Below are 57,671 nucleotides of genomic sequence, written 5' to 3'. Positions count from 1 at the left end.
TCACCGGCAAGAAGGAAGACCAGGAGAAATTGATTCACGACTTGAAACTGAATGGCGAATTGCCGGATAACAAATACGGCAACAAGCTTATTAAAGCCTGCGAAGGCAAGTGCGGCAACGTTGTCGCGCAAATGAACGCTGTAGAAAATGATTCTCCCGCCAAGAATCCCGAATCCTGGAGCAATAAGGAAAAACTGGAACTTGTAATCCTGCAGAATATTCAAGGCCAGGATATCCGCTGGGTTCTTTCCGGAACTCTGCCCTGGTGCAATGCAGATCTAAATCACCTGGTTTCCATTACATCCTCCAAACCCAAGTCCCCTACCAAGACGCCCCATTTCAAGCAGAGCAAGTATTTGAATACTTATGTGGCAGCCCTAGCCCTCATCGCCCAGAAAAAAAGCGACCAAAAGGAAACAGTCAACATTTCCATTTACAGTTCCGACCTGGAAGCGGTGAAGCCTGCAGAAGCAAGCGTCACCATGTCCTCCAGCGAAGCATTGGAAATGTTACAGAAGATTTATGAGACCGCCTTTGTGGAACAGTATTCCAAGGCCGTTCCCGCAGATATGCTGTCCAATGAGTACAATAACTTTGGCGATTACTCCAGGGACCTTGCAGACGTCTGGAAATTCTTCGGCAAGCGAAACATGTTTGACAAGCGCAACGACGTTGGGTTTAACCCCCTCGAAACCTTCCCCAGCGAATGGAATGAAGCCAGGGAACATCAGCAGTCACTCATTAACCTGAACGTGGTTTGCTAAAGGAGGGAAACATGAATTTTGATAGTCAGAACATCGGTTCCAACAGTTGTTTCGATCCTTCCAAAAGTCTCTGCATTGAAGCTTCTGCAGGAACGGGCAAGACCTACACTATCCAGCAGATTGTGGCCCGCCTCATTAATGACGGCACCCCCCTGAGTAAAATCCTCATTGTCACCTACACGGAAAAAGCCGCCGGTGAATTGAAGGATCGTATCCGCAAAAAAATTGAGGAAGTTCTTGATTCACACAAGCTGAACAAGGACAACAAGGAAGAGGTTGAGTACAACAAGGTAAAAGACATCCAGCTATTCGCAGAAGCCCTACGTGAAGTGGACAACGCCCCTATTTTTACCATCCATTCCTTCTGCCAGAAAACACTCCGCGAAAACGCCTACGACGCAGGCCGTCCTTTTGACATGGCCATGATTGACGAAAACTTCGTGACAGACATTGTTGCGGAATGGTCTCGCAGCAAGTGGCTGGATGATCGTCTTTACCAGATTCTTCTTAATGCTGGTGTAAAGGCACAGAGCCTTATTGACACTCTTTCTGGATTGTTGTGCAATTCCATCAACATGTATAAAGGCGCCGACAACAGCGGTAGCGAAATTGTGAAACTTAGCGAGCCCAAGGGCTTACCGTTTGGTAACATCAACACCACCTGCGATGAAATTTGCGCCATGCTGGAACGTAGCGGTTTCACAGGCCTTCTGCAAATCAAGAAGATCGGCGAAGCCTATCTCACCTTGAAAAAGTATGAAGGGTCCACCTTCGATGCGGTACAGCACCAGAAGAATAGGGACGTGGCCAAAAACGGCAAGAGCGTCAAGGCCTTTCTGGAAACCTTGGAAGCCTGGGACGGTTCCGGCGACAAGAAGATTTTCGGCCCCCCCCAATTCGGTAACGAGCTGACGAGCGCCCAGCCTGCAGAGCTTTTTGACGCACTGAACATTTTCTACGAAGGTCTGGATGATTCCGCCGGCATCTACAAGAAAATCGGGAACGTCATCAAGAACATTTTCCTCTTTGAGCAGACTCCGGAATTATTCCGCAAGTGGCAAGCCTACAAGGACAGCCATAAGTGCCAATCCTACAACGACATGATTTTGTCGGTTCATCACGCAGTTCTCGCCAAGGACGCAAACGGTAACGAATCCCTGCTTTGTAAGAAACTCCGCAAACAGTATCGTTATGCGATTATTGATGAATTCCAGGATACCAACCAACTGCAGTGGGATATTTTCAAGCAGTTGTTCAGCCCTATCTTTGTGGTGGGCGACCCCAAGCAGTCCATCTATAGCTTCCAGGGTGCAGACGTTAACGTCTACCAGAAGGCAATTGAACATATTAAAACCGTAGGTGTCAAGAACGACCTGGTGAACAACTTCCGTTCTACCCAGAGCATTATTGAAGGCTGCAACCATCTTTTCGAAGCCGTAGACGGCAAGGACTTTTTCGCCAAAAGTGAGTCCGACGAAAATCAGGATTCCAAGACGTCCTCCATCTCCTTCACGGAATCTCATTTTCCAGAAGGCGCCACCAAGTGCGAGCCCACCTTTAATGGAAAGATCCAGAAGCCATTCATCATTCCTGAAAAGGAAATGGATGAAATGTCCTTCGCCCAGGCTGCCGTAGAAAAGATTGTAGAATTTTGCACTTTCAAAAACGGCAATGACAAGCCTCAGACCGCCTTGCAGGTTTTCGACAAGGATAACCCACAGGCACTTCGCAACGTCACCTTCAAGGACTTTGCGGTTCTCGCCCGTACCCGTTCCGAAATGGAAATCATCGAAGACGTCATGCGAAACGCAGGCGTTCCCTTTGCCCGTTATAAAGATACCAACTTGTTTAACGGCAGGGAATGTGCAGAATGGATTGCACTTTTCAAGGCTATTGACGCAAGCGACTTCACCGCCCGCAACCGCAGACTTTTAAACGAAGTTTTGATTACGGACTTTTTCCGCGTAAAGCTTTCGGACGCCGAAAAGGATCTCTTTGACGATCCCATGAATATTGTTCGCCAGCGAATCCAGGAATGGAAAACCCTGGCAGAAAAGAGACGTTTTGCAGAATTACAGGAAAAGGTCTACGAGCATACCCAGGTGGAAAAACACCTGATGGATCTTTCCATGTTACAGAATCTGGCAAAGCTTCGCCAGATTGGAAATTACTGCATAGCATTCCTCTATCAGAATAACGCAAGCATCAGCGATATTATCCGCCATCTGGAAGGTCTGCGTAACGATAACGCCGACACCGATGACGAAGACGGCAACCTGGTTGCCAAGGGAACGGACTTTGACGCGGTCCAAGTCATGACCATTCACGCCTCCAAGGGTTTGGAATTTCCTGTGGTCATTTCCGTAGCGGGTTTCAAGCAGTTTAATGACAACGTAAGCGGTCCCTTCATTTATCACGAAGGGGATTCCACCAAGATGGGTTTTGAAAGCGACGACAAAGCCGTACGCAAGTCCGAAGAAATCGAAGAATGGAAACGTTTGTTCTACGTAGATTTCACCCGCGCCTCCTCCGTCCTGATTATGCCCCGCTATAGCAAGTGGCACATTAAGGATAGCGATGCCTATAAGCCGGAATTTGAATTCCTGGGAAGGGCATTCAACAACCTGTGGGATAACTATCAGGACTATATCGAAAAGCTTCCCGAAAATAACTGGAACACAGAGCGTCCCGGCATGCTTCGCGACGTGGTGAAGACTCAGATCCTGAAACCGCTTAGCGATTTTTCCTGCGAAGAACAGGACGCAGGCTCCCGCGAGCAGCAGGAACTTTACGTCAACGAACTGCAGGAGAACATGGCTAAGCTCAGCATCCTTCAGTTCTCCTACTCCACATTGAACGGCAAGGCTGATGAATCCATCAGCGAAACCGGTGCAGATCGTTCCAATAAGGATGATGGCAATGACGCACAAGGCGCTGCACTTCAGGCACACTTGATTAAATATCCCAAGGGCAATAAATTAGGTAACGCTCTCCACTCCATTTTTGAAAATCTGAAATTCAAGGAGTTCGGGGAAACCGTCAAGTCTCTGGAATCCGCCAAGAATCACGCCCAACTGGTAAACCTAATCGACGATCATTTCAAGAAACAGGGGCTTCCCATCTGGAAGCATCAGAAGGAATGGGCGGACCACACGGCGGAAATGGTATGGAATACTCTTCATGCAGAACTGCCCGTCATCGTCGGTGGCGAACGTTCCGATAAGACATTCCCGCTGGTAAGTATCCCCTCCAACTGCATCAAGAAGGAATGTCAGTTCAACGTCAACGCCACTCTGGAAGAAAGCGGCGAAGCCAGCGATTACATCGCCCGCATGTTCAAAGGCTTTATGGACATGATCTTTGTCCGCGATCAACGTTACAGCATTCTGGACTGGAAATCCGACGTTCTTGAAAACGACATCTACAGCGACGTTGCCATCCAAGCGAAAGTGGATGAAGATTATTCCATCCAGCGAGTACTTTACAGCTACTGTCTCGTCAAGTGGCTCAAGCAATTCTATCCGGAAAAATCCGACAAGGAAATTTTCGACCAGCACTTCGGCGGCATTTACTATGTCTTCCTCCGCGGAACTCAAGAAGGCAAGAGCAACAGCATTTTCGCCCACACCTGGAAAAGTTTTGACGAATTGCAACACGCCTTCGATAAACTGAAAGGGCTCATGAAAAAGAAACGGGTCCAAGTACAGGAAGGAGGTGAAAATGAATAAGGACATCATTAACAACTACACCGTCTCCCAGTTTTTCGACTTGCTGCGAGACGCCCGCGGCATCGGCGCCATTAACGGACACCTCCAAAAATTCATGGAGGAATTGCAGCCCGACATTTCCATCAACGCACAGAAGTATCTCCTGATGCTTTTGTCCCTCCAGGAAGAGGGCAACACCCGTTTTTCCCTGGACCCCGAAATCTTCTTCAAGAAATGGGAAACCAAATGGAACGGCCTATTGCTCAGTGTTGAAGACCCGCAGATACCCAGCGCCTGTGATTTTGAATCCGTGGTGAAGGATGGCATTTCGGACATTCTAAAAAACAAGTACACCAACATCATTGACTGGAATGGTACCGGAAAGCTTTTCGTGGTGAAGGACAACTTTATTTTTGCCACCAAGTACTACAAGGCAAAAGTCGCCATTGAAACTGCAGCCGCCATCCATTTCAACCACGGCAAGAATCATGACGACGCCGATGTAGAACGCTGCACCCAGAAGGTCGCTACCCTCCATAAGAAAAATTCCCGATTTGCCACCGAGGAAAATCCTCAGGGTGAATTCCGCATCAATCAGGAACAGGCCCAGGCCATTCTCCGCGGGCAGCGGGAAAACTTGATCATTACAGGTGGCCCCGGTACCGGCAAGACCACCGTGGTTCTGTACATCCTGTGGAATCTTCTGGAAAACAATCCTCAGTATCTTGAAGATTGGGAAATCAAGCTGGCAGCTCCTAGCGGAAAGGCAGCCGACCGCATGCGGGAAAGTATTGCCGGAGGTCTGGCCGATATTAACGAAGAATACAAGAATAGTCCTGTATTCAAGAAGCTGGAGGGTCTGGAAAGCTACACCATTCACCGCCTCCTGAAATACCTTCCCAAGACAGGAAAGTTCTACTACAATAGCGAAACCCAATTTAGCGAGAAGACCATTTTCGTCATCGACGAAGCCAGCATGATCGACATCTCGCTGTTCGCTGCCCTGCTGCAAGCCATCGCCGCAGGCTCCAGAATTTTCATTCTGGGGGACCCGTTCCAGCTCCCCTCTGTGGAAGCAGGCGCCGTCCTGGGAGAAATCCTCTCCCGTCAAAATGCAGGTCGCAATTTCGTGGTGAAACTTTTGAAGTCCAACCGCTTTACCGATGATTCCAACATCGGGCAGTTGGCCCATGCGGTACAGGCCCGTGCAGAAGGCTCCGAATCCGGCACCGTATCCTTCCAGGAAATTCAGGACAAGGTTCGCCAGGCCGCTCAGGAAAAAGGCCGCAAGGAACCGAAGGATAAAATCCTGCTGAAATCTCTGGATATGCCGATGGGCGAATCCGCAGACCAGCCCCCCATGCAGTTCCCCACGGCAGCCTCCCGAAAACTCGAGGAGGAACAAGTCCAGAATCTAGTTTGCGACACGCTGGAACCTTTCAGCGTCCTGCCGGAACTTGCAGAACAAATCATACCTGATGCATCCCTCCTGAACGAGAAACAGCGAGGCGACCAGGACGCCATTCGCGAAAAGCTCTGGGCACTTACCCTCTCCCTGCGATTACTTTCCGCAGAACGCCGCGGAACCTGCGGGGTGGAAAATCTCAACAAGGTGGCCTGCAAAAAGATTCGCGGTCACTGGATTAATTACTGCCGCCGATTCGCACCGGATTTTGTCCCCCCGCGAAGCAGGTACTTCCCGGGACAGCTCCTGATTCTCACCCAGAATCAGGCAATGTACAAGCTGTACAACGGGGACACCGGCGTGGTGATTTTCCACGAGGACCGTCCCTACCTCATGCTAAAGAAGGACGACTTCGTCTTCTATCCTCTATCCCTACTGCCCGAGGATTCTCTTGAACCGGCTTTCGCCATAACCATTCACAAGTCCCAAGGTTCTGAATATAGACACGTCACCATGTTCCTTCCCAAACAGAAGGGGCACCCCCTGCTGACAAACCAAATTCTCTATACAGGCATTACCCGCGCCAAGGAATCGGTGACTATCATTGCAACGGAGGAAACGTTCCAGGCGGCCAGTTGCACAGTCATCCAGCGAGAAACCGGGATTATGATGATGTAGGGGGTTCCCCTCCTGACGAAGGACTATTTACGCATTTCCCCTCGTTTTAGTCCTTCTTTCAGGGGATTTTCACTGCATTTCTCCTCACGACGAAGGACTATTTACGCATTTTCTCTCGTTTTAGTCCTTCTTTCAGGGGATTTTCACTGCATTTCTCCTCACGACGAAGGATTATTTACGCATTTTCTCTCGTTTTAGTCCTTCTTTCAGGGGATTTTCACTGCATTTCTCCTCACGACGAAGGACTATTTACGCATTTTCCCTCGTTTTAGTCCTTCTTTTTGACATTTTCCAGCATTCTACCACCTTAAAAAAGAGCAATTTCCTCCCCGTGCCCCTTATGGAAGCCTTTTATCACAGAATTTTTATCCCCTTGAAGGATAAGGAGATGCTTTACATCCAGTGTTGCGAAATGGTGTTGTAAATTAGGCAACGGCAATTCTCAACACCCCCTTTGAACAACACCCCCCTATAGCTACTTTTGTATAAATTTATGAACATGCCTGAAGTATTAGAGTATCTAGAATATCGTGAGTTCTTGAGAGACTGGTTTGTTGAAACAAAAAAAGACAATCCTTTCACCTCATACCGCTACCTTGGCCAGAAGACCGGCGTTGACCCCGCCTGGCTGGTTCGAGTATTCCAGAAAGAAGGCCATCTGAACGAAAGCACCCTGCCGGTGTTTATCCGTCTTTGCGGCCTGGACGATCGTCGTGCTGAATACTTCAAGACTTTGTACCGTTTTAACAAGACCAAGGCAAAGCAGGCCCTTTCCGAGCTTTACTACCGCCTGATGGAACTGCGCTCCCTGGAAACCCGCGTCCTTTCTACGCCGGAACTTTCCTACTTCGGTAGCTGGGCATGTGCAGCACTGCGCGCACTCATCGGCATTACCAAGGATACAAGCGATTTAAGCAAGCTGGCAGGCAACCTGACTCCTGCAATTTCCCAGGATGAAGCCCGCAACGCCCTTGGCGTCATGAAGCAGCTGGGTCTTGTAGTCCCCGATGGTAACGGCGGCTGGAACATTACGGACCAGATCGTCAGTACCGGCGGCGAAGTGAAGAGCACAGCCGTCCGTGACTTCCATAGACGCACTATGGAATTGGCACTGGAATCCATCGACCGCCACAAACCGGACGATCGTGATATTTCCAGCGTGGTTTTCACCGCCGACGAGTCCGACCTGCCGGAAATTCGCCACCGTATCGAAGAATTTCGCCGTGGTCTTTTGCAGTTTGCCCGCAAGAGCGAACGCGCAGACCGCGTCTATGCGCTAAATATCGCCATGTTCCCCCTGTCCAACAAGGTGGACGACCCCTGCACGGGTTCTGAACCGCCCAAAAAGGGGGAATAATGAATTTTTCCCGCAAAAATTTTTATTTTTCCAACATGCGCAAGTCTTACAGAACATTAGCCGTTACTGCAGTCCTTGGCTTTGGCCTTGGTCTCTCCGCATGTTCTGACGACAAGGTTGCAGGCGGCGGACCTTCCGGTTCCGAAGCGGGCAACGCTATTACCGCACAAATTTTAACTGCAGACGCAAAGCCCGCAGCTCTCGCCAAGGTCAAGCTCATCGAAAGCGAAAGCATTGACGTCAAGGACGCCATTGACGCAAAGACCGACAAGGACGGCAAGCTTGTAATCGAAGATGTTGCCGACGGCAACTACACCTTGGAAGCAACCCTTGAAGGAAACGCCCTCCAGCTCAACGTAAACGTAAAGGACGGCAAGGCTGAACTTGGCACCAACAAACTTGGCAAGACCGCAAAGGTTTCCGGCACCGTAGAAGGGCCCGGCATCGTGAAGGTCCGTGGTCTGGACCACTCTGCAAAGGTTGTGGATGGTTCCTTCGATATGGATTCCCTCCCTGCAGGTCCCATTAGTCTGGTATTCGTCCCCGAGAAGGGCGATACGTCCAGCACCTACCTGAAGATTGTTGAAGGCGCCAAGGCACAGGCATCCACCTTTGCCGACGAAAGCGTGTACCTACTCTTGGACGACTTCCAGGACAGCAACTACCAGAACCGCTTTATGCCCGCCCACACCTATGATGGTGGCTGGTGGTATTTAAGCTACGCCGAAAAGAACGTTACCCCTGTAGTCATGTCCACGAACAGCGTAGGTGGAACCACCCCTGCCCTGGATGAGGAAGACGGCAATATTTTTGCCCATGCAGCGGTAAAGTTTGGCGAAGCCTTCATAAGTTCCACAGGTGACAAGCAGTGGCCTTGGGCAAGCATCGGCGTTGAACTTGGCATGAGCAACAAGGAACTGTACTGCAACGACATTTCCTCCGTTGAATCCATTTCTTTCAAGGCCAGAGGTTCCGGCAACATCATCTTTACCATGATTGACGAAACCAAGGAAGAAGGCAAGCGCGAAATTATGGCATACGAGTTCAGTCCCTCTAGCGAATGGGACTCCTACGATGTTTCCATCAAGGACTTGATTTTCCCTGATTACACATTGAAGTGCGTGAACCAGTTGCTTTGGAAACTTTCTTCCCCCGCAGTTCCCGCAACAGAGGATGATCCAAACCCGACCATTGATCTGCAGCTTGACGACATTAAGCTGGTTGGTGGCGACCGTCTCTCCATCTGGAAGCGTTAATGACTGGCGTCCGCGCAGTCACATCCAATCAAGAAGATCTTTATAAGAACCTTGAACAGGTGGTTCGCAAGTATGCAGCCACCCGTTTTTTACGTCCTGTGGCAGACCACACCCGAGAAGCTTTTGAATCCGCAAAACAGTTCGTCCAGAATTTTTACCAAGGTCATCCTGAACTCGTTTCAGGATCAGCTTTAGCAGTCATCCTGGACTCCGGATGCGGCACCGGTGAAAGCACCTTGCACCTGGCCCGCAGGTTTCCAGGCGTACCCGTCATCGGCATAGACAAGTCCGCCATACGTCTCAGTAAGGCGGGAAATGTACACCAACTGGAACAGCCGACATCCGGCGATCTCGGCATGACCGGTAGCAGCCCGTCCAACGCATTCTGGGTCCGCGGGGAACTTCTGGATTTCTGGCGCCTGGCGCTAGAAGAACAGCAGGCAGGCCGCTGGCACATCCTGCACCACGCAGTTTTTTACCCCAACCCTTGGCCCAAGGAAAGTGAAGCCACCCGCAGGTTCCACCTCCATCCCATCTTCCCCACCTTGACGGCTCTCGGTGACGTCACCGAATTGCGTACCAACTGGGAAATTTACGCCAGGGAATTTGCGGAAGCCTCCCGCATCCTGGCTGACGCAGCCCAACAGCCGATGCCGAGCGCCCTCGGCATGACACCTCAAGTGATTTCCTGCGAAGCCTTCAACCCGGAGTTTCCGGAAACCGCCTTCGAGCGTAAATACAAAGAAGCCCGCCAGCAATTGTGGCGGGTCCTCGTCAAAAAGTTTTAAGTCGATTAGAACTTTCTGTCCTTGATCCAGTTCAGGAAGCCCTTGGTGCTACGGGTGAACTTCACTTCGATTTCAGCACCGTCCTTCACGATAAATTCGGTCAGGCCGTACTTGCCGCCATCGGTGCGGCCCCAGTCATAAGTATATCCCAGACGAGTCCACATGAAGCCGCCTTCGCGAGCTTTGGCCTGATGTTCCGTTTCCTGGAACCAGTTCTTGAACCACATGGCGTTATCGCTGGTATCTTCCTCAAAACTAGAGGAGAACGCACCATTCATAACTACATCACCCGTTTCAGGAACATAGGCAGGGCGGAACACGTCCTTCACATTAGCCCAGTAAACAGTGAAGTAGCCAGCATCATAATTCGGAGCCTTACCGAAAAGTTGCTTCAGTCGCAGATTCCAGTTGGTGACCTTGTCACTGTTTTCCTGAAACCACTTCAGGAATTCCTTATCGGCGAATGCCCACAGGGTTTCACCATCCAACTTAATCGTAGCGCCATCACGATACTTGTCAGGATCATTGTGCCAAGTTACCAGCACGACCTGGGAATTGTCACCGCTGGTCTGGGCAAGACCACGGCCATCCAAAGCAACCAGCGGGTAGGCGTCTTCTGCAGTCAAGCTACGGGAGGCAGCAAGAGCGGTTTCATAGTTGGCGCGGTTCAAGGAATCTCGATCCATAAAGGAAACGACGTTACCCTTAGTATCGATCACATCGCAGTAAGGGACATCGCTATACTTCAGGGCAACTTCGTTCTGCATGAACTGTTCGGACAGCATGTCGTCATCATGATTGAACAAGTTGTCGTTTTCCAGGAAAGAAATCACGATTTTGCAGAATCCGGATTCGGGAACCTTCACGGAAACCGGGAAAGCCTTCTTGCCATTGTCCGCAGTATCCAGCACCAGCTTGGTTTCTTCGTTGGAGCAAGTGTATTCGTAGGAATACAGGGTGGCGATACCCGGTTTCATTTCGCTAAAGAACAGATTGTCCTGTTCGCTGCTCCAGCTGGGCTTTACCAGAATCTTGGAATCGCCCAAGGTCATATACTGGGGAGCAATGTCAGAGCAATAGAAAGCTGCCTGACGGAAAACGCCAATGACACCCGTCTTGTTCTGGAAAGTTTCGGGCTTGTTCATCTTGTTTCCGCTTGCACAGGCAACCAGGGCAGAGCCGGCAGCCACTACAGCAGCAGAGACAAGAGCGGTCTTCATAAACTTGTTCATAATTCGTTCACCTTATAAATCCTGCGGAAATATAGAAAAGAAGGATTTTAGGGCTTCCGGATTTTCGGGAATCCAATGACCGGTAAAGGAATATCCGCCATTTTTCGTCCCCTTCTTTTTAAGCCAATGGCCATATTTCTGATTCTGCGGAACTAATTCTCCCAGATTCGTCAACTCATCAAACAACGTGACCCTGACAAATTGTACTAGAGACACATCACCTGTAATGGCAAAAGTTTCATACCGACCTTGACTCAAAAGTTTTTTCAGGCTATCCATTTGGTCGGAAGTCAGTTCTATCTTTTTCAATTCCTTTCCAGTAGAATCATCATAGAAAGAAACCTCAATACGGTTCACCCTCTTGAGCAAATCAACAAGAGGCTCCCCCACGGCAGTATCCTGAGCCATGATCATTTCATCCAGAATTTTAAGGGCATTCTGAGTTTCTCCCATCATTCCCGCCACAGGCTTGGAACGACCTACCGCCTGATTGACCAGGCTATCCACGGAAGCTTCCCGTTCCAAATTTTTCTTTGCCTTACGGGCGGCACCAAACTTCGGCATGGTCAAAGTCGGCCTTGAACTTTCCGTGGAGTCCATTGCAGTAGCCGATTCACGATCATTTCCACACGGCATCAGCTGGGCGCCCTGATCTCGCAGGAACTTATAGACCTTGGAAATTCGGCGAGGAAGCCACACCCCATCGGAACTATCCTTACCGATGCGATCCGTCAAACGGTATTCACCCACCAGAACTGTATCGCGGTAAAATTCCAGACGAGCCCCGGTGTTACAGTCATCAGAAAAAGTCAGTTTGTCATCCATGACACCGTTAGTTTTCAACAGCTGTACAAAATTCTGGTACAGGCGGCCACTAATGACCTTGCGGCGTTCCTGATGGCCCAATCCCACGGAGGCAATCATCACCATATTGGCTCTATCCGTCACCCCCCAAAGAGACTTTTCTCCAGCGGAAACCTCCGTTTCCAAGGAACCCTCTTCTAAGGGATTTTCGGTTCCCAGTCCTTTGGTATATAGGTATCCTAGGCCAAAGATAATTGCCAGAACAAAAAGAATCACGAACTTTTTCATATTTTCAAAAATAACAATAAGCTTGGTATTTTTTGTGTTTGCAAATTTCAACACTTGTATTTTTGTATGTTTAGACATATGTGCAAAATATTTTTGGGACTAATTCTCTTATTGTCTTTTGGACTCGCCCAGGCGCAACTTGTTCCGAAGGGAATGGTTTTATCAGGAACTTCCGCCGATTCAAGCGAAGTCAACAACGCAGCTAATCCGCCTTTCGTTGCAGATTCCGAAGAGGTTTCCGTAGATTTAAAAACATCCCCCTTCCATGCAGAAATTCTCGGCAAGTTCCAGCAAGACTACAGACACAACATGATGAAATCAGATGATTTCTATCGATACTCCAGAATCACCACCTGGACTTCCGTGGGGCTAATCCTAGCCGGGGCAATCATGCTGGCGGTTGACGCCAATGTAAATAGTCCCTGGAGTGTCGGTGGCATATCGGCAATTGGCGTAGGAATTGCCGGCAACATTTTATCTTTTGGTTTCGACGCAGTAAGTCACGCCTACCGAGTTAAAGCAGGAAACGTCAAAAAGGATATGATTAAATACCTGCAAGATAATTTCTCCATCCCCATTATGCAGGAATAATTCCACTAAAATCCTTATACGAAAAAGCCCCTGCCGCAAAAGCGGTAGGGGTTTTTAGCGGAGTTAAATATTTCCTAAACATTTTGCTATATATCTTAAAAAAGAAGGTTCTTATGACGATTGACGAAATGCTCGAGAAGGCAAGTACCGTTGCGATTTTTGGACATGTCCGCCCCGACGGAGACTGCATCGGTTCTACCCTGGGTCTTTACAACTACATCAAGGATAACTACCCGCAAATCGACGCCACCGTTTTCGTGGAAGGTTTTCCCGACAGTTACCGTCTACTGAACGGTTCAGACAAGACTTTGCCGGAATACGACGGCCGCGATGTGGATCTGGCATTTTTGATGGACACCCCCAGCTTCGAACGCTGTGGCGCCAAGGGTGCGGAATGTCTCGCCAAGGCAAAGTTCACCTGCAACATCGACCATCATATTAGCAACCCCCTGAACCTCTGCAACGTGAACATCGTGGAACCGGAAGCAAGTTCCGCCAGCGAAGTTCTGTTCTTCCAGCTGGATAAAAACAAGGTAAGCAAGAATGCCGCCAACTGCATGTACCTGGGCATCGTTCACGACACCGGCGCCTTCAAGTTCAGCTGCACCAGCAAGCGCACCATGAACGCAGTAGGCGACTTCATCGACAAGGGTTGCGACTTCGCAAAGATCGTCAACGAGACTTACTATACCCGCAGCTACAAGCAGACCCTCATTACCGGCTTCGCCCTGGAAAAGTCCAAGTTGGCCCTGGACGGCAAGGTGGTTTATTCCTTCGTGACTCAGGCCGACATGGATCGCTACGACGTGAAGCCTTTCGAAATGGGCACCGTTGTAGATACCCTCCGGGAAGTCAGCGGCACCGAAGTTACCGTCTTCCTGTACCCCGTCAACGGCAAGTACAAAATCAGCATGCGTTCCAACTACTATGTGGACGTAAACAAGGTGGTGAGCAACTTCGGCGGTGGCGGCCACGTTCGCGCAGCCGGCGGCGACACGGAATTGGATCCGGAAGTTGCCATCGAGAAAATCATCGACCTGATTAAGGAACAGATGTAAGCTAAAGTCATGCCGAACCACGTCATTCTGAACTTGTTTCAGAATCTCTTTCAGCATCAGTTTTTATGAACCGTCTCGCAACCCTTATCCCCACAATTTTCCTTGCGACTTTTGTCTACGGGCAAGAGGCGGTTTTAGACACAACAAAAACGAGTCCGCAGGATTCTTCCGCCCGAGTTTTAGACAACGTAACGAAGGTTTCGCCCTTTGACCATCTAGGGCACAACATGCTGTTGAGCGCTTTCGGCTGGCCGCTAGCGTTTCACATGATGGGAAGTTCCGCAACTTACATCCTGTCCACTAACGATGTGGATTTGCAGGTGGCCCGCTTTGCGGCCCGCCAGAATGAAGTCGCCTACGGAATTGCCTTTACCCCCGGCATGATGATGGGAACGTTCTTCCCCTTTCTCGTTCCCGGATACATGCTGTTCATCAGCGACAATCCCGCATTGAACAACACCGGTGCAGTAGCCGCCCAGGCAACCGCCGTGGCGTTTCTCTACAATAACATAATGAAAGCGGTTTCAGGCCGTGCCCATCCCGAAGCGGGCAAGAACACTGGGGAACTTTCCAGAGATTTCGACTGGGGATTTTTCAAGCGGGGCGTTTTCTATGGCTGGCCCTCGGGGCACTCCATGACGAACGCAGCTCTTGCCATGAGTATCGCCAGCTACAACAGGGATAACCCCTACGTCATCGCGGGCTGCAGCCTTTACGCAGGCTACATCGCCACCAGCATGGTTCTAGGCGCCAAGGGAGAAGCCCATTGGTTCTCCGACGCGGTGGCAGGCATTCTCATGGGAGCTTCCATCGGCTGGTACATCGGCAATACTTTCTATCAGGAAAAAGTGGCCCGTGTTTCCGATAAACATACAGCGCAACAACCACGTTTCATCATAGTCCCTCTCGCTTATGACGATCATAAGGGCGCTGTACTGTCCGTGAATTTTTAGGGGATGTCACCTGCCCCCACTTTCTTTTTATACCTGCGATTCTCCCCCTGCGCAGCCCCTTTCAAAAGACGTCTCTCCCGCACATTTTCTATCTTTACCCTCGTATAAAAATCTAAACGAGGTCAATTATGACATTTGAAGAAATCTACGCGCTGGTTTGCGAACGCAAGAGAACCATGCCCGAAGGCAAGAGCACTACCGAACTGTTCAAGAAGGGTGCTCACGGCATCGGCAAGAAGCTGGTGGAAGAAGCCGGCGAAAGCTGGATGGCCGCTCGTTACGAAACTCGCGACGACCAGTGCCTGGAACTTTCCCAGGTTCTGTACTATGTTGCCTGCATGATGGCAGAAAAAGGTCTCACCCTCGAAGAAGTGTACGCTAAACTATGATTAAGGTAGCTCTCCCGAACAAGGGCATGCTCTTTGAACCCACCCAGGAACTTCTGAAGGCCTGCGGTTACAAGGCATCCAAGCCCTACAAGACTTTGACCCAGATCGACACCAAGAACGGTATCGAATTTTTCTTCCTGCGCCCTAGCGACATCCCCATGTATGTGGGTCGCGGCATTATTGACGCAGGCATCACCGGCATCGACTTCAACGCCGAAGCCAAGAGCCCGGCTGTTAAGGTTCTGGACCTGCCCTTTGGCGCTTCCAAGATGTGCGCCGCAGTTCCTAACGAAAGCCCCATCCAGACTCTCGACGAACTGAAGGATTCCACCATCGCCACCTCCTTCCCCAACATTGTTGAAGGATACTACAAGAAGCCCATGAACTTTGTGGTTCTGGAAGGCGCTGTTGAAATTTCCGTGAGCCTCGGTGTTGCCGACGCTATCGTGGACGTTGTGGAAACTGGTACAACCTTGAAGCAGGCAGGTCTCCGCATTATCGGCGAACCCCTGTTCCGCTCCAACGCCGCTCTTTACTGCAACCCCCAGAAGACTGACCTGGAAGAAGTGAACACCCTGATCCGCCGTATCCAGGGTAAGCTTGTGGCCCAGTCCTACATGATGATCGAATACGACTGCCCCGCCGACGTGCTGGACAAGGCCGTAGCACTGACTCCGGGTCTCGATGCTCCTACCGTTGCCAAGCTCCACGGTCGTGACTGGTACTCCGTAAAGGCCATGGTGCCCCAGGAAGATGCCAACGCCATCATGGACAAGCTCTGGGACGCAGGCGCACGCAGCATCCTGCTCTTCGGTATCAAGTCCGCACGAATTTAATGCTACGCATTAAATTCAGTAGGCAGTTATTGGTAGACAGTAGACAGAAATAATCTGGTTCCTACTGCCTACTTTATATTTTTCACCAACTGCCAACATTCTACTGTCTACATTCTACTGTCTACATCCTACTGCCTACTTCCTACTGCCTACTAATCAATGGAAACACTCGCCTACTTAGCTCGTCAGCCGATTCTTGATCGAGACGGCAAGATTTTTGCCTACGAACTGCTGTTCAGGGATTCCCCGACCAGCGATACGGCGGTCATTGCCAGCGATGTACTCGCGACGGCACAGGTCCTCGAGAATGTCCTGAACAACATCGGCATCCAGCGCCTGATCGGCAAAAACAAGGCTTTCGTCAACTGCAGCCGAAACATGCTGCTGGACAACTTGTTCGGTTTGTTGAATCCCAAGTGCTTTGTGCTGGAAGTTCTGGAAGACGTGGAAGTGGACGAAGCAGTAGTGAAGGCGATTCAGAGATACAAGGCCCTGGGTTTTGAAATTGCCCTGGACGATTTCATCTTCAATGAAGAATTCATCCAGCGCTTTAAGCCCCTGTTCCCTTACGTCAGCTACGTAAAGATGGACGTGGTGGACAACAGTCTTGAATCCATGACGAAGGCCGCCGGCTTCTTCAAGGTCCTGGACATCAAGCTCCTGGCAGAAAAGGTAGAGGACGAAGCTACCTTCAAACGCTGTCAGGATGCGGGTTACGACTATTTCCAGGGTTTCTTCTTCGCAAGACCGGAATTAGTTACCGGCAGAAAGATTGACGCTACCTCTGCAACAATCCTGCAATTGATTCTCCTGTTGCGTTCCCGTCCATCCCTGGAGGAACTTTGCGAGACTCTGGAACAGAACCAGGATATCGCCACCAATCTGCTACGTTTCGTCAATTCCAACACGGACACCAAGCACAGCAAGATTGAATCCGTAAAGGACGCAATCGTCTGGGTGGGCATGAGAAACATCCACGAATGGCTGATGCTCATGCTGTACGCCCGTCCGGAACTGGGCATGACACCCCAGGCATCGCCCCTGTTCCAGAACGCCAACCATCGAGCAAAGTTCCTGGAAACTTTGGCCCGCGAGATGGATCCGGAGAACGACGATTTCTGCGCCAAGGCATTTATGGTGGGCCTTCTCAGCCGTATGGACGCATTAGTTCGTGCACCGCTGGAAACCATTCTTCCCGACGCACCTACCGACGACGAGATGAAGGATGCACTTCTGAGTCGCACAGGACGTCTCGGTGCACTGTTGCAACTGGCAGACGCCGTAGAACTGGACGACAGCCAGACAATCCAGTCCATCGTTAGCGATCTTGGCATTTCCGGACTTCAGTTGAAATACTGTATTACAGAATCCTACAGCTGGGCAGAGAATTAACAGATGAACGTAGAACCGCAAAGTCTTGTCGCCCTGATTGGCGAATTCGCAGACCTTCCTGGCATCGGGCAGAAGACCGCCCGACGTCTGGCCTACCACATTCTTTCCAGAAGGAAGGACGATGTAGAGCGTTTTGCGAATAACCTAATCAACGCGGTTACGAAAGTCCATCATTGCCCCAACTGTTTCGCCTTTACAGATGTAGAAGTCTGTGAAACCTGCAGGAATCGCTCCGGTGCAAAGTCCATTTGTGTCGTAGAAAAGAGTTCAGACATCATCCCCTTTGAACGTTCCGGCGTGCACAAGGGACTTTATTTCGTACTGGGTGGAGTCATCTCCCCGTTGGACGGAGTCGGTCCGGAACAACTTCACCTTCCCCTCCTGGTAAAACGCATCCAGGAGGAAGGCATTGAGGAACTGGTTCTTGCCTTAGGTTCCAGTCCCGAAGCGGACAGTACCGCCCTCATGATCGACCGCATGCTGCAGAATACTAACGTGAAGCGCACCCGCCTTGCCCGCGGTATCCCCATGGGCAGCGAACTAGAATTTGTCGACGAAGTCACCATGCTACGAGCTTTCGAAGGGAGAGTTTCCTTATGACAGATATTGCCAAGCCCGCAAAAGCACAACACCCCATGGCCCCTAAGTTGAAGGGTAAAAAGGCAAGACCGCCTAAGGTACAGACCGCACAGGCTGTGGTACAGATCGGCGACTTCAAGATTACTTCCGCCGAGTTTGTAAAGGCAGCCACAAGCCTGAAGGGGCTTCCGGAAGAACGCCTCCCCCAGATCGCATTTCTGGGCCGTTCCAATGTGGGAAAGTCTTCCCTCATGAACGCCCTCATGGGCCGCAAGAACCTGGTAAAGGTCAGCTCCACTCCGGGTAAAACCCGTGAGATTAACTTCTTCGGCGTCAACAAGAAATTCTATCTGGTAGACCTTCCGGGCGTAGGCTACGCCAAGGTCAGCAATTCCAAGCGTGACGAAATGTCGGACTTCATTCGCGAATATGTGGAAAAGTGCCAGGATCTGAAGGGGCTTATCTATCTGGTGGACATCCGTCATGGCGGTCACGCCATCGATATCGAAACTGTGGAAAGCATCCGCGAATCGGGATGCCCAGTCTTGATTATCGCCAGCAAGCTGGACAAGGTGAACAAGACTGAACTTGCCCAGGGAATGAAGAAAATCCGAGAAAATTTCGATCTGGATGCGGATCCGCTCTGCGTCAGCTCCCTCAAGAAAATCGGACTTGACTATCTTTGGGAAGACATCCTTGAAGCTCTGAAGTAATCATGCAGAATAAAAAGACCAATAAACGTTTCAAGCTCAGCCTGTTGGGAGGAATCTTCCATGGCATGGGGATGTTTATCCTGAGACGTTCCCTTGGTCAACAATTCGCCCTGTTCTGCAAGGCCATGGCCAGCTTATTCTCGAAGAACCGTAATTTCAGGACGGACGCCAAGAACATCATTACACAGACTTTCTTTACGGGCGTGGAAATTTTCCCCGTGCTCTTCGTGGTGGCCACCTTGTTCGGAACTGCAGTAATTATCGAAGTCATGACCATGATGGGCAAGATGGGTTTCTCGGACGTGATCGGCAATATGCTGGTTATCGTGATTATCCGAGAACTCGGTCCCATCCTTACAGCGTTCCTTATCGCAGGTCGAAGCGGTTCGTCTCTTACCACCTATATCGGAAGCATGGTCATCAATTCCGAAGTGGATGCCTTGGCCACCATGGGCGTGAATCCCATCCGTTTCCTTGTAATGCCTGGACTGATCGGCGGTTGTATCGCCATGTTCTTCATGAACATCATTTTTAGTTCCACAGCCATTTTCGTCGGGTACCTCGCCACCAAGGGCGCAATTTTCATGTCCGGAAACGCCTTGAATTTGCAATTGACCTGGAGCTATCTTAGTACAGAAATTCTCAACGCCATTTCTTTGACCGACTTTATCTTTATCATTCTTAAGCCCCTGGTTTTCGGAGCGATTATCACGACCAACGCCTGCTATCAGGCATTGAACATCCCCCGTGACGTACGTCAGGTTCCCAAGGCAACCTCCCGTTCCGTAATCAAGTCCTTCCTCTATATTGTGTGCGCTGACGTGATTCTCTCTTTCTTCTACTTTGTTGACTACATGAACAATATCAACTCGATTATCTAATGTTGGACGAAGCCTTAAGACTAGAAGACATCCACCTGACGTACAAGGACCTGGCAGGCACCCTCTTTTCAAAGCCCCGCGCCTTGAGTTTTTTCAGCAAGTCGGAAACCGACCCCCAGAACGAATTGATTATTGGGGCCAACCTCGCTGTAACCAAAGGCGAGACCCTGTGCATTGGCGGAGGTTCAGGACAAGGCAAGAGTGCCCTCCTGAGAATCATTTCCGGATTGGTAAGACCCTCCAAAGGAAACATCTACTACTTTGGCGAATACATTCCTCCGGAACGTCTGACCGCCTTGGAAATAGCCAAGCGCCAGGTGGGCCTGGTGTTCCAGAATGGAGCCCTGATCTCCAACTTGAAGGTCCGCGATAACATCGCATTGCCCCTCCGTTACCACCGCATGGGTACGGATCAGGAAATTGAGGAAAAGATCAAAATGGCCATGGACTTGATGCGAGTTCGCGAAGAGGCGGACCTGTTCCCGCATCAGCTTTCCGTAGGTATGCAGAAGCGTGTGGCCATCGCCCGTTCCTGGGCAATGGACCCGAAGTTGCTCCTGATGGACGAACCGACCGCAGGTCTGGACAACTACAACCGTAGAAACCTGCTGCCGCTGATCGACAACATGCGTACGCTGTTTAAGACCACCATCATCATCGTGACCCACGACCTTCTGATGGCCAAGGAATTGAACTGCAACATTTGCTTCCTGCATCGTAAAACTTTGACGGAACCCAAGAGCTTTGACTACTGGGTCAATTCCGACAGTGAAATTTCCAGAGAATTGTTCCGCGAACTGCGTAACCCTCAATCCTCGCCTCTTCACTAACTACACTAAGCGATTTCAACTATGTTCCTACCTTTACCCGACGACTTCCATGCCCATCTGCGTCAGGGCGACTTGATGCCCGGCTATGTCCGTGACCTTGTTTCCCAGTTTGGCCGTGCCATCATCATGCCCAATACCGTTCCGGCCATGACCTCCGCAGCAGCCATCAAGGAATACAGGCAGCAAATCCTGGAAGCCGCCAAAAGTGTCCGCCCGGACTTTAAGCCCCTCATGACCTTCAAGCTGAACCCGAACTATACGGAACAGGATTTGAAGGACATGATGGCAGAAGGCGTAGTGGCCGGCAAGTACTACCCCGCAGGCGTTACCACCAACAGTGCCGACGGTATCAGCGATTTTGAAGCTGTTTTCCCTGTTGTCGCTATGATGGAAAAGCTTGGTCTTATTTTGTGCGTCCATGGCGAAGAACCGGGCGAATTCTGCCTGGACCGCGAACCCGCCTTTATCAAGCGCGTGGAAATCCTTGCTGAAAAGTTTCCCAAGCTGAAGATCGTGTTTGAACACCTGTCCAGCGCCAAGGCTGTGGAAGCAGTCAAGCGCTTGCCCGCCAATGTGGCAGCCACCTTTACGGTTCACCACCTGATGATGACTCTGGATGACGTCATCGGTGACGCCCTCAGGCCGCACCATTTCTGTAAGCCGTTACCGAAGCGGCCTGAAGACCGTGCCGCTATCCGTGAAGCCGCCTTTAGCGGCTCTCCCAAGTTCTTCTTGGGCACGGACTCTGCCCCGCACCAGCAGGGTAAAAAGGAGTGTCCTTGCGGGGCAGCGGGCGTCTACAGCGCCCCGGTGGCTATCCCTCTTCTGGTTCAGGAGTTCGAAAACGCAAATGCCCTGGATAAGCTCCCTAATTTCATCGCAGGCTTTGGCGCAGACTTCTACGGGCTTCCCCGCACCACAAAACAGATTGAAGTGGTGAAGGAAAGCTGGATCGTTCCAGAAATCGTCAATGGCGTAGTTCCTCTGGCAGCCGGCCAGAAACTCAACTGGCGCTTAAAATAATGCAGGGGGCGCTGCCCCCTGAACCCCCGAAAAAAGAATGCGGCTTGCCAAGTTTGTCTTGGCTGGCCTTTTCTTTTTTGTTTGAGGGGTGCTGAAGCACCTCCTCAAGATCAACCGGAGCTTTCGTCAGGTTATTTTAGATGAATGGGGGCGCTGCCCCGCCCTCTTTAAGCTCTTTTATTCTCTATTGTTTATTTATACTCGCGGGTTGTTCCCGCGGATTATTTTTATATAGATTATCCTTGAATTAGGAATAGAACATTATGCGTTTTTTACTTGCCATACTTTATTACGTCCTTGTATTTGGGGGAATGTGCGTCATTGGCGTACCCTACATTATCTACAAGGGCTATATCTGCAAGAAAAAAAACGAGATTACCAGAATTTGCCTGTTTTACCTGCCCAAGGTCCACCGCCTTTTCGGTATCGATATCGTAGTGGAAGGGGTAGAAAACATTCCTCAGAAGAACGGATTTGTCATGGTGGCCAACCACTCCAGTTTCATGGATATTAGCGTCCTGTGGCTGGCCATTTCCACCACTATTTTCATAGCCAAGGCGGCCCTCTGGAAAGCGCCTTTGTTCGGATGGGTCCTAAGTTCCATCGGCTGTATTCCGGTTCACCAGAATCCAAGAAAGAATGCCGGTATGGGAAACATGGTCCAGGACCGTCTAAATCAGGGGCATAACCTGTCCGTTTTCCCCGAGGGGCACAGAAGTATCGACGGAAAGATGCTTAAATTCCAAAATGGTATATTCCGCATGGCGAAAGAGCATCACTTTCCCATTTTACCAATTACATTAATAGGTGTAAACGAACGACTGCCAAAGGTCAAGTGGGCTATTTATCCAGGCCAGATCAAGGTGGTGGTTCACCCCCTCATAAAACCCGAGGACTACGCCGAAAAACCTATGGCAATCCTCAGGGACGAGGTCCACGATTTGATTGAGTCCGCACTGCCCTACATGCAGGCAGAGACGGCATGCGTAAATGAAGCGCAAAAGGAGGCCTAAAATGGCTATGCAGTTACCTAGCGAAGATCAGATTCTCGCCATTCTTCATGATGAACCTATGGTGGGCAGCCGCCTCCGTGCAGCCCTTGGCCTGCCGAAAAAACAGAAAGTAGCCTTTAAGCAACTGCTGGCCGAAATGGTGGAGCAGGGTCTCCTGAAGCGCACCAGCAACAAGGAATACCAGCCCGGTGACGGGGAATCCCTGGAAGAAAAGCGGGAAAAGCGCCTGAAAAAGATGGCTGAGGCAAGCGACGGGGACAACCGCCGTCCGGCAGCCCGCAGCCGTCGCCAGACTACAGACGACAAGAGTACCCGCGTCCGCCGCGGTATCCTCCACCAGGTAGGCGAAGAAGACTGGATCGTCACGGAACTGGAGACGGAAAAGGAATTCGAGATGTGCCACCGCCGCCAGGCTCCGGGCAAGGAAGGGGAAACCATCAGTTTCACCCTCTATCCTCATCCCAAGCGCAAGCACAGCTACCTGGCCAAGGTGGACCACTCCGCCGAACTGGATTCCATGACCTGGAAGGAGGTCACCCAGAAGTTCCAGGACGACGCCAACCTTCCCAAGGGTTTCAGCAAGGAAATCCGGGATTACGTGGCAAGCATCAAGGCACCTACCGCCAAGGATTTCAAGGGTCGTGTGGACTACCGCAAGACGGTCATTCTCTGTATTGACCCGGAAGGCGCCATGGACCACGATGACGCCATCTCCGTGGAACGTACGGAAGACGGCGGCTACAAGCTGGGCGTCCATATTGCAGACGTAAGCTACTATGTTCCCGAGGGCAGCGCCCTGGACTACGAGGCCATGGAACGTAGTTACACCCAGTACCTGCCCTGGACTGCAGTTCCCATGATTCCGGATGAACTGTCCAGTGATATTTGTTCCCTCCACGAGGACGTGGACCGTTGCGCCCACACCTGCATGATTATTCTGGACAAGGACGCCAACGTCCTAAGCTGGGATTTCCATCGCAGTATCGTTCGTATTACCCGTTCCCTCACCTACCAGCAGGCAAAGAAACTGTGGGAGGAAGGGGACGAAGACATGAAGGCCCTGGCCGATGTGACCGCCAAGCTGAAGAAGAACCGCACTAAAGATGGTCTGCTGGAATTCAAGAGCACGGAATTTGGTTGCCACTTCGACGAGAACGGCGAACCCATGGACATCTATCCCCGCACCACAGACATTTCCAACAGCTGGGTGGAAGAATGTATGTTGATTGCCAACAACTGCTGCGCCAAGGAATTGAAGAGGCGCGGTCTCCAGGGTATTTACCGTATCCACGAAGCTCCGGATACCAAGGACATTATGGAACTGTACTATATGTACCCCAACCTGTTCCAGGGTTCTCCGGTCATGCTCCGCGAACTGGGCAAGCCCCGCAGTGGCGACACCAACTTGAATCCCACCGCATTCAAGCTTTACGAACATTTGATCAAGAAGGCTGGGGACGACGAAACTCTTACCAACCGAATCCTTCGCAGTATGCAGAAGGCTCATTACGACTCCAACAGTTTTGGACACTTCGCCTTGAACTGGCAGGACTATAGCCACTTCACCAGCCCCATCCGTCGTTACGCCGACTTATGGTGCCATCGTGAACTAGCTCGTAAGGGCAAGGAAATTACTGCAGAACGTAAGGAAAGTGTCATTGAAGTCTGCGACTTGATTTCCGCCAACGAAATCAAGAACATGAAGACCGAACGCATCGCCATCAAGACCTGTAGCTGCTGGATTCTGAGAAACCGTATCGGTGACAATTTCGAAGCAACAGTTAACGGAATTGAAGAATGGGGCATCTATGTTTCTATCGCCGACCCCATTGCCGAAGGCCTGGTGCGTTACCGCGATATTGCCGGCGACGACTTCTACGTCTTTAACCCTGACCAGGGTCTTGCATTCGGCAAGCGCAGTGGCCGCACCTTCCGCCGTGGCGACAAGGTCATGGTCCAGCTTCTCCGTGTGGATCCTCTCCGCGGCCAGGCAGACTTTAGCCTTATAGAAAAGCTTTCGACCGAACCCAAGAAGCAGCGCCGTACCCGCAAGGATATTGACGACGACGCACGTAACTACAACGAACGTATGGACCGTGCAGAAGCTGCCGAAGCCATGGGTTACCTGAGCCAGCCCGACGATGACGATTACGAACCAGCATTCACTTCTGCAGGTAGTCGCGGTCGCCGTGGTCGTCGCGGATCTGACGCAGATGCCCCCAGCTTTGAACGCACCGGTCGCAATGCTCGTGGTAAAGCCTCTCGCGGAAAGGAAAAGTCTACAGGCGCCAAAGCCTACGGCGAAAAGCTGGCCAAGGGCCGTGGCGGACGTGGACGTTCCGGACGTAGATAAAGGTTCGACAAGTGATTCAACAAGTTCATCAAGTAACAAAGCTTATTCTGTACGCCAGTTACCAAACCGGGGAAACACTCCCCGGCTATGTCCAGTTTGCGCTCACTCATCTAGCGGAGACTGACTTTAAAGTTGTGCTGCTGACCAACAGGCGCGAACTTTCCAAGGAGACTGTGAATTTCCTGAAGGAAAAGAACATCGATCTTTACCTGACGGAAAATCACGGTTTTGACTTTGGTATGTGGCGGCGTTACCTGAAGGACAAGGCCCCCACGGGAATGCAATCCCTGGAACGACTCCTGCTGATCAACGACTCCATGGTGTATTACCAGAACAAGTTTGACGAATACTTCCGTAGGGCGGAGGCAAGCCCGGCGGACGCAATTTCCTTAACGGAAAATACGGAAGTCAGGCGCCACCTCCAAAGCTACTTTCTTTACCTGAAGCAGCCTGCGTTGGGGGCATTTTTCCTCCACATGATGGAAACTCCGGAACAGGAAACCTTCTACGATGTAGTCCATAAGCTGGAAATTGGTCTCGCCAATACATTCGACGAGGCTGAAGTCCGAATGGAAGCACTATACCATACAGAAGCGCCCGTTATGTTCGCCTATCCAGAACTGATTGCACAAGGCGCAGGATTCGTCAAACGAAAATTGCTCCAAAGCAGATTCAACTTCAAGGAAAAGGTTCATTTTATCCGCAGGGGCGCCTACGATTCCCTCAATGCAAATTATGCGAAGCTGATTCTTGATGCAGGCGTTGCTAGCGATTTCGATCCCGACTGGCTCCCCCGCTCTGTAGATGGAAATATCAAGCGCGCAGCAGACAAGCTATGGGAAAAGCCCTTCCAGAAGGTAGGTTGGCCAATCCTTCGCACCGCCATCAAGACCAAGTACAAACTACTTAGGAAAAATCTGGACGGAGACGAATACAAATAGAAACCTTGACAATAATTCGTCAAATTCGTCACACAATTTTGCAAAAAGGAGATTCATCCTCCTTTTTGCTTTTTCTTTATTTAAGTTTTTCATCAGATGGAACAAATAACATCTATCGCCAGCAAGGGTTAGCTGGCATTCATCAGTTAGGAGGCTATATGAACAAGATTCATACGATTCTTGCCATTTCTGCTGCAATTGCAGGTGCGCAGAGCACCCATGCAGCCAAAACAATCAACATTCTCATTCCCCCGAGTAATACTGAATGGACGTTTGCGACGCCCATGATCAGTCTGGACGGGGGTAAGACTGGTAAGGCAATGTCTGTCGCTCCAGGCAAATGTGGTTGGTTCAGCTACACCGTCGATGAAGATGTTTCGGACAACGTCGTCTTTTATCGAAATAACGACACGGAACGGGAAGACATGATTGGGTTTTACGGCAATTGGGAAGTCAATGCCCTCCCAACACCCATTCCGCTGAAAACTCTTTTTGCCGCATATGATCAAGACAGTCTGTACTTCGTATCCGACATGGACCAGTTTTTATCTCCGGGAGATGATGGTTGGTACACTATTTATCCTGATGGAGCAGAAGGCATTTGTTCCTATTCCGTATTCACAAACACATATCCAGCAACCAAGACTGAAATTGACAAACTTGAAGCTTGTGGTCCCCAGTGCGTAACAGACAAGGAACAGCTAGCAGCTGTTTTTGGAACTGGCGATGCATCTTGCGGAGAATCCAACTTTAGGCGAGTCACTGAAGACACATGGAGCACAACCAATGACAAGCACTACGCTACCTGCACATCCATAAAAGCATCCTTTGCCAAGGCGCCTCACCAGAAAATTAGCGTCCACAACGCTAGCCTTGCCTGGATGTTCATTGATGGCAAACAGGCAACAACAACGCAGGGCGATCACAATGGAGTCGTTCTTGACATAGACTCCTATAAGTCCCCGGCAGGATCTGCGCTTGACGACGGATATTACTACAATCTGGAAATTTTCTACTGCGATCAGGAATCTTCCCTGGACAACATCCAGATTAGTTCTAACCTAGACATGACAAGTACATTCCAGAGTCGTTCTGAAATTACCGCTTTCCCCGTCCTTGACCGAGTAATGGGTGAAGTAGCATATCAACTGTGCTACGCTCATAGCAAGGCAAATTCCTGTAGCGAATTCCCCAGCAGTCAGGATCAAGATGAAACACTCTGCGGCGAAGCCATCAAGAAGAATCTGCCCGAAGCAACCATCAGGTACTACTTATCCAACGGCAGCGTTTTCGATCGCGAAACCGCACAGTTGCTAACGCCGGGCACCTTGAATAAGGGAGGCATTGATCTTTCCGACCCCTACAACCCCAAGGTCAATAAAAAAGCTATAAGCCTGCCTCCTGGCAGATGGACACTCTTTGTAGAAATCGATGGAAAAGCAAAGAAGCTCGCCGCCTTCCGCATGAGCTACTCGGTCGAAATTCTATCAGCGGAAAGTGCCGACGCCTTGGATACTAACGGAAACCTCATCAAAGGTTTGACTCATACCTTTAATAGCGAAATTGTTGCAGGAGTTCCTACGCCGCTTTACATTTCCGCAATGGTTAGAGACATTGAGAACACCTACTTAAGTCCTTATGACGCCATCGGTGTTTCCTATTCCGTCTACACAAACAATTCCGCAGTTCACCTTTACGCAAAGACTGGTGAGAATGAATACGCTTTCATTGACGGAGCTACTCAAACAGTCGGTACTTCCGGCATTGACACCATCTACGTCTATATGGATAAGGAATCCCTAGGTACAGAATCCAACGAAGCTAAGATCTACATCAACGGAATGGATCCTATTGACATCAAGTTCAAGGCCGGCCCGGTGCTGAACAAGGCTATCATGGGAATCCAGACTGCAGTGAAACCTGTTTCCGCAAGTAAGGGCTATGCGGTCTATGACATGAAGGGCAAGCTGATCAAGCGCGGCGAAGGAAGTAACATTACCGTACCTACCAGCGGAACCTACATCATCCGCACAGGTAATACTTCCCGAGTAATGAAATTCAAGTAATCCTCTCAATTCAATCAAAACAAAGACTCCCCGGCGTTTGCCGAGGAGTCTTTTGCTATATCCATAAAACATCTAAAAGAAAACGCCCGCCTTAACCCGAATCATAAAGCCGTTTCTGAAAAGCCTAAAGAAATCATTCACATGGGACACATCGTTTTCACTGACGTTAGGAACATCCTCCACAATGGGGGCATCCGGATTTTCTTCCGGAATAACGACCCTCTGTTTTACAGGCGGGTACTTTTCAAGATTGTAATAGAAGGGCACCACCTGAGAGACATCCAATGAAGCAAAGAAATGTTCCTTGGGAGTTTCGAACGCAATACCCGCAGAAACCATAGATCCCACCACATCAATATCCCAACTCAATGTATCCGTATAATGACTTGCGTAGAGCACATTGGAGGTTTCCGTACGCTTGCGTAATTCCGCATGGGCATTCAAGTAGAACACATCAATGCCAGCCCTAGGTTTCAAGTGCCAACCGCCTTTCACAATGTCCCAGTCATATTCGTAACCTAGATCCCCGAATCGGAAGGAACCCGTCCCATACACGCGGAAATTTCTGGTAAACACGCTAAAGGACAAGGTTTTAATAATGGAACTGGTCAGCGCACGGTTAGGCGCCATAGTCTCGTAAAAGCGACGTTCTTCCCAAGGAATATTCAAGTCCAGCTGAGCGTACGTTCCATGAGTTTCCCAATGAGCATCCCTATTTGAATCCGCATAGGTATAATGCTTGTAATTCAGATGAAGCAGGTTCACATCCAAGCCTGCAGGCAAATAGAAGAATCGTTTTTCGCTACCTTCTTCTCGCAGCAAGCCAAAGAAATGTTGGTCCGCATAGATATACACGTAATCTGCAGAAAATTCATGGGGAAAATTTCTGTAAGTATAGGAAGGATCAATCGCCCAGAAATTCGAGGAGTCACTAAATACGTAGCCTTCGCGATCCGTTACGGGATCCGTATCACCATAGGTGAAACCCACATCCATCTGGTGATGATCCAGTTTAGATCCTAACTTGAAGCGTCTGAACTGGAACGTATTTTCATAGGCGCCCTGCACCACAGGGATAATATTCAGCGTCGCAGCGGACTTCCACTTTACGTGAACAGAATCTATACGTCCCCGTCCATAAGTAGCACTGGCATAGATCATGGAATCCAGAGCGTCCCAGTGGGTAGTCGCAGCCAACAGAGGCAACGACATCGCATCTATGCGAAAGTTTATGTGCCTAAAATCAGACTGCACAGAAGCATATCCCAGATTCAAATCCTTGCTACCGGAAAGAGTCCAGGTATAGAACTCGTTCATGCCATCGTATTTCCAGCTTCCTTCAAAACCCAACTGGGCATAGCCACCCTGCACCATCCAGTTTTTCACCTGAGTGGAATCCGAAACAATGCAGGCGGAAGCGCTAATTTTACGTTCCTTCTGGTCAAGCAAAAAAAGGCCATTGCAATCCACAAGGGCCTTTGTATTCCAGGCGAAGCTGCCCACTGTAAGGAGCAGCAGCCCGAGAACTATTTTTAGTATATCGCGATGCAAGCGAAGACTACAGACGATCAAGCTGAATCAGGAAGTCCCAGACATCCTTCTGAGTCTTGAACTTGGGGAAGACTCCACCAAAGGACGGATCAGGGAAATACAGCTTGTTGTAGACATTCGCTTCGGTCATTCGGCTATTATCACCCTGGAAATCACGGAGAGAAGCAGTCTTCTTACCATCAGCATCCGTAAAGTAGAATGTTCCGAAATCGGAAGGATCTTCAAATACGTAGTAAGGCAGGAACGGTTCATAGCCCTTGGTATTTTCAAAGAACTTTCTGATGTCGATAGTCAGCTGGTAATCCAGGTCTCCTCTAAAATCACCGAAATCAATGACATAGGGGCCATCCAGTACTTCGTTCAGGACCACATCAATGGCGCTTACAGCATCCTGCAAGTCCTTTACGCTGACATCGGCGTCGGCACCATCACCCACCACATAAATGTCATAAACCTGAGAGCCTTCTTCCATGGATTCGTTAATGCCATACTTGAGGCCTGCACGAGTTTCGCGGAGGGCGCTGTCCAGCAAGGCTGGAACAGAGTTCCACTGTTTTTCCCAGCCGGAGTTTACGGTCGAGAAGGCGCCATTCTTGCCCAGCAAACTTGCCAGGAACTTAATGGCGTTGGTCTGCTTTTCGTTATGCACACCCACATCGGTAAGACTTACGTCCGTCATGTAAGTGTACCAGTCATAAGAGCCGTTATCGTCAAATTCAAAGTTCAGGCTCACCAATATGGTAAGGATCGCCTTGGTGCCGAACATGGCGCCAATTGCAGGACCGAATTCACTCTTGTCCAGTTCACGCTTTTTTCCATCAGCCATGAACTGCATGGTGTAATCGTCATATGCAAGGACGTTCTGCATATAGGCGATAGAAGTATCCAAGGCAGGGAGAATCTGAGTCGCAATAATATTCTGAGCGTTAATGGTGATAGATTCACCGGCCCTATTGGCAAAGCTCTTCAGGAACTTGGAAGTCTTGATATTACCTTCGTAAAGCCAGGTAGCCTCGTCAGCAGCATCGCCAGTATCAAAGAACTTCTTGATTTCCTGATTGTTGATCAAGTCCACCAAGTTGGCTACAGCATAACCCAGCTGAGCGCCGCAACTATTGGGATACTTCTGCAGGATCTTTGCATACATGGGCTTCACTTCTGCACTCAAATCCTTTGCATCGCTAAACTGTTTATCGCCCAAGGTCTTGAACAGCTCAAAAGCCTTGGAGTTGGTAGCATCAAGAGCCTGGAAACCAGCGTCATCCATCTTGCTATCGCAAGCAGAGCGAACAATTTCAGTATCTACCGGCTTCACCACAGAAGAAGATCCCTTGGAAGAAGAACTTACGGTAGCATTGGAATTGGAAGACTTCGCGGTACTTGCAGAGCTTTTGTCTACAGAACCAGAAGCACCAACAGAGCTGGAACTGATGCCTAGCAATTCATCAATATTTACGGAAGAGCTACTCTGGGGAGCTTCATCCTTAGGTTTGCTAGGAGAATGGCTGTCGGAAGAACAGCCGACAAAGAACGCAGCAACCGCTGCAGACATTAAAAACTTGAGAGTCTTGTTTTTCATAACTAACCCCTTTTGTTGTTATTCATCTCAATAATAACAAAAAGAGCAGGCCCAGATGGTCTGCTCTCTTAAATTTCCGTGGATAAGTTTTTTACTTCACGATTTCTGCGTCCTGGACCTTCTTGCCCTTCACCGTCTTATTGGAGGAGGAACCATTCTGGTCACGACGGATAATCTTGTACTGGGCAATGCTCCATATGTTGGAAACGATCCAGTAAAGCACCAAGCCAGAAGGCATCACGGCACTGAACAGGAACATCATGGCTGGCATCATCCAGGTCATCATCTTGGCCTGTGCAGGATCCATACCGGCGTTACCGCCCATGGTTACCTTGGTTTGGAAGTAAGTAGTGATCACCATGATAATGGGAAGCAGGGCAAGACCTGCAGGCATGATGAACGGAATGCTAAATCCGCTGAACACCACGTCACTACGGCTCAAGTCAGAGATCCACAGGAATGCGGGCTGACCGCGAAGTTCAATAGCACGACCCAGCACGAAGAACAGACCCATAAAGATAGGCATCTGGAAAATCATGGGCAAGCAGCCACCAGTGCAGCTAGCCAGCGGATTCACGCCGTTCTTCTGGTAGAGTTCCATAATGGCAGCCTGCTTCTTCTGGGGATCGCTACGATACTTCACGTTGATTTCGTCCAGCTGAGGTTTCAGCTTGGACATTGCGCTGGTAGACTTCATCTGCTTGACGGTAAACGGAGTGGTGATACCGCGAACAATGAAGGTCACAATGATAATTGCAATACCGTAGTTCGGAATAATGCTGTAGAACAGGTTCAAGAGCTTCAGAAGGATCTTGCAGATAAAGACAAACCACACGTCAGCACCGCACCAGCGCCAACCGCTGACGATGACCTTTTCGTAACCCTTGTCCAGAGCTTCCAGCTGGTTCCATTCCAAGGGAAGTACCATCAGGCTGTAAGCCAGAGAATCGGAACGGATTTCGTCACGGAGAGAAAGCTTGTAGGTACCCGGATCGGCATCATTTTCGAGAACCTTCATGGGGGTAGCGCTGATGGAAGCTGCCACCGGAGTGTCGAACTGCATGGTCATGGCGATGTACTTGCGGCGAAGGCCAGCCCAGCTTACGCGGCCGGTTTCATTTTCCAGAACGCCGCCATCCTTATTCATTTCACGTTCAACATTCTTGGTGTTGTTGTAAATGATTTCGCTAAAGTAGTAGGAGTTGCCACCGACGCTACGACCCGTGGGAATCACTTCCGTTTCCTTCAGGCCGCCATCCATAGCCAGTTCGTAACCGCGGGGTTGGAAACCGATGAACTTGTTCACCTGACGAACAGCAACGCCATCCTTGGTGAAGCTGTAGGAGCGGATTACCTGGCTTGCTCCTTCTGTAAAGACAAACTGAACAGTCGTATCAGATTCCACAACGATCTTTTCGGGTACTTCGCCGGCATCAAAGAGAACAGCACCCAGGTCGAAGGCGCCAAGTTTCAGGTTCAGGGCTCCCAGAGTGGTATCCTGGATCAGTTCCGGGAAAGCACCTGTAGAGTCCGGCAGGACCTTGGCCACCACACTCTGGACCTTAGCCCCCTTGTTGCTAAGCGTCATGATGAACTTTTCAGTTTCCACCACGATAGTACGAGGTTCGATCACCTTGACCGGAGCAGCGGTGGAATCTGCGTTTGCAGAATCAGCAGCAACAGGTGCGGCTGCCACAGGGGCGGCTACAGGTGCAGGGGCTGCGGCAGGAGCCAAAGTCTCGCTCTGGGGAGCGATTGCTTCAGTTGCAGCCGGAGTTGCAGCAGCAGGAGCCTGCTTTCCGGAAAGGCCAAAGCCAAACCAGGCAACCATGATCGCCACAACGAGGATGGTTCCGAAAAGGGTATTCTTGTTCATCTTCTTTCCTTTTTAGGAGGTACGGGATCGTAACCGCCTTTACAGAAGGGGTTACACCTTAAAATTCTAAAAACCGCAAGATAGAAACCTTTGAGGATTCCGTGTACCCGGATTGCCTCAATTGCATACTGAGAACAGGTGGGCTGGAACCTGCAGACGCCATGAAAGAAATAAGGATGGATAATCTGGTAGAGACGGATAGGCGCGATCAAAACGCTCCTAGCCACATGACGGACCTTATCCATTCTGGTTGGAGGAGTCTGCATCCTGGCTCCATTCCATTTTCTTGAAGATTTTTTCGGCGGTTTCGCGGAAACGTTCCGAAGTCACTTCTTCGGCCTTATCGTTCACAATTATCATAGCCCAGACGGGCTTTGTAATATGGGGAACCATCCCATAGAACAGAGGACGCAGAAGTCTACGGCACCTGTTGCGGTAAACGGCATTGCCGTTTTTCTTTTTCGCTAAAAAGCAGAAACGACAAAAACCGTCCGGACTGTCAATCCACCTCATCGAGAACGATGAACCGCGGACGTACTTTCCCTGGACGGCTACTTGCCGGTAAGCGGGCTGGTTGGGCAGCCTATAAGAACGTAGACTGGCCACGAGCCAATTCCCAAATTACTTCTTGTAGATGGTGTCGCTGATAGTCAGGCGCTTGCGACCCTTAGCGCGGCGACGGCTCAGGACAGCACGACCCCAACGGTCTTCCATACGAGTCATGAAACCATGCTTGTTGACACGCTTACGATTGTGAGGCTGGAAAGTTCTTTTCATTGTAGTAACCTTTATTAAAAGTCCAAAAAAAATTTTTCGGTTTGCAAAGTTAGTAATTATTCATGATAAATCAAGGGGTTCCATCCGCATAAAAGCAACTTTTACCGCCGTTTTTTAGCCATCCACAGCCATCATTTCATTTTATCAACAATTTATAAACACAAGGAGAAAAAACCTGGAACGGCACCGTCCCCAAAAGGATGCTTACACAGACCCTTGTCCATAATGCAATTTGTTTTAAACTCATGCGGCACCATACGGCTTTTTATTATATTAGGTCTCAAAATAGCTTCGGCTCAGAAATCGCAGGTCTAATATGGAACTTACACCTCTTGACATTCGAAATCAATCTTTCCACAAGAAAAGCCTCGGAGGCATCGACCCTGCCGAAGTCAAGGCATTCCTTGATACCGCCGCCAAGGCATTCGAACAGATGTCCAGAGACCGTACCGACTTGACCGAACGCCTGAAAGTCGCCGAAGAACGCGTGAATTACTACCGTCAGATCGAAAAGACCATCCAAGACGCCGTCGTTACCATGCAGCGCACTATCGACGAAGTGAAGGCGACCGCCGAAAAGGAAGCGGAAATCATCATCGCCGAAGCCAAGGCCCGTGCCGTTCGCGAAGTGGAGAGCACCAAGCGCGAAGCCGAAGAACTCCGCATGGAAATCGAACAGCTGAAGCAGATTCGCGCCAATTATTTCATCCGCTGCCGTTCCCTCATCAAGGGTCAGGAAGAATTGCTTTCCGCCATGGAGAACGACCAGCGAGATCTGGAAGCCCAGGAGCAGCCCAGAAGGCAAGTTCCCCCGACCGGCAACGTCCTGGCATAACCGCCACACGCCACCCCATGAAAATCAACATCAAGGTACACGCCCGTAGCAAGCGGGAAAGCGTAACGCCCCAGCCCGACGGAAGCTACAAGGTAGAAGTAAAGGCACCTCCCGTGGAGGGCGCTGCCAACGAAGCCATTTGCGAACTTCTGGCGGAGCACTTCAAGGTGAAAAAGCGAGACGTCCGCGTCGTATTGGGCAGCACCAATAACAAGAAGGTCGTCGAAATCGACGGCCTCTAGAACGAACAAAAACTTTCTGTTAATCCATGGAAGGGTCGTAAACCACCACGCGGTTACGGCCCTGATTTTTTGCCTGGTAAAGAGCCTTGTCCGCATTGTCGATGGCAAGCTTGTAGTTTTCGCCATTATAACCGGCAATACCAGCCGATACGGTCACAGGGCACACGCCATTGTCCTTGTCATGAAATTTCTGGCGAATATCCTCCACAAAGGTGCGGGCACGCTCAATGGTGGTCTGCGGGAGAATCAGAACGAACTCCTCACCGCCCCAACGAACAAAACAGTCCTTCTCCTGTATGGATTCCAACACGGTAGCAGCAAATTCCTTCAGGACCTTATCCCCGCTAGGATGGCCATAATCATCGTTCACCCGCTTAAAATGGTCAATATCGAACATGGCAAGGCTAATCGGCTCCATGAACTCATCCACAAACTTTGATCCATCCTTACGGATCAAAGTCTTCGTTACGTTTCGGTTATGAGCCCCAGTCAATTCGTCATACAGGGAAAGGTAGCTGAGGCGTTCGGACATCAAGTAATGTTTCACATAAAGTTTCTCCATTACATAATGGCAGGCACAAATACCGATCCAGCAAGGAATATTCAAGGAAAGGAGAATATCCAGGTTCTGGTAGTGAATCAAAGGATGTGTTGCAAGAATAAGAACTATAATCAAGGAATGGGCGATCGTCGAATAAATCCAGGGAGCGGAAAAACCGACTGCGAGGAATAGCAGCTGAATGATGCAGGCGCCCTCCGAAAAATGGGTCTTATCCGGAAGGAAATAAACCGCCCACATCGTGCAAATCAGGATGACAAGGAGCATGACATATGTCACAGGTACCATGACCTTGTAATTACGGTTTCGTTTGGCAAGCCACACATAGGCGACCAAAGGAAAGAACGGTGCAATTCGGGCAGGCAGGGTTTCCCACGCCACGCGACCAAACAGCTGGCAGTCCGATACAAAGTACATGGGCATGCAAAGAACCGCAACCACGGCAACCCAGTAGGTAAAACGCCTGTAGAAGCGATACTTGGACTGGTAGAAAGACTGATGATCTATGTTGGCTGGCAGAAAAATCATAACAAGGCCTGATTCATTTCGTTCAGTTTGGAATTAATACTACTCTTTCCAAAATCCATTTCAAAAGCACCCATTCGCACGGAAATCTTGCAGGGACAGTCACGCAGCTTGTTGTAGTCGGCAATGTTCGCCTTAACGCGGGCGATGCTCACGCTAGACACCATGGCCGTGCGAGAATGCATCAGGATAAAGAACTCATCCGCAGAATAACGAATTACATTTCCCGTTTCGCCAACAGCATGACTCAGCAAGCGGGCCAAGGACTGAAGGACCTTGTCCCCCACATCACGTCCATAGGTTTCATTAATGGACTTGAATCCGTTAATATTCAAAAGGATTGCAGTTACCTTCTTATTTTTTTCCTTGCTGAACTGATAGGAAATAAAGTCCAGGTAAGCCTTGTTGAACGCCCCCGTCAAATTGTCCTTATAGATCATGTTCTTCTGGAGGCTAGCAAGAAGTCCCGCAATGGAAACCGCATAACTGGAGCAAAGAACGGACACTCCATCGAGGAGAGACTGGCAGACAGTTCCCGCCACGAAAGGCAAGGCATAGACCCAGACGGGGAACAGTTTGAGAAGGCCGCCCCTCTTACGGCCGATCAGATAAAGAATCAGACTGTCGATAACAAAGCCGTGATCAATAAACACGAAAAGGTAATATCCCAACTTACGGACATAGACATTGTTGCTATCAACATCGAATACCACCGGCATAAAGCAGTTCAGGATAATCGTAAAAGCGCCTAGGGATAAAAAACCGCCAAGGATCGCCTTGTGAACAAATTTCAATCGGAACTGCATATGGCTAACCAGGAAGCGGAACCAGCAGAAAGCGCACAACATGTTAATTATATAGAGCGCGGAATTCACCGTATAGTTCGCATAAAACGCAACCATTCCAGGAACACCGTCTAAGGCATAGGCCAACGGTTCCAGAACGCAGCCAACCAAAGTCAGGCCCCAGAGGCAAAGAATGCTACGACCTTCGGCAGACTTGTCCTTTAGACGCCAGAAGTTACTGGCGATCAAAATCAAGACTAGAAAAAGACCAAACGCATTGGCGACGAGAACTGTAGGGAGGACGAAAGTCTGTTCCATAATTTACAACCCACAGCTCCACTGCTTTCCATCAGGAATTTCGCCTTCGCTGTCAGGCAGGTTACGGATGAACTGATCCAACTTTACACTTTCCAGATAACCACGAATCAGGCTATCCAATTCCTTCCATACAGGAAGGGTGATGCAAGAATCCGCTCGTTCACAACGATTCACATCGTCGTCCAGGCAAGAAACAGGAGCCACAGAAGTTTCCGTCAGTTTCAGAATATCCCACACGCTGCATTCAGAGGGCTCACAGCGCATACGATATCCACCGCCCTTTCCGCGGGAACCTTCCAACACCTTGGCGCGGACCAGCGTCCCAAGGATGCCCTCCAGGTATTTTTCGGAAATTTGCTGGCGAGCGGACAAAGCCTGAAGCTTCACGTAGTTTTCACGGCCCTGCCTAGCCAGATCGACCATGACCCTTAAAGCGTATCGACCCTTTGTGGAAATTCTCATCTAAACCTCGTCTATTGTAGACAATATTAAAAAAGAAAGGACCCGTTAGAGGCCCTTTCCTTGAAAAACGATAGGATTTGTATGAATTTACTCGCCCAGGTATTCCACAGCGAAAATCAAGGTGGATCCACCAGGAATCGGACCTGCGCCACGACTACCATAGCCAAGTCCCGGGGGAACAATCAGGATTCGCTTTTCGCCAGGGAGCATGCCCTGCACGCCCAGGTCCCAACCGCGAATCACACGACCGCCACCCAGGGGGAAATCGAAGGGCTGGCCACGATCACGGGAACTGTCGAACTTGTAGCCATTGGTGAGCCAGCCAGTATAGTGAACCTTGGCGTTAACACCCTTCTGGGCCGGTTCACCCTCACCTTCCTTGATAATGGCATAACGGAGACCTTCGGAACCATTTTCAATCTTCAAGGCGGTTGTATCCGGGAAGAAGTCCATGGAATTCGCGATTTCCTCATCCACTTCGGAAGAAATCAGTTCTACACGGAAAACCAGGGTAGAGTTGGAGGGGATCATGGAATAGGCGGCTGCCCCATAACCCATGTTGGGAGAAATTCGGAACCAGCGGACGCCACCTTCACGCATACCGTCCAGGCCCTGTTCCCAGCCCTTGATCATCTTGCCATTACCAAGAATCACGGACAGAGGCTTGCCCATATCCTTGGAACTACCAAACTTACGGCCGGAAAGAAGCCAGCCAGTATAATGAACCTTCAGCACGGAACCGATGGCAGTAGGCTTACCGGAGCCCACCTTTTCATCGTTAATCTTAAGACCCTTGGCCACTTCACGCCACTTGAGACCTTCCACGTTCTTGGGGAATACATCCGGTTCCATGGGCTTTTCTGCAGAAACCAGCTCCACTTCAAAATAAAGGTCGGAATAGGCAGGGATGCCTTCCAGGGAGTTTTCACCATAGGCCATCTGGTAGGGAACGTAAAGCTTACGGACTTCACCCACCTTCATGCCCACAAGGCCCTTTTCCCAGCCCTGAATGACCTGGCCCATACCGAGGGTAAATTCCAGAGGTTCGCCTCCTTCGTAGGAATCCGCAAACAGCTTGTTGCCCAGATTTGCGGTATCCTTGACTGCGGAGGAATCCTCAGCGGGAGCATCCTTTGCTGCTACACCCTTTGCATCAGTTTTCTTGGAGTTGTCAGGATTTGACACTCCCGCGATTTGGTCTGCATTCAGGTCATTGGCCAGGCGGAGGGAGTCGGCAACTCGAAGGGAATCCACAAGGCGAGCCTTTTCAGCAGCAATCGCAACACTATCCAGATAAAGGTATCCCTTATAGTGCACCTTGATCAGCTGACCGGCACGGATGGGGTCGCCAGAGCCATCCTTTATGGTTTCTGTCTTAAACGGAACAGCAAAGCACAGGGAACTCATCAACAGTACAAGAAAAATCTTTAGTTTCGGCATATGATCTCCTATCCCACAAAATAGAAAATGCTAGTTTTTGAAAGTACGGGAAAAACCCAAACGGAATTGAATATGCTATCAATAGTCATTGTTATCGCCATTATCGTGCTGTCCATTATCCTTGCCGCCATTGGCGCATACGTGGTAATCCACAGTTCTAACGAAAAAGATGAGCCCAAGCCTGTGATTGACGTTTCCGGTCAATACGCCGTCGTGGTTCGTCCTGCCAGGGAATCCTTGACCGCAGTGAAGCCATCAGAGGCCTCTCTCCGATCCTGGCTAGAAACCCAGAACCTGCCCCCCGAACAGAGGGAAGCCCTTATCGCCCAGTGGAACGCCACCATGGAAGAGACCATCCGCACGGTGGACGAAGGTGACAAGAACGGTACAGCCACCTATCGTATCGAACTAGGTCCTAAGGGCAAGGAATACTGTCATTTCGTTAGCGAAGACAACTTCATTACCCGCGAACAAATCAGAAACCACGCTGAAATTCTTCCGCCTTATGTCCTTGGTTGCGACTGCAGACTTCTGCCCAAGCAGCCCTGGGAAAATCCCAGCAAGTCTGGCTGGAAGGCCGTGGTTCCGTCCCGCGGCAGCAATTATGACGTACCGGATTGGAGGCACCTTGCGTAAACAACTACTTTCTGCACTTCTTCTGGCTCCGGCTCTGGCATTCTCCGCAGGGTCCGCAATCATCACTCTTGAAATGCCCGTTGGTGCCCGCCAGCTGGGCATGGGCGAAGCAGGCGCCGCCCTGGCCGACGACGCAACTGCCATGTACTACAACCCGGCAGGGCTTGCCTTCGGTCCCCTTGCCGACGAATGGCGTATGAGCTACAAGGCCGATTCCAAGACGGCCCCCTATTTTACGTGCATGGCCTCCCGTTCCAAGCCCGGCTTCTTTAGCAAGAGCGAACTGTGGGCAGGTACCGCCGAGGGTATCCTGAAGTTCGACGGCGAAGAATGGGTGAACTATCATTCCATCACCCTTCAGGGTAACGCCAAGGTCAAGGACGCCGTGAAGGTCTATGCCGGTTCCGAACGCGGCCTGGAAGAAAACCTCCGTCAGGTGAAGGCCTTCAACGAAATCAAGACTGCCGAAGACGAAAAGCACGTCATCGAAGTGAAGATGCCCTGGAACCTCATCGTAAAGGATACCATCACAGCAATCCTATACGAAAGCCGCACCGAAAAACTTTGGGTCGGCACCCCCAAGTCCCTGTATCGTTTTGACGGCAAGGGCTGGAAGAACTACGACAGCGAACTGGGTTCTCACCGCATTAACGCCTTGGTAAGCCAAGGTGCATCCATCTGGATCGGTACCGAAAACGGCCTCTTCGTCTATCGCAACGGTCAGTTCGAACAGAAAGGCAAGGTCCTCCCCAGCCAGAACATCAAGGCCCTGGTATGGTCCGAAAGCCGTAAGGAACTTTTCGTCGCAGCAGACGGTGCCGGCGTCGCACGTCTCGTCCCCAAGAAGAGCGTTAACGACAAGGACCGCTGGAGCTTGTTCAACGAAGAAGACGGCGTCATGGACTTGAACCCCACCGCACTTGCCGTGGATAGTTCCGGTCACGTCTGGTCCGCCCATAAGGGTGGTCTTTCCCACTTCAACCTCCGCAAGTGGGAACAGGTCCAGTTCGCCGACAATACCGTCAATGACATTTCCGTAGACCAGAAGGGCGGCATCTGGATTGCCACCGACAAGGGCGTCTGGCGACACCTGCCCAACTATGCAACCGCCAGTGGCCGTAAGGCTGAGTTGGAACGTACCGCAGAAGAAGAAGCCAGCGGTGAAGTCCAGGATGAATGGGTTCACTACCACTCCGGTAACGGCCTCTCCGTGAACAAGGTCTGGTCTGTCCTTCCCCAAGGTAACGACGTCTGGTTCAGTACTGCCAACGGTATGGAACAGTTCAAGGACGCCGACTACCAGCTGAGCGCCTTCTACGAAAAGCTTTTGCCTATACTGAACATCCCTGACCTGTACCACCTGTACGGCGGCATGACAATCCCGCTGAACGACTGGGGTACCATGGGCTTCTTCGTGAACTTCGTCAGTTTCGGTTCTACCGTAGCCTCTGGCGATGTGGACGCAGACGACCTGGTGGCATACAACAGTTCTGAAATCGTGGGTGGCTTTAGTTATGGCACCCGATTCCCCGGTGACTGGGGCTTAGGTCTTTCCATCAAGTTCTTCTACTCCGACTTGAGTTCCGGAGCTTCTACCGGCGAAGAAGATGCGACCACTTTCGGTTACGCTTTCGACGTTGGCGTACTCAAGAAGAACCTGATTGTGGATGGTTTGAACCTGGCATTGGTTCTTGCAAACATCGGCCCTAGCGTTTACTACGTGGACAAGACCATCGAAGACCCCATTCCTCTGACTTGGCGTCTGGGACTTTCCTACGAAGTGCTGGCTCTCGCGGATTACAAGCTGGTCATTGCGGCAGACTATAACCGCGAAGTGGTGTACGACGACAACAAGGGAAATCCTGAACCCTTTTACATCTCTTGCTGGAAGTCCATCCTCTACCCCGAACGTGGCGGAGAAGGTCTGACCACTGCAAAGAATTCCCTACTCCAGGGCGTATTCAACCTGGGTGCTGAATTCACCTACGCCAACACCATCGCTCTCCGTGCAGGTTATCTGTACGACAGAACCGGTAAGCGTAGCGAAGTAGACTTCGGTTTCGGTTTCATGCTGTCCGACATGCTGCAGTTTGACTTCGCCACCATCAAGGACGTAGGCGACAACGACGGTGTCCGCGACGGTCAGATGCGCTTCGGCATGCTGTTCAAATTCTGATAATGATACAAGGGGCTCTGCCCCTTGGAACCCCGTCGCTAGTCTGCGGCATCACAAGTGCCTTGCACTTGCTTTCCTTGCCTCGCTCGTTGAGGGGTACTAAAGTACCTCCTCAATTTGTTATGGTATTGAACTTCTGGTGGAGTTTATTGATTGGGGGCTCCGCCCCTTTGCATCATTTAACCCTTTCGAAGATTACGAGAGAGCGTTCCTGGGTGCTGTTGGGAATGGTGTAGAAATGTTTTTCCAGCAGTTTGTAGCCGTAGTCTTCCGGACAGAGAGTCTTCAACTCATCTGCGGCAGCGGGACCCTTCATGAAGAAGACACGACCGCCAATCTTCAGTGAATTCTGAAGGCGGGGAAACGTCTTTTCCATCAGTTCGAAGGCGCGGCTAATGACGCCATCCACGGGAATGGTCATGCTATGGCTTGTGACCTTATGGCCAAACACATCAATATTCTGCAGGCCCAACTTTTCAATCACCATGTTCAGGAAGTTGATTCGATTGGGGCGGGGTTCGCAAAGTGTCAAGTTGATCTTGGGATTCACGATCTTCAGGGGAATACCCGGAAAACCAGCGCCGCTGCCTACGTCAATCATGCGAGCCGGCCACTTTTCCACGAAAGCGTTAATCAAGGTGCAGTCCGCATAATGGCGTTCCACCATAGTTTCAAAAGCGTTCAGGCGAGTCAAATCCTGGTCTTCGTTATTGGCGCGAATCAACTGGTGGTATTCCCAAATCTGCTTCAGGGTTTCCTGCTGAAGTTCTACACCATAGTAGAGCATCAACTTTTCCAGTCCAGCCAGAGAAGGCGTGACACGTTTGCCGTTGAACAGCGGAAACTCGGTACGGGGAGCCTTCATATGAGGAATGAAGGCACTACCCAGAGCATCAGCACCACGAGCAGGCATGCGAGAAGGAGTTTTACCCCAGGAGCCCTTATTGGGCTTTTTAGACCAGTTTGAATTTGCCATGGCCCAAAATTAGAAATCCATAAAATTTTACGAAAATAAATTGTACAAACAGGGGCAAAACAACGTGTATAGGGAGAGGTCTCCCATGTACATTTCTAGATTCATCTTATTTCTGGTTTTCTTTTTTTCACAAGCATTCCCGTCACTGGCGTCGGATCAGTCCATTGACCAGGCGAAAATTTTTGACTGGTGGGATGACGGTTTGGTTACGGCGGAGGAAGCTTCCGAACTTCTGGACATGATCCAGGACGGGAATTTTGAAGAGGCGTGCCTCCTGTCCCAGGCGCTGGCATTGGAAACATGCGCGGAGAAAAAGACCGCAAAGAAACCATCAAGAAAAACTCCGTCCCTGACGCCGGAGGGCTACGTTTCCTGGACAGCACGAATGGATTCGCTAGGCCATCTGGAACGGCAGTTTACAGATGTGAATATACGGTTTTACCGTTATTCATTGCACCTGGGATCCTTCTCCCAGTTGGCCTATAAAAACGACGGAAGCGAAGCCTATTTCGGACAAATTGCCACCAGGGAATTACACAGCCAGATACCGACGGACACGTTGTGGGGAACCGCATTATCGTATCCCATAGGAGCGTTCCACATCCAGGGAGTTCTGGATACGTCCCTCCGCTGGCAGGGAGCCCTAGGTTTTAATCCCGCAAGGAACGTTACCGTAAGTGCGTTCTACTGGGATGGTTTCCGGACGCCACGGGCGCTTGCATCCGGAGGAGTCCAGCTAAAGTCCCCGTGGATGGAAATGGCCGGCTGGTACCAGCGGGGGCAAGACCTGCCTCTCCTGAAATTGCGTCTCCATCAGAAAACTACTGCAAAGCCTGCTGGCGAAAACATCCCGAAAAGTCCCGATGGCAAACCGCCGCAATTTTCCTGGCAGACTACCGCCTACTTTCACGGAACGGACATTCCGGAAATCGCAAGACTAAGCCCCACCCTCCTGAAGGATCAATTCACCGGGACGCAGCAAGTCACCGCCACCTTCCCCGCCCTATGGAACAGCAGGCTATCCGCAAACGCCCGAGTTTCCATCCCGATAGAAACCGACTCCCTCGGGAATTCGTCCCAGCAGGCGGTTTCGTTAAAAGGCCGCCTGAAAGTTTCCGCAGAATCAGGCCCTAGCCTCCTGCGGGGAATGTTCAGCTGGACCTGCCTGGAAGCCGAAAGCCACTGTCCGGATAACGACCTGCGGGCGAAAGTTTCTTCGCAATATTTCCAGCAATTCACCCTGGAAGGAGCCATCAAGAGCCGCCTTACCCGTGGAGAAGGCTTTTCTATTCCACAGTCCCAGGTATACGTAACCTACCATCCAGCGTCAAAAATCAAGGCCCGTATGGTCCTCCAGTTCCCAAAGGGACTGCCCCAGAAAAACACCCTCATCCGTACAGAAACATCCATCGGCACAAGCCACATTCAAAGCGAAATGGTGGTTACTTTTAGGCGTTTGCAACATCAAAAGTTTCACCCTGTACACGGAATTATCCAGCTAAAATGGCTTTTTTAGTAAAAAAACGGCGTTTTCAGCTTTTGAGCAAAAAACGCCTGTTTACTTCAGTATACAAGAAAAGTACGATTCCACCGCTTACTCCAACTTAGAATATGTATTTTATGGATACCCAAACACAAACACTCCCTTGACGCTCTTTGGTTACCTCCTTTTCCGAAGAGCGTCTTTTTTTATTTTCTCAACCTCGTCATGCTGAGCTTGACTCAGCATCAGCTTTGCCTTAACCTAACTATATTTGTCTCTATGATTATTCCTGCAGTTGTCGGCGCAATTACGTTTTTACCTAGTCTGGGTCTAAATATCGCCCTTGCCCTCGGCGCCCCTCTGGGGATGTACGCCATGAATGGCAAGTACAGGGTCATGCCTAAAGAAATCCGCCCCGCGTTCGTCATGCCCATCATCATGCAGTTTGTAGCCATGTGGTTCCTGCTTACTGCAGGTCACGTCCTACCCGAAGTAGCCTGCAACATTTTGCCTAACATCATTACCATCATCTTCGCATTTTTCTTTGCGTGCTACATGTCCTTTTACATGGCAACCCTGTTTTTCAGCACCAGCTATAAGGAAAAATGGATTATGGGGCCCTTGGCCGTAGTAACTACTATTTGCTACTGGCTTACTGCAACTTACGCTGTAATCGGATAACAAGATGGAAGGTAAGCTGCCTAAGCACAACTTTCAGCGGGACCTGGAATATATTATCCGGGGTTTGCAAAAGCGTGGCGAAGTGCCGCACTTGCTGCTCCACGCCTGCTGCGCCCCCTGCAGCAGCCATTCCATTGAGTATCTGTCGCAATTTTTCAGGATTACGGTTTTCTACTACAATCCCAATATTTCTCCCGACGAGGAGTACCGCCTTCGCGTTGCAGAAATCAAGCGCTTTGTAGCGGAGTTCCCCACGAAGAATCCGGTGACGCTAATTGAAGGACCTTACGAACCCAAGAAATTTTATGAGTTCGTCCGTGGTCTTGAAAATGAACCGGAAGGCGGCAAACGCTGCCGCAAATGTTTCGAGATGCGCCTGGCAGAATCCGCACGTATTGCAAAAGAACTTTGCGCAGATTTCGTTACCACCACCCTTACCATCAGCCCCATGAAGGACGCCCAAGTTTTGAACGACGTGATGGAAGAACAGTGCCAGAAATACGGCGTAAGGCGACTGCCCACGGACCTGAAGAAGAAGGGCGGCTTCAAGCGTTCCACCGAGCTTTCGGAACAGTACCATCTTTACCGCCAGAATTTCTGCGGCTGCGTTTTCTCCCAGCGGGAGGTTAAGGAAAGAGAAGCCCGCGCCGCCGCCAAGGACTCTGCAACAGTGCAATCTGAAACTGTCGCAGAAAATTAAAGCAAATAGCTGACGCCGGCAAATCCGGACCAGACCATATCCTCTACGCCGCTGCCCTGGAGGTTAACGGCCCCAGCCCTAACACTCCAATGTTTATCCAAGCGGTAACCAACTGTAGTGTACATGGTAAAAATTGTAGGCTCTCTGGAAAGACGCTTATTTTCCAGATCCACATCATACATACTTGCAGAAACTTCTAGACTTATTGAGCCAAAATAAAGAGACGTATAAAAACCTAATAAGGCAGTTCCTGCCGAATGTGAGGTACCTGCAACATCACGAACAGATGGTAAAAGGCCCAGAAGGGATTCATATTCAATTCCCTCATGCTCGTAATCACGGAAATTATTCCAAACGCCTGCGGAAACACCTATTTCAAAATGTTTCGTATTCAATCCTAAAGATGCAAATCCATATACGCCACTATTAAAGCCTAAACCAAGACTCCAAAGTAACGGTCCCGCGCTACCCAGAACTTCTGCGCTTCCATTTACATAGCTGTATTCAAATTCATATTCCAGATTCACTTTACTTGACGCATTATGCTCATCCATCAATTCTCGGCATCTAGAGCCACACCAGTCTGCCAATTCATTATAAATACCGTGAACTTTTTGCGTCGTAGAAGGAGCAGCGTTCACTCCTCCAGAAAAACGATACTTGTATCCCGACGTAAAATTCTCTCCGGCACCGCGCATTTCTGGAGCGGGATTTACCTCTATCTTCGCCCTGGAAAGATGCTCGGCAGCAACAACGCAACCGCTAAGCATAAATGCGGCAATCAAAGCAAATGCAAATAAAACAAGTGTGCGGAACTTCATTATTCTTTTTCCATCTACCAATAAACCTAGCTTATTTTACGTTCAAAGCGAGTTCATTCATCGTGAAAATTTAGGAGTTCGTCGTAAATTTCGCAGCAGAACCGTCAGCGAAAATCATTTGCAATACGCAATCCCTAAAGGTTGTTATTTTAAAAGTTTTTCACGCAGCGAACGGAAGATCCCAGACCATCTATTTCCACACTTTCTAAATCCACATCATCACGTTTGTTTGACAATCTCGCCAAATAGGCATTATCGCCGCTTGGACTGGACGACCAAAAATACGAACTTCCATAATCAAGACCACCGGCATTGTCAAACACTATTTCTTCAGTTTCATTTCTTTCAAAAAATGCGCCTGCAGGTAACACCGAAAATCCAACACCATCTACACCATTACTAGACTCCCATACCGCCGTAGTTTTCAACTTTGCTCCAGCTCCGATATAGTACCAGAAATTTTCATGGTCTTCTACACTTGATGCTACTGAGGTCAATAAAATTTTCCATTCATCATTGTCCGGCAAATGCCACCCTTCTGGACAAGCCTCCAAAGCAGCATTCCACAAATACAAACGGCCATACATAGCGCACGAATCCGCAACATTATCGTAGCAGAAACTGGACGAATCCAGCAAGATAGAAGATGCCCTGCTAGCATAATTCAGATTCTCAGCCATCCAAATTTGATTTCCGATTTTTACAGTTTTATACACTTGCCCATCGCGTTCATCCGTCATTTCATCATAGTCAACATTAGGATTTAAATAGTTCCACGCCGTCTTCTTTTCTTTATTAAGATCCATCAGCTGCTTTACGCACTTTCCAAATTCCTCTTCGTTTCCGCGAGAGTAACGGGTCATCACATCAGGATTTGCATCTGAATAATGGAAGTCGTCCTTATTTTCCGCCTTACACATTTCAGAAGTCACTTTCAAGGTACTGAAATATTCCAGGTGACATTTTGCAGAGCCGCTTGAAAAAGTCAGCGACAAGTGATCATCAAAGGAATGAACAGAATCTATTTTCAGTTCATAGGTCACACCCTTATAAGTAAAGGTTTCGCTTCTATGATCCTGCTTAAGAATCGCCACTCCGTAGCGACCAGGATCAACGGCGTGTTCATCGTAAATGAGATCCGCATAAATATCCATACTGGAATCTTCAAGACTTTCATAGAACATCCACATAAAGAGGGATTGCATATAGTTGAAGTTCTCTTTTTCCAGCACACGGATTTCAATGGAAGCTTCGCCAAAATTCCAGTACATGGTATAGGCAGAACGAGTTAATTGCAGCCAGACTCCCTGAAGTTTTCCAGGGTCGCCGCCAACGAATGTAAGAACCGTAACATTACCATAATAATCCGGTTCTTCATTCAAGGCGGTAAGAGTTAAAGTGTCGCCTGCAAAGCTATAGCGAAACAGACCGCCTGCTAATTGTGTTACACGATTCAAGTCTTCAACCCACTGGTAAGTTTCGCCCTGCTTGACACAGCCCGATTCCTGAACAAGACTAATGGAAATAACGCCTGTCGCAGAAGATTCGGAATGTTCCGTTATTTCATAGGAACCCAAGGCATACTGGCGGGCCATGGCAAATTCCTTCTGCAGATTTACGCCGGAATCGTCTGTGGACCCTGCCATGGGAGGGTCTGACGTGAAGCCGGAACAGCCGCAAAGAATGAGGACCGTCGCAAACACAATCCCAAGAATTTTATTAAGCAAATTACTTCTCATCCTTCTCCTCCAATTTCCGAGTCAGGGGAAACATCTGTAAATTGATTCGGTAAACCCGATCGTAGTCCTTGACTTCCGACACGATGGATTCAATTTTCTTGCGGAACTTTGTCATTTCCTTTGCCACACGCTCATAGGCGACGCGGTCCAGACCCATGGTTATTCCCGACAGGTTCCGTTCCGACCCGTCGAATTCATCCAGGGCATCGGCTGCCAGGTGGGCGAACTGCTTTTGCATGGAACGAACCGCCACATTGATGGCAGCCTTGTGATCCGCATTGTCAACAGGATTGATACCTACATCGGCCTGCTCGTAAGTTACGCGACCATCACTCTCGATTCGTCGCAGAAGCCCCATCTGAACCATTTGATCCAGAGAGTAGCGCACATCGGTGGCAGGTACAGAAGGGCACAGCATGCGGGCCATTTCCAGAGGCTTTGCCCCCGGCATAATGGGAGCCAACTCACGCAACGTGGGATTTATCCAGCTGGAAAAATAGGAGTACGCCTCGCCACCTAAAATACGGACCTTGTTGGCATCTGCCAAACGGCACATTTCACCATAAGCCGCTTGTTTTTCTTCGTTTGTCCGGGCGTCGCAAAATTCCACCATGCAGCAAAAGTATTCCACCTGGTATCCGGTTAGCCCCATGGCTTTGGCAACACTTTCCGCACCAGATTTGCGAAGTCGTGTTTTACCGTCACACACCAGTTTCAAATATCCCGACGAAGCAAAACCGGAGAGCCTGGAAAATTCACGCCACGTAAAAGCGGAAGTTCTCTTACGCTCTTCGTAAAACTCCTGCATATACACGCGATAATCAAGATATTCGACAATGGGTTTCATCAGAACCAGTAACCTATACCCAGCTGAAACTTCAACATTTTATAATAAGAACCGTAGGGTTCGGAATAATCCATAAAATCAAACACAACATTTCCATCACCATCAAATTCTTGTACTGGGATAAAGTAACTATCCGCAAACTTGTCTGCATCAATTAAATCGTTCACGCGGAAAAGCACACGAAAATCAATGAACAGGCCCGATTTAAATTGATGCCCAACACCCATAGCAACATTCACCCCAAAGCGGCTTTCCTCATCGCGATTTCGGTAAGATTCATCCCTCCACCCATCATCCTCATTTTCGATTGTCCCAAGCAACAGCTCAAATACAACGCCCACTTCAAGAAACAGAATGCGAGGAATCCTCCACTGCAAAAGCACGGGAACATTCAGCAAGAAAGCTTGATTATATTCCCAATGTTCTCTACCACAGTAAAAACTTCCTTCACATTTGTCATAAGCGTCCTGCTCTTCCCCGACATCGTAATCAAGAACATCTCCCGCAAGAGCTTCTATATAAACAAAGAAAATCCTATAGTCCAGGCCCACTCCAGAATGCAGGTAAAGATTTTCCGTCAAGCCGTACGCCACATCAAAAGACAACGAACCCCAAGGGCCACCATTGGAAGGGTAATAATCCTTTTCGGAATCCGTGATGACATACATGAGACCTGCACCAAGGCGAGTTCCCAATTCCAACTTGTCAAAACTACTTGAAGAGCTGCTTGCCTCGGCCCAGGCCCCCAACGGCATGAGCAAGGCAAATATGAATGCGACAACGTTTCGCATAAAAGATTCTCCTAACCTTCAAAAATTCACAGGGACTGGCTTGCCCCACATTCAAAAAATAAATTATACGGAGAGCGGTTACAATACATTCAAGAAACAAAAATCGTCTATTTCCGCAAATTTTTAAGCTATTTTGAACATTTTTATGTTTTTACAATTTTCTATGAAACAAGTTGTTTCATGAAAGAACAAAAAAGCCCCGCATTTTTTTGCGAGGCATTTTACTTAGCAATTTAGACGGCGACTGAAACCACGTTGGCGGGAGCTGTTTCTGCTACTCCAATAGGCGACACCATATTTGTCAAGGAATCAAAGTAAAACTTTGCTGCATTTCTCAAACTCCAACAACTTGTTGGAGTTTTGCAGGATACCATATCCAAATTTTTATATATTGAGAGACATGAGTGAAAACACCCAGATTATCTATATGCAGACAAGGCTCGTTCGACTTATGTCCGAAGAAACGGGAGTGTCCATTGCTGCAGTAGCAACCCAGTTCAAGGAACAGGGAGTTTTTCACTATATCAAGCGAATGTGGGACTTGTTCCATATTGAAGGCGACCAGGCGGTTCTTGAAGACATAAGGCAATACCTCAAGTCAAAGGGCGTGTAAAATGCTTGATTTGAATCAGCGAACCATTCTGTACCACGGAAGTTTTTGCGAAGTATCTTCACCTGACTTGTCTAAGTGCGCCAAGTATAAGGATTTCGGTCAAGGTTTCTACCTTACAACAGACAAGGAACAAGCTAAATCCTTTGCAAAGATTTCTACAAGAAAAGCGCAGGAATCTGGAGTAATTCCAACCCAGCAGAATTTTGGAGTTGTGTCTTCCTTTGAATACATACCGGCCAATCTCCGAACCCAAATCTTTTCAACGGCCGATGCCGACTGGCTACATTGCATTGTCGCTCATCGAAAAAAGGGGCTTTTCAATTCCCTTGTTCAGGATTTTGAAAAATACGATATCGTTGGTGGCAAGATTGCAAACGACGCAACAAACATCACAATAACCACCTACATGACAGGGACATTTGGAGAAGTCGGTTCTCAACAGGCAGATGAAATATGCATACGCCTGTTACTCCCCGAACGATTAAAGGACCAGTACTGCTTTAGAACAACAATCGCATTACAGCAACTTGCATTTATCAAAAGCGAGCGTATATGGCAGTAACAAAAGAACAAATTCAGGCCGCAATGGAACTTTTGACAACTATGGTTGTCGAGTCCATTTCCAAGGAAGACCATCTTGATGCAGCCGACGTTTTACCCGATTTTTTGAATTCCAAAACCGGGAAAATGCTCTTTGATGAAAGTCTCAAGCTATGGTGCGAAGGTCCCTCGCACATCGAGGAACTGTATAGAGCCGAGCTACAGAAGGTTCGCGGTTAAGGATTCACTTCAAAATCTTCCTAACGGATTCCAGTCGGTTCAACGCCTCAATCAAGGTTTCGTCCTTCTTGGCGAAATGGAATCGCACCAGATGGTTCACAGGTTCCCTAAAGAAGCTGGAGCCAGGCACTGCGGCGACGCCCACCTTCTTCGCTAAATCCATGCAGAAAAGTTCATCGGGGCGGACCGCGCCGGAGCCGCTCATACCAATTCCAGAAACGGCGCCGAACTCGCCCGCAGCCATGCGGCGGTCATAACCAAATTCGGAGATATCCATCATCACGAAGTAGGTGCCCTGAGGTTCAGTAAAGCGGAATCCCAGATTGCGGAGACCGTCGGTAAACAACTGCTTCATGCGGGTGTAATGAGCCTGAAGTTCCGTATAATATTCGTCGCCGAAATTCATGGCGGTCACAGCCACTTCCTGCATGGTCGAAGAAGCGCCCACCACCGTAAAGTCGTGAACCTTCTTGATGCGTTCCATGATAGGTTCCGGAGCAAGCACATAACCCAAGCGCCAACCCGTAATGGAATAACTCTTGGAGAGGCTGGAACATTCAATGGTACGTTCACGCATGCCGGGAAGCGTTGCCATATAAGTGTGAACGTTAGGTGCAAAGATGATGTGTTCGTACACTTCGTCCGTAATCACGTACAAGTCGTACTTGATGGCAAGATCCGCAATCACCTTCAGTTCGTCGCGGGTAAAAACCTTACCGCTGGGATTCGAAGGATTGCAAAGCACCAGAGCCTTCACGCCCGGCTGTTTCATGGCGTCTTCAAGAACGTTGGGATCAAAGCTAAAATCACTGGGATCCAGCGGAACGTAAATGGGCGTGGCCCCACTCAAGATGGTATCCGCCGTATAGTTCTCGTAGAAGGGCGAGAAAATCACCACCTTGTCGCCGGGATTGCAGACCGACATCATGGTAATCATCATGGCCTCGGTGCTACCGCAGGTAATGACGATTTCCTTTTCCGGATCGTAATGCAGCCCGCTGAAATGTTCCTGCTTGCGGCACACCGCTTCACGGAAATTCCTGGCGCCGATAGTCAGCGCATACTGATGAGGTCCCGTCTTCGCTACTTCTGCCAAGCGGTTCTGCAATTCCACCGGCGGATCAAAATCCGGAAAACCCTGGGAAAGATTGATGGCCCCGCAGCCGTTGGCAATGCGGGTCATGTAGCGGATAACGGATTCTGTAAAATGGTTCGTGCGGTCGCTTAGAGGTTTCATAGCAATGAACAATTAACAATGAGTAATGAACGGAGAAAAATTACAAATAATTGCAAAACACTCGCCGGATTTCCAATGTTTCGAATTACGAAATCCTTTTAAACGTCATCTTTTTTTCGATTTTTGCGTTTTTATTTGCATTTTCCCCTAGAACAATAACTTTTTACAATAAATTGCCCCTAAAAAACGTCACCTTGTAGTTTTTTCATCAATTTTGAATGTATTTTATTTCCGCAAAACAAATTTTAACACACACAAGGAATAAAAATGAAGAATTATTTCGATCTCTCTGGCCAGGTCGCTGTTGTCACTGGCTGCTCTACCGGTCTCGGTGTTCAGATGGCTAAGGCTCTCGCAAACCAGGGCGCAAAGATTGTCGCCATCGCACGTCGTAAGGAAATGATCGACAAGGTCGCAGCAGACCTCGCCGCAGAATATGGCGTCGAAACTCTCGCTGTCCAGTGCGACATCACCGACACCGCTAAGGTCGAAGCCGCTGTTGACGAAATCCTCGCCAAGTTCGGCCGCATTGACATCCTGATCAACAACGCTGGTACCGGCGCTGTTGCTCCGGCAGAAGACATTACCGACGACCAGCTCAACCACGAAATGAACGTGGACCTGGGCGGCACCTTCAAGATGGCTCGCGCCGTCGCCAAGAAGGCAATGCTCCCGGCAAAGTATGGCCGTATCATCAACATTGCCTCCATGTACGGCCTTGTGGGTAACAAGATCTGCGGTTCCGCTCCGTACCATGCAGCCAAGGGTGCTGTCGTGAACCTGACCCGCGCTCTCGCCGCTGAATGGTCCAGCAAGGGCATCAATGTGAACGCAATCTGCCCGGGTTACTTCTACACCCCGCTCACCAAGGAAACTCTCGACACTCCGTTCTTCCAGCAGAATGCTAAGACTATGATCCCGGCAGAACGCTATGGAAACGAAGGCGAACTGGACACCGCTGCAATCTTCCTTGCATCTCCGGCTTCCAGCTACGTTACCGGCATCATGGTTCCGGTTGACGGCGGCTACACCTGCATGTAATCACAGACTGCATTCCCGCGGCGATCTCGTCGCTCCCGACGTCATTCTGAACGAAGCGCTTTGCGCGAAGTGAAGAATCCAGGAAATTAAAAGACGCTCGCAGCAATGCGGGCGTTTTTTTTCAAAGATAGGATTGAAGTCGCCAGGGTCTTGTATTTTAACTTAAGCGATGAGGCGAATAAGAATCATGTAAACAGCAGTCCCTACCGCCATGGAAAGGAACAGCTGGCGGCGCCACAGGTGCATTAGCACCACGGCGGCAATGCCAAAGATTTCGGGAATGCCGCGAGAGCCCTCAAGCCACTGCACATCCTTAAGGCAGTACACCACAAGCATCCCAAAAACAGCAAGGGGCAGGGCCTTGCCCAAGTACTGGATGTATTTTGGCGTAGGCTTTCCTGCAAGGAAAACGAGGAAGGGCAAGGCGCGGGTCATAAACGTAATTACCGCAAGAATCACGATGGTAATAATCTGCTGCTGGGAAGTCATTTGCGGACCTCCTCAAAATAACTAGGTTCCAGCTTCTTGCGGAACGCGGTCAGCATCAAAAGAATCCCAATCATGGCAGGGATCACGAAGTACTGGGAGCCCACAACAAACAAGCTGACAGCAGTGCAGCCAATGCCAATCCACGCCGGACGCAGTTCCTTTTCCTTCAGGAACTGATCCATAAAGATTGCAGTAAACATGGCTGTCACCACAAATTCCAATCCGTGAATGTCAAACTTCAAGAGAGAGCCGAACATGTAACCCATAAAGCCGCCGGAAATCCAATAGAAGTAATCCAGGAAACTGACCAGCAGCATTTCTGTTGCCGTAGCTTCACGAGCATTGTAGTTCACCGCAAAAGTTTCATCCGTAAGCCAGAAAATCAAGAAAGGTTTTCGCCAGCCCATGCCCTTGTAACGATCCAACATGGAAACGCCGTAGAACAAATGTCGGGCACCCACCACGAGGGCCATGCTAGCCGCCGCCAGCGGGTTGAAATTTGCAGCCAGCATTCCCAGGCCCAGGAATTCCGCAGACCCACTAAAGATGAACACCGCCATGCTCAGCGGATACCAATAGCTAAATCCCATGGACTCCGCCAATACCCCATAAGTAATGCCCAAAAACCAGTACCCCGTAAGCACCGGAAGAGATCGTTTGAAAGCGACCCTCAGGGAATTCTTAAATGAAGCTTGGGAATTATTCATGGTAGATGGAATATAGAAAACTATATTTGTACAACTTATCAAAAATTATGGACCGCCTAGAACAACTACGAGATGGAAAGGCTCTCAGCCGAAGCCAGATGCTGCTTTTAATTGGGCAGCTCAGTCTTCCTGCAATTCTAGCGCAAATATCCAACATCGTCATGGAGTATATTGACGCCTCCATGGTGGGGCACCTGGGTTCCAGCGAAGCGGCTTCCATCGGACTCGTTGCTTCCAGCACATGGCTTTTGGGATGTTTGTGCTATGCGGTGAGCCCCGGGTTTACGGTACAGATCGCCCACGCCATCGGTGCCAAGCGAGACGTTCGCGCCCGGAACCTGGTAAAAGTGGGCCTACTTTTCGGTATATGCTTTAGCGCCCTCCTCATGGGTTTCGGCGTTTTCATGCACGACAAGATTCCTGGATTGTTGGGAGCCGACGCAAGCCTTCACCAAAACGCATCCACCTACTTCCTGATTATCGCCCTTGGCCTTCCTGCCATGCAGCTGAATGGAATGGCCGCAGGCATGCTGCAGTGCAGCGGCAACATGAAATTACCCAGCGCCCTGCAAGTTCTCTCCTGCTTTTTGGACGTCATCCTAAATTTCTTCCTGATTTTTGGAACCCGTGAAATTACCGTCGCCGGTATCAGCTTCACAATGCCCGGCGCAGGCCTTGGCGTTATGGGAGCAGCCCTTGGCACCGTCATCACGGAATTCATTATCATGTCGCTGATGCTCTACTTCCTGCTTTTCAGAAGCAAGAGCCTCCGCCTCCGCGCCAAGGAAAAAATTTGTTTCTCTGCAAAACAGATGAAAAAGGCATTCCGCATTTCATGGCCCATCGGTTTGGAGCATCTGGTCATGTGTAGCGCCTACGTGATGTTCACCGCCATCGTCTCCCCCTTGGGAATGGCAGCCATCGCCGCAAACTCATTTGCCATTACCATTGAAAGCTTATGCTACATGCCTGGCCACGGAATCAGTCATGCCGCTACCACATTGATTGGCCAAGGTATTGGCGCCAAGCGTTTTGACCTTGTCTATAAAATGGGATTCATGACGACAGGCCTGGGCATGGTGGTGATGACATTACTCGCGGTCCTCATGTTCATTTTTGCTCCGGAACTTATCGGCCTGTTTACACCCGACGAAGAAATCCGCAGATTGGGTACAGCCATTTTAAGAATCGAGGCTTTCGCAGAACCTTTCTATGCAGCCTCCATTGTTGCCAACGGCGTTTTCCGTGGCGCAGGCAGCACCTTCGTTCCCAGCATCATGAATCTGGTAAGCATGTGGGTCGTGCGACTCCCTCTCGCCGCATTCCTCGTTACAAAATACGGTCTTCGTGGCGCCTGGATGGCCATGTGCCTTGAGCTCTGCTTCCGCGGAACAATTTATCTGATTCGGCTTGCAAGCAAGAAGTACTGTGACGAGAACAGCAAGCTTATCTCAAGTTAAGTCCGACCTATTCAAGGCATTTTTTCATGTTGGAAAGGGTCGCGCCAAGGCCGAGGTCTTTGATGCAGTTCGCTGCGTCCTTGATGTTTGGCGACAAGGAGTCATAGACGGTTTCTAAAGCCTTGTATAAGCTGTCCATCCTTTCTCTTTCCAGGGAATCCTGCGTCGCCTTCATTATGGAGTCGGCCAATGCTTTTGCTACGGAATCCGCCTGCGCTTTTGCAATGGAGTCAGCTACCGCCTGGGCAATTGAATCCTGGGTGGCGATGTTTGCCGTCTTTATGGCTTCGTACTCGCTTTCGCTGATGCGGGTGTATTCCATTTTGTTTTTTGTGACAATCTTGACAAGTCCCTCTTCTGCAGCGTAGTAGAATTTTTCCATGTTGCAGACGTTAGTGTCTTTCTTTGAAGCATCAAAGATCAGGACGTTATGATACGTAGCGTTTCCTACTTTTACGGAGTCCTTGAGCGAAAGGACATAACCGTCCTTTTCGATTGGAAATTTTGGGTCGTCAAAAACGATGTAATCGCTGCCTGAAATGATGGGACGGCAACCTACAGTGATTTTTCCTCCGTATGTCGTAGGATTAAAAGCCAGTGAAACATCTATCGAAGAGTTTCTGCCACGGGCATGGAATTGGAGATTCTTGCTGGAGTCGTCACCGTCGTTTCGTCCGTTTGAAAAGGACTGGTCTATGATGTCGGTCACCCTTAGGGAGTCGGCAATATAGATTAGGGAATCGCCGAATGTTTTTGCGGACGAGAATTCTCTAATTTCCGGTACACTGTAGCGATAGTCGTCGGTATCTGAAGAGCAGGCGAACAAGAGCGAACAAACTAAAAGAGAGAAAAGTTTTTTCATGCTGTCTGCCCCTTATTCTTTTCGTGTAATGTAGGTTCCATCATCGAACTCGATTTTGATGATGCCCTTTTTGACTGTGTAATAAATCTTAGCGGAAGATGGTGTCTGGGCGCTGACGACTGCGACGTTCTTGTATTTTTTGCCGTTGATGACCATTGACTCTATGGGTGTGATGATTTCTCCGGTAAAGGGATTGCTTTTTTCCTTGAAGTCGTTCTCGTCAAGTACAAATTGGTTTCTGCCAATGTTGACACTGATGTTTTGGGGACCGTCGTCATCACCATCCATGGAAAGGTGGATAGATAACATCGGGTAGTCTGACTCTACGATTACGTCGCGAAGGCGGGTTGACCCAGTCCGTGATGTTTCCGAATTACAAGGGATGGAGCGCTCGTTTGGGTAGTCTCTGTAGCCTGCTCGGTAATGCACGTTGTCTTGCACTACAGCCATTTGGAATTCAAAACCATTTGAATGCACAAAGGTGAGTGAATCTCCGAAGTCGTAAGAGCCGAAGTCTTTCTGGAAGCTGCTCAGAGCGTCTGGAAAGTCTAAACAGATTAACGGATCGTCGTCATCGATTGAACATGCCGAGAGAACGAGTGGTAAAGCTAACGCTAGCGAAGAAAATTTCAATAACCCCATGACTCTAATATAAAAAAACATTCCAAAAAAAACAACATAAGTTATTTTCGGCTCTTCATCAACATGTGTGGGTGGCTTCGCCACCCTTTTTTGTTGACTTTCGCCTAAATTAAACAAAAAATGGGCTATTTTCTAAAATTTAAT

At 49.6% G+C, this 57,671-nt stretch carries 55 protein-coding genes (1 of these 55 running past the window's edge); 33 read left to right on the top strand and 22 right to left on the bottom strand.

Annotated elements, in window-relative coordinates:
• The 6 genes from BGX12_RS05695 to BGX12_RS05670 all read left to right on the top strand — a co-directional run.
• Window positions 1–764, top strand: the final stretch of a protein-coding gene (locus BGX12_RS05695) for an exodeoxyribonuclease V subunit gamma (protein ID WP_109735120.1). 2,938 nt of this gene lie to the left of the window's left edge; the window shows 764 of its 3,702 coding nt (coding positions 2,939–3,702); its start codon lies off the left edge, out of view; the stop codon is at window positions 762–764.
• Window positions 765–775: 11 nt separating this feature from the next.
• Window positions 776–4,492 carry an exodeoxyribonuclease V subunit beta gene (locus tag BGX12_RS05690; RefSeq protein ID WP_109735119.1) on the top strand — a complete coding sequence of 1,239 codons (3,717 nt, stop codon included), beginning with the start codon at window positions 776–778 and terminating at the stop codon, window positions 4,490–4,492.
• Window positions 4,485–6,554 carry an ATP-dependent RecD-like DNA helicase gene (locus tag BGX12_RS05685; protein ID WP_109735118.1) on the top strand — a complete coding sequence of 690 codons (2,070 nt, stop codon included), beginning with the start codon at window positions 4,485–4,487 and terminating at the stop codon, window positions 6,552–6,554. Before BGX12_RS05690 ends, BGX12_RS05685 begins: the two co-directional genes overlap by 8 nt.
• 499 nt (window positions 6,555–7,053) lie before the next feature.
• Window positions 7,054–7,911: a TIGR02147 family protein gene (locus BGX12_RS05680; protein ID WP_109735162.1), complete on the top strand. Its 858-nt coding sequence runs from the start codon at window positions 7,054–7,056 to the stop codon at window positions 7,909–7,911.
• A gap of 35 nt (window positions 7,912–7,946) precedes the next feature.
• Complete coding sequence (locus tag BGX12_RS05675; protein WP_146196262.1) at window positions 7,947–9,167, top strand: DUF4198 domain-containing protein; 1,221 nt, start codon at window positions 7,947–7,949, stop codon at window positions 9,165–9,167.
• Window positions 9,167–9,955 carry a class I SAM-dependent methyltransferase gene (locus BGX12_RS05670; RefSeq protein ID WP_109735116.1) on the top strand — a complete coding sequence of 263 codons (789 nt, stop codon included), beginning with the start codon at window positions 9,167–9,169 and terminating at the stop codon, window positions 9,953–9,955. Before BGX12_RS05675 ends, BGX12_RS05670 begins: the two co-directional genes overlap by 1 nt.
• Window positions 9,956–9,960: 5 nt before the next feature.
• Here BGX12_RS05670 and BGX12_RS05665 read toward each other — a convergent pair whose 3' ends face one another.
• Both BGX12_RS05665 and BGX12_RS05660 read right to left on the bottom strand, forming a co-directional pair.
• Complete coding sequence (locus BGX12_RS05665; protein WP_109735115.1) at window positions 9,961–11,187, bottom strand: hypothetical protein; 1,227 nt, start codon at window positions 11,185–11,187, stop codon at window positions 9,961–9,963.
• A 12-nt stretch (window positions 11,188–11,199) separates the two neighbouring features.
• A complete protein-coding gene (locus tag BGX12_RS05660; protein ID WP_146196261.1) occupies window positions 11,200–12,279 on the bottom strand; it encodes a hypothetical protein in 1,080 nt (359 codons plus the stop codon).
• Window positions 12,280–12,432: 153 nt separating this feature from the next.
• Between BGX12_RS05660 and BGX12_RS05655 the strand changes: the two genes are divergently transcribed.
• From BGX12_RS05655 to BGX12_RS05585, 15 genes are all read left to right on the top strand, one after another.
• The gene (locus tag BGX12_RS05655) at window positions 12,433–12,870 is read left to right on the top strand and encodes a hypothetical protein (RefSeq protein WP_158278176.1); all 438 of its coding nucleotides are present in this window, start codon (window positions 12,433–12,435) and stop codon (window positions 12,868–12,870) included.
• Between the two features lie 113 nt (window positions 12,871–12,983).
• Window positions 12,984–13,928, top strand: coding sequence for a bifunctional oligoribonuclease/PAP phosphatase NrnA (locus BGX12_RS05650; protein WP_109735112.1), 945 nt, complete (start codon window positions 12,984–12,986; stop codon window positions 13,926–13,928).
• 227 nt (window positions 13,929–14,155) lie between these two features.
• Complete coding sequence (locus BGX12_RS05645; protein ID WP_158278175.1) at window positions 14,156–14,881, top strand: phosphatase PAP2 family protein; 726 nt, start codon at window positions 14,156–14,158, stop codon at window positions 14,879–14,881.
• A 128-nt stretch (window positions 14,882–15,009) separates the two neighbouring features.
• A complete protein-coding gene (gene hisE, locus BGX12_RS05640) occupies window positions 15,010–15,270 on the top strand; it encodes a phosphoribosyl-ATP diphosphatase (protein WP_073157733.1) in 261 nt (86 codons plus the stop codon).
• Entirely contained in the window at window positions 15,267–16,106 is an 840-nt protein-coding gene (hisG, locus tag BGX12_RS05635) for an ATP phosphoribosyltransferase (protein WP_073238009.1), read from the top strand. Before hisE ends, hisG begins: the two co-directional genes overlap by 4 nt.
• Before the next feature lie 159 nt (window positions 16,107–16,265).
• Window positions 16,266–17,498, top strand: coding sequence for an EAL and HDOD domain-containing protein (locus tag BGX12_RS05630; RefSeq protein WP_109735110.1), 1,233 nt, complete (start codon window positions 16,266–16,268; stop codon window positions 17,496–17,498).
• A 3-nt stretch (window positions 17,499–17,501) separates the two neighbouring features.
• Window positions 17,502–18,098 (top strand): recombination mediator RecR, encoded by a 597-nt coding sequence (gene recR / locus BGX12_RS05625; protein ID WP_109735109.1) that lies wholly within the window; start codon window positions 17,502–17,504, stop codon window positions 18,096–18,098.
• Window positions 18,095–18,790, top strand: coding sequence for a ribosome biogenesis GTP-binding protein YihA/YsxC (gene yihA, locus BGX12_RS05620; RefSeq protein WP_233246276.1), 696 nt, complete (start codon window positions 18,095–18,097; stop codon window positions 18,788–18,790). Before recR ends, yihA begins: the two co-directional genes overlap by 4 nt.
• 2 nt (window positions 18,791–18,792) lie before the next feature.
• Entirely contained in the window at window positions 18,793–19,671 is an 879-nt protein-coding gene (locus tag BGX12_RS05615) for an ABC transporter permease (RefSeq protein ID WP_109735108.1), read from the top strand.
• Window positions 19,671–20,501: an ABC transporter ATP-binding protein gene (locus tag BGX12_RS05610; RefSeq protein WP_109735107.1), complete on the top strand. Its 831-nt coding sequence runs from the start codon at window positions 19,671–19,673 to the stop codon at window positions 20,499–20,501. The genes BGX12_RS05615 and BGX12_RS05610 overlap by 1 nt, the downstream gene beginning before the upstream one ends.
• Before the next feature lie 21 nt (window positions 20,502–20,522).
• Window positions 20,523–21,524, top strand: a complete 1,002-nt coding sequence (gene pyrC / locus BGX12_RS05605) for a dihydroorotase (RefSeq protein WP_109735106.1) — start codon at window positions 20,523–20,525, stop codon at window positions 21,522–21,524.
• A gap of 263 nt (window positions 21,525–21,787) precedes the next feature.
• The gene (locus tag BGX12_RS05600) at window positions 21,788–22,537 is read left to right on the top strand and encodes a 1-acyl-sn-glycerol-3-phosphate acyltransferase (RefSeq protein WP_109735105.1); all 750 of its coding nucleotides are present in this window, start codon (window positions 21,788–21,790) and stop codon (window positions 22,535–22,537) included.
• Between the two features lies 1 nt (window position 22,538).
• Entirely contained in the window at window positions 22,539–24,890 is a 2,352-nt protein-coding gene (locus BGX12_RS05595; protein WP_109735104.1) for a ribonuclease R family protein, read from the top strand.
• A gap of 11 nt (window positions 24,891–24,901) precedes the next feature.
• On the top strand, window positions 24,902–25,831 hold the full coding sequence (locus BGX12_RS05590) for a rhamnan synthesis F family protein (protein WP_233246275.1): 930 nt from the start codon (window positions 24,902–24,904) through the stop codon (window positions 25,829–25,831).
• 158 nt (window positions 25,832–25,989) lie between these two features.
• Complete coding sequence (locus BGX12_RS05585) at window positions 25,990–27,897, top strand: hypothetical protein (RefSeq protein WP_109735103.1); 1,908 nt, start codon at window positions 25,990–25,992, stop codon at window positions 27,895–27,897.
• Window positions 27,898–27,969: 72 nt separating this feature from the next.
• On the opposite strand, the gene BGX12_RS05580 is transcribed toward BGX12_RS05585, so the two are convergent.
• The 6 genes from BGX12_RS05580 to rpmH form a co-directional block, all read right to left on the bottom strand.
• Entirely contained in the window at window positions 27,970–29,448 is a 1,479-nt protein-coding gene (locus BGX12_RS05580) for a hypothetical protein (RefSeq protein WP_146196259.1), read from the bottom strand.
• Window positions 29,449–29,455: 7 nt separating this feature from the next.
• Window positions 29,456–31,027: a hypothetical protein gene (locus BGX12_RS05575; RefSeq protein ID WP_109735101.1), complete on the bottom strand. Its 1,572-nt coding sequence runs from the start codon at window positions 31,025–31,027 to the stop codon at window positions 29,456–29,458.
• A 91-nt stretch (window positions 31,028–31,118) separates the two neighbouring features.
• Window positions 31,119–32,903 (bottom strand): membrane protein insertase YidC, encoded by a 1,785-nt coding sequence (gene yidC / locus BGX12_RS05570; protein ID WP_109735100.1) that lies wholly within the window; start codon window positions 32,901–32,903, stop codon window positions 31,119–31,121.
• Window positions 32,900–33,148, bottom strand: a complete 249-nt coding sequence (yidD, locus tag BGX12_RS05565; protein WP_109735099.1) for a membrane protein insertion efficiency factor YidD — start codon at window positions 33,146–33,148, stop codon at window positions 32,900–32,902. The genes yidC and yidD overlap by 4 nt, the downstream gene beginning before the upstream one ends.
• A complete protein-coding gene (locus BGX12_RS05560; RefSeq protein WP_233246274.1) occupies window positions 33,141–33,509 on the bottom strand; it encodes a ribonuclease P protein component in 369 nt (122 codons plus the stop codon). Before BGX12_RS05560 ends, yidD begins: the two co-directional genes overlap by 8 nt.
• Window positions 33,510–33,524: 15 nt before the next feature.
• Window positions 33,525–33,680, bottom strand: a complete 156-nt coding sequence (gene rpmH / locus BGX12_RS05555) for a 50S ribosomal protein L34 (protein WP_073157761.1) — start codon at window positions 33,678–33,680, stop codon at window positions 33,525–33,527.
• 316 nt (window positions 33,681–33,996) lie between these two features.
• Here rpmH and BGX12_RS05550 point away from each other — a divergent pair, with 316 nt between their 5' ends.
• Window positions 33,997–34,515 (top strand): DivIVA domain-containing protein, encoded by a 519-nt coding sequence (locus BGX12_RS05550; RefSeq protein WP_109735098.1) that lies wholly within the window; start codon window positions 33,997–33,999, stop codon window positions 34,513–34,515.
• A gap of 17 nt (window positions 34,516–34,532) precedes the next feature.
• Complete coding sequence (locus tag BGX12_RS05545) at window positions 34,533–34,757, top strand: DUF167 domain-containing protein (protein ID WP_109735097.1); 225 nt, start codon at window positions 34,533–34,535, stop codon at window positions 34,755–34,757.
• Between the two features lie 19 nt (window positions 34,758–34,776).
• Here BGX12_RS05545 and BGX12_RS05540 read toward each other — a convergent pair whose 3' ends face one another.
• From BGX12_RS05540 to BGX12_RS05525, 4 genes are all read right to left on the bottom strand, one after another.
• Window positions 34,777–35,844: a GGDEF domain-containing protein gene (locus BGX12_RS05540; protein ID WP_109735096.1), complete on the bottom strand. Its 1,068-nt coding sequence runs from the start codon at window positions 35,842–35,844 to the stop codon at window positions 34,777–34,779.
• Window positions 35,841–36,944 (bottom strand): GGDEF domain-containing protein, encoded by a 1,104-nt coding sequence (locus BGX12_RS05535; protein WP_109735095.1) that lies wholly within the window; start codon window positions 36,942–36,944, stop codon window positions 35,841–35,843. The genes BGX12_RS05540 and BGX12_RS05535 overlap by 4 nt, the downstream gene beginning before the upstream one ends.
• A 3-nt stretch (window positions 36,945–36,947) precedes the next feature.
• The gene (locus BGX12_RS05530; RefSeq protein ID WP_109735094.1) at window positions 36,948–37,406 is read right to left on the bottom strand and encodes an Rrf2 family transcriptional regulator; all 459 of its coding nucleotides are present in this window, start codon (window positions 37,404–37,406) and stop codon (window positions 36,948–36,950) included.
• A gap of 87 nt (window positions 37,407–37,493) precedes the next feature.
• Window positions 37,494–38,846: an FKBP-type peptidyl-prolyl cis-trans isomerase gene (locus BGX12_RS05525; protein WP_233246273.1), complete on the bottom strand. Its 1,353-nt coding sequence runs from the start codon at window positions 38,844–38,846 to the stop codon at window positions 37,494–37,496.
• A 72-nt stretch (window positions 38,847–38,918) separates the two neighbouring features.
• Between BGX12_RS05525 and BGX12_RS05520 the strand changes: the two genes are divergently transcribed.
• On the top strand, window positions 38,919–39,482 hold the full coding sequence (locus BGX12_RS05520; RefSeq protein ID WP_146196258.1) for a hypothetical protein: 564 nt from the start codon (window positions 38,919–38,921) through the stop codon (window positions 39,480–39,482).
• Complete coding sequence (locus tag BGX12_RS05515; protein ID WP_109735092.1) at window positions 39,475–41,658, top strand: PorV/PorQ family protein; 2,184 nt, start codon at window positions 39,475–39,477, stop codon at window positions 41,656–41,658. The genes BGX12_RS05520 and BGX12_RS05515 overlap by 8 nt, the downstream gene beginning before the upstream one ends.
• 175 nt (window positions 41,659–41,833) lie before the next feature.
• Here BGX12_RS05515 and rsmG read toward each other — a convergent pair whose 3' ends face one another.
• Window positions 41,834–42,634, bottom strand: coding sequence for a 16S rRNA (guanine(527)-N(7))-methyltransferase RsmG (gene rsmG, locus BGX12_RS05510; protein WP_233246272.1), 801 nt, complete (start codon window positions 42,632–42,634; stop codon window positions 41,834–41,836).
• 85 nt (window positions 42,635–42,719) lie between these two features.
• Here rsmG and BGX12_RS05505 point away from each other — a divergent pair, with 85 nt between their 5' ends.
• The 3 genes from BGX12_RS05505 (at window position 42,720) to BGX12_RS05495 (ending at window position 45,498) form a co-directional block, all read left to right on the top strand.
• A complete protein-coding gene (locus BGX12_RS05505) occupies window positions 42,720–44,150 on the top strand; it encodes a hypothetical protein (RefSeq protein ID WP_111361589.1) in 1,431 nt (476 codons plus the stop codon).
• 246 nt (window positions 44,151–44,396) lie between these two features.
• Window positions 44,397–44,798 (top strand): hypothetical protein, encoded by a 402-nt coding sequence (locus BGX12_RS05500; protein WP_109735090.1) that lies wholly within the window; start codon window positions 44,397–44,399, stop codon window positions 44,796–44,798.
• A gap of 4 nt (window positions 44,799–44,802) precedes the next feature.
• Window positions 44,803–45,498 (top strand): epoxyqueuosine reductase QueH, encoded by a 696-nt coding sequence (locus BGX12_RS05495; protein ID WP_109735089.1) that lies wholly within the window; start codon window positions 44,803–44,805, stop codon window positions 45,496–45,498.
• On the opposite strand, the gene BGX12_RS05490 is transcribed toward BGX12_RS05495, so the two are convergent.
• From BGX12_RS05490 to BGX12_RS05475, 4 genes are all read right to left on the bottom strand, one after another.
• Window positions 45,495–46,319: a hypothetical protein gene (locus tag BGX12_RS05490; RefSeq protein ID WP_109735088.1), complete on the bottom strand. Its 825-nt coding sequence runs from the start codon at window positions 46,317–46,319 to the stop codon at window positions 45,495–45,497. The genes BGX12_RS05495 and BGX12_RS05490 overlap by 4 nt on opposite strands.
• A 149-nt stretch (window positions 46,320–46,468) precedes the next feature.
• Window positions 46,469–48,058: an FISUMP domain-containing protein gene (locus tag BGX12_RS05485; protein ID WP_109735087.1), complete on the bottom strand. Its 1,590-nt coding sequence runs from the start codon at window positions 48,056–48,058 to the stop codon at window positions 46,469–46,471.
• The gene (locus tag BGX12_RS05480; RefSeq protein WP_109735086.1) at window positions 48,048–48,905 is read right to left on the bottom strand and encodes a TIGR02147 family protein; all 858 of its coding nucleotides are present in this window, start codon (window positions 48,903–48,905) and stop codon (window positions 48,048–48,050) included. Before BGX12_RS05480 ends, BGX12_RS05485 begins: the two co-directional genes overlap by 11 nt.
• Window positions 48,905–49,696, bottom strand: a complete 792-nt coding sequence (locus tag BGX12_RS05475; protein ID WP_109735085.1) for an outer membrane beta-barrel protein — start codon at window positions 49,694–49,696, stop codon at window positions 48,905–48,907. Before BGX12_RS05475 ends, BGX12_RS05480 begins: the two co-directional genes overlap by 1 nt.
• Before the next feature lie 400 nt (window positions 49,697–50,096).
• On the opposite strand from BGX12_RS05475, the gene BGX12_RS05470 reads away from it, so the two are divergent.
• From BGX12_RS05470 to BGX12_RS05460, 3 genes are read left to right on the top strand one after another with little or no spacing between them, the layout of a single operon-like run.
• Window positions 50,097–50,309 (top strand): DUF3791 domain-containing protein, encoded by a 213-nt coding sequence (locus BGX12_RS05470; RefSeq protein ID WP_109735084.1) that lies wholly within the window; start codon window positions 50,097–50,099, stop codon window positions 50,307–50,309.
• A 1-nt stretch (window position 50,310) separates the two neighbouring features.
• The gene (locus tag BGX12_RS05465; protein ID WP_109735083.1) at window positions 50,311–50,871 is read left to right on the top strand and encodes a DUF3990 domain-containing protein; all 561 of its coding nucleotides are present in this window, start codon (window positions 50,311–50,313) and stop codon (window positions 50,869–50,871) included.
• Complete coding sequence (locus tag BGX12_RS05460) at window positions 50,862–51,089, top strand: hypothetical protein (RefSeq protein WP_109735082.1); 228 nt, start codon at window positions 50,862–50,864, stop codon at window positions 51,087–51,089. The genes BGX12_RS05465 and BGX12_RS05460 overlap by 10 nt, the downstream gene beginning before the upstream one ends.
• A 4-nt stretch (window positions 51,090–51,093) precedes the next feature.
• Here the strand turns inward: BGX12_RS05460 and BGX12_RS05455 are convergent, their stop codons facing one another.
• Complete coding sequence (locus tag BGX12_RS05455) at window positions 51,094–52,326, bottom strand: pyridoxal phosphate-dependent aminotransferase (RefSeq protein WP_109735156.1); 1,233 nt, start codon at window positions 52,324–52,326, stop codon at window positions 51,094–51,096.
• 267 nt (window positions 52,327–52,593) lie between these two features.
• Between BGX12_RS05455 and BGX12_RS05450 the strand changes: the two genes are divergently transcribed.
• Window positions 52,594–53,367, top strand: coding sequence for an SDR family oxidoreductase (locus BGX12_RS05450; RefSeq protein WP_109735081.1), 774 nt, complete (start codon window positions 52,594–52,596; stop codon window positions 53,365–53,367).
• Between the two features lie 162 nt (window positions 53,368–53,529).
• Here BGX12_RS05450 and BGX12_RS05445 read toward each other — a convergent pair whose 3' ends face one another.
• Together BGX12_RS05445 and BGX12_RS05440 are read right to left on the bottom strand one after the other, a co-directional pair.
• Complete coding sequence (locus BGX12_RS05445; protein ID WP_109735080.1) at window positions 53,530–53,856, bottom strand: branched-chain amino acid transporter permease; 327 nt, start codon at window positions 53,854–53,856, stop codon at window positions 53,530–53,532.
• Window positions 53,853–54,563 carry an AzlC family ABC transporter permease gene (locus BGX12_RS05440; RefSeq protein WP_109735079.1) on the bottom strand — a complete coding sequence of 237 codons (711 nt, stop codon included), beginning with the start codon at window positions 54,561–54,563 and terminating at the stop codon, window positions 53,853–53,855. Before BGX12_RS05440 ends, BGX12_RS05445 begins: the two co-directional genes overlap by 4 nt.
• A 47-nt stretch (window positions 54,564–54,610) precedes the next feature.
• Between BGX12_RS05440 and BGX12_RS05435 the strand changes: the two genes are divergently transcribed.
• On the top strand, window positions 54,611–56,023 hold the full coding sequence (locus tag BGX12_RS05435) for an MATE family efflux transporter (RefSeq protein ID WP_109735078.1): 1,413 nt from the start codon (window positions 54,611–54,613) through the stop codon (window positions 56,021–56,023).
• Window positions 56,024–56,030: 7 nt separating this feature from the next.
• On the opposite strand, the gene BGX12_RS05430 is transcribed toward BGX12_RS05435, so the two are convergent.
• Window positions 56,031–56,885 (bottom strand): hypothetical protein, encoded by an 855-nt coding sequence (locus BGX12_RS05430; protein ID WP_146196257.1) that lies wholly within the window; start codon window positions 56,883–56,885, stop codon window positions 56,031–56,033.
• A 12-nt stretch (window positions 56,886–56,897) separates the two neighbouring features.
• Window positions 56,898–57,644: a hypothetical protein gene (locus BGX12_RS05425; RefSeq protein ID WP_109735076.1), complete on the bottom strand. Its 747-nt coding sequence runs from the start codon at window positions 57,642–57,644 to the stop codon at window positions 56,898–56,900.
• Window positions 57,645–57,671: the final 27 nt, after the last annotated feature.

Origin of the sequence: Fibrobacter sp. UWR4, from assembly GCF_003149045.1 — a bacterium.
In the GTDB taxonomy this organism is placed as follows: Bacteria; Fibrobacterota; Fibrobacteria; order Fibrobacterales; family Fibrobacteraceae; genus Fibrobacter.
The sequence above is the reverse complement of the archived record's forward strand: the minus strand, read 5'-3'. Positions and strand labels throughout refer to the sequence as shown.

Excerpts from the sequence above, each read along its gene's own strand:
- BGX12_RS05690 (WP_109735119.1), top strand. The coding sequence starts at position 776 with ATGAATTTTGATAGTCAGAACATCGGTTCCAACAGTTGTTTCGATCCT.
- BGX12_RS05685 (WP_109735118.1), top strand. The coding sequence starts at position 4,485 with ATGAATAAGGACATCATTAACAACTACACCGTCTCCCAGTTTTTCGAC.
- BGX12_RS05680 (WP_109735162.1), top strand. The coding sequence starts at position 7,054 with ATGCCTGAAGTATTAGAGTATCTAGAATATCGTGAGTTCTTGAGAGAC.
- BGX12_RS05675 (WP_146196262.1), top strand. The coding sequence starts at position 7,947 with ATGCGCAAGTCTTACAGAACATTAGCCGTTACTGCAGTCCTTGGCTTT.
- BGX12_RS05670 (WP_109735116.1), top strand. The coding sequence starts at position 9,167 with ATGACTGGCGTCCGCGCAGTCACATCCAATCAAGAAGATCTTTATAAG.
- BGX12_RS05665 (WP_109735115.1), bottom strand. The coding sequence starts at position 11,187 with ATGAACAAGTTTATGAAGACCGCTCTTGTCTCTGCTGCTGTAGTGGCT.
- BGX12_RS05660 (WP_146196261.1), bottom strand. The coding sequence starts at position 12,279 with ATGAAAAAGTTCGTGATTCTTTTTGTTCTGGCAATTATCTTTGGCCTA.
- BGX12_RS05655 (WP_158278176.1), top strand. The coding sequence starts at position 12,433 with ATGGTTTTATCAGGAACTTCCGCCGATTCAAGCGAAGTCAACAACGCA.
- BGX12_RS05650 (WP_109735112.1), top strand. The coding sequence starts at position 12,984 with ATGACGATTGACGAAATGCTCGAGAAGGCAAGTACCGTTGCGATTTTT.
- BGX12_RS05645 (WP_158278175.1), top strand. The coding sequence starts at position 14,156 with ATGCTGTTGAGCGCTTTCGGCTGGCCGCTAGCGTTTCACATGATGGGA.
- hisE (WP_073157733.1), top strand. The coding sequence starts at position 15,010 with ATGACATTTGAAGAAATCTACGCGCTGGTTTGCGAACGCAAGAGAACC.
- hisG (WP_073238009.1), top strand. The coding sequence starts at position 15,267 with ATGATTAAGGTAGCTCTCCCGAACAAGGGCATGCTCTTTGAACCCACC.
- BGX12_RS05630 (WP_109735110.1), top strand. The coding sequence starts at position 16,266 with ATGGAAACACTCGCCTACTTAGCTCGTCAGCCGATTCTTGATCGAGAC.
- recR (WP_109735109.1), top strand. The coding sequence starts at position 17,502 with ATGAACGTAGAACCGCAAAGTCTTGTCGCCCTGATTGGCGAATTCGCA.
- yihA (WP_233246276.1), top strand. The coding sequence starts at position 18,095 with ATGACAGATATTGCCAAGCCCGCAAAAGCACAACACCCCATGGCCCCT.
- BGX12_RS05615 (WP_109735108.1), top strand. The coding sequence starts at position 18,793 with ATGCAGAATAAAAAGACCAATAAACGTTTCAAGCTCAGCCTGTTGGGA.
- BGX12_RS05610 (WP_109735107.1), top strand. The coding sequence starts at position 19,671 with ATGTTGGACGAAGCCTTAAGACTAGAAGACATCCACCTGACGTACAAG.
- pyrC (WP_109735106.1), top strand. The coding sequence starts at position 20,523 with ATGTTCCTACCTTTACCCGACGACTTCCATGCCCATCTGCGTCAGGGC.
- BGX12_RS05600 (WP_109735105.1), top strand. The coding sequence starts at position 21,788 with ATGCGTTTTTTACTTGCCATACTTTATTACGTCCTTGTATTTGGGGGA.
- BGX12_RS05595 (WP_109735104.1), top strand. The coding sequence starts at position 22,539 with ATGGCTATGCAGTTACCTAGCGAAGATCAGATTCTCGCCATTCTTCAT.
- BGX12_RS05585 (WP_109735103.1), top strand. The coding sequence starts at position 25,990 with ATGAACAAGATTCATACGATTCTTGCCATTTCTGCTGCAATTGCAGGT.
- BGX12_RS05575 (WP_109735101.1), bottom strand. The coding sequence starts at position 31,027 with ATGAAAAACAAGACTCTCAAGTTTTTAATGTCTGCAGCGGTTGCTGCG.
- yidC (WP_109735100.1), bottom strand. The coding sequence starts at position 32,903 with ATGAACAAGAATACCCTTTTCGGAACCATCCTCGTTGTGGCGATCATG.
- yidD (WP_109735099.1), bottom strand. The coding sequence starts at position 33,148 with ATGGATAAGGTCCGTCATGTGGCTAGGAGCGTTTTGATCGCGCCTATC.
- rpmH (WP_073157761.1), bottom strand. The coding sequence starts at position 33,680 with ATGAAAAGAACTTTCCAGCCTCACAATCGTAAGCGTGTCAACAAGCAT.
- BGX12_RS05550 (WP_109735098.1), top strand. The coding sequence starts at position 33,997 with ATGGAACTTACACCTCTTGACATTCGAAATCAATCTTTCCACAAGAAA.
- BGX12_RS05545 (WP_109735097.1), top strand. The coding sequence starts at position 34,533 with ATGAAAATCAACATCAAGGTACACGCCCGTAGCAAGCGGGAAAGCGTA.
- BGX12_RS05540 (WP_109735096.1), bottom strand. The coding sequence starts at position 35,844 with ATGATTTTTCTGCCAGCCAACATAGATCATCAGTCTTTCTACCAGTCC.
- BGX12_RS05535 (WP_109735095.1), bottom strand. The coding sequence starts at position 36,944 with ATGGAACAGACTTTCGTCCTCCCTACAGTTCTCGTCGCCAATGCGTTT.
- BGX12_RS05530 (WP_109735094.1), bottom strand. The coding sequence starts at position 37,406 with ATGAGAATTTCCACAAAGGGTCGATACGCTTTAAGGGTCATGGTCGAT.
- BGX12_RS05525 (WP_233246273.1), bottom strand. The coding sequence starts at position 38,846 with ATGCCGAAACTAAAGATTTTTCTTGTACTGTTGATGAGTTCCCTGTGC.
- BGX12_RS05520 (WP_146196258.1), top strand. The coding sequence starts at position 38,919 with ATGCTATCAATAGTCATTGTTATCGCCATTATCGTGCTGTCCATTATC.
- rsmG (WP_233246272.1), bottom strand. The coding sequence starts at position 42,634 with ATGGCAAATTCAAACTGGTCTAAAAAGCCCAATAAGGGCTCCTGGGGT.
- BGX12_RS05505 (WP_111361589.1), top strand. The coding sequence starts at position 42,720 with ATGTACATTTCTAGATTCATCTTATTTCTGGTTTTCTTTTTTTCACAA.
- BGX12_RS05500 (WP_109735090.1), top strand. The coding sequence starts at position 44,397 with ATGATTATTCCTGCAGTTGTCGGCGCAATTACGTTTTTACCTAGTCTG.
- BGX12_RS05495 (WP_109735089.1), top strand. The coding sequence starts at position 44,803 with ATGGAAGGTAAGCTGCCTAAGCACAACTTTCAGCGGGACCTGGAATAT.
- BGX12_RS05490 (WP_109735088.1), bottom strand. The coding sequence starts at position 46,319 with ATGAAGTTCCGCACACTTGTTTTATTTGCATTTGCTTTGATTGCCGCA.
- BGX12_RS05485 (WP_109735087.1), bottom strand. The coding sequence starts at position 48,058 with ATGAGAAGTAATTTGCTTAATAAAATTCTTGGGATTGTGTTTGCGACG.
- BGX12_RS05480 (WP_109735086.1), bottom strand. The coding sequence starts at position 48,905 with ATGAAACCCATTGTCGAATATCTTGATTATCGCGTGTATATGCAGGAG.
- BGX12_RS05475 (WP_109735085.1), bottom strand. The coding sequence starts at position 49,696 with ATGCGAAACGTTGTCGCATTCATATTTGCCTTGCTCATGCCGTTGGGG.
- BGX12_RS05470 (WP_109735084.1), top strand. The coding sequence starts at position 50,097 with ATGAGTGAAAACACCCAGATTATCTATATGCAGACAAGGCTCGTTCGA.
- BGX12_RS05465 (WP_109735083.1), top strand. The coding sequence starts at position 50,311 with ATGCTTGATTTGAATCAGCGAACCATTCTGTACCACGGAAGTTTTTGC.
- BGX12_RS05460 (WP_109735082.1), top strand. The coding sequence starts at position 50,862 with ATGGCAGTAACAAAAGAACAAATTCAGGCCGCAATGGAACTTTTGACA.
- BGX12_RS05455 (WP_109735156.1), bottom strand. The coding sequence starts at position 52,326 with ATGAAACCTCTAAGCGACCGCACGAACCATTTTACAGAATCCGTTATC.
- BGX12_RS05450 (WP_109735081.1), top strand. The coding sequence starts at position 52,594 with ATGAAGAATTATTTCGATCTCTCTGGCCAGGTCGCTGTTGTCACTGGC.
- BGX12_RS05445 (WP_109735080.1), bottom strand. The coding sequence starts at position 53,856 with ATGACTTCCCAGCAGCAGATTATTACCATCGTGATTCTTGCGGTAATT.
- BGX12_RS05440 (WP_109735079.1), bottom strand. The coding sequence starts at position 54,563 with ATGAATAATTCCCAAGCTTCATTTAAGAATTCCCTGAGGGTCGCTTTC.
- BGX12_RS05435 (WP_109735078.1), top strand. The coding sequence starts at position 54,611 with ATGGACCGCCTAGAACAACTACGAGATGGAAAGGCTCTCAGCCGAAGC.
- BGX12_RS05430 (WP_146196257.1), bottom strand. The coding sequence starts at position 56,885 with ATGAAAAAACTTTTCTCTCTTTTAGTTTGTTCGCTCTTGTTCGCCTGC.